Source organism: Paenibacillus rhizoplanae, assembly GCF_042684125.1.
In the GTDB taxonomy this organism is placed as follows: Bacteria; Bacillota; Bacilli; order Paenibacillales; family Paenibacillaceae; genus Paenibacillus_AQ; species Paenibacillus_AQ rhizoplanae.
On record NZ_JBHUKY010000031.1, the window covers coordinates 1 to 57671 of the forward strand.

Annotated in this window: 43 protein-coding genes, 1 rRNA gene and 3 pseudogenes; 8 read left to right on the forward strand and 39 right to left on the reverse strand. The window is 42.8% G+C overall.

Annotated features, from left to right (window positions below):
- Nucleotides 1-107 (reverse strand): 16S ribosomal RNA (locus tag ACFSX3_RS17495); the annotation flags it as partial.
- 494 nt (nucleotides 108-601) lie between these two features.
- On the opposite strand from ACFSX3_RS17495, the gene ACFSX3_RS17500 reads away from it, so the two are divergent.
- Complete coding sequence (locus tag ACFSX3_RS17500) at nucleotides 602-1852, forward strand: MFS transporter (protein ID WP_209988565.1); 1251 nt, start codon at nucleotides 602-604, stop codon at nucleotides 1850-1852.
- A 10-nt stretch (nucleotides 1853-1862) separates the two neighbouring features.
- Here the strand turns inward: ACFSX3_RS17500 and ACFSX3_RS17505 are convergent, their stop codons facing one another.
- The 4 genes from ACFSX3_RS17505 to ACFSX3_RS17520 form a co-directional block, all read right to left on the reverse strand.
- On the reverse strand, nucleotides 1863-3608 hold the full coding sequence (locus tag ACFSX3_RS17505; protein WP_379254825.1) for a transglycosylase domain-containing protein: 1746 nt from the start codon (nucleotides 3606-3608) through the stop codon (nucleotides 1863-1865).
- 98 nt (nucleotides 3609-3706) lie between these two features.
- Complete coding sequence (locus ACFSX3_RS17510) at nucleotides 3707-4336, reverse strand: hypothetical protein (RefSeq protein WP_209988569.1); 630 nt, start codon at nucleotides 4334-4336, stop codon at nucleotides 3707-3709.
- A 103-nt stretch (nucleotides 4337-4439) separates the two neighbouring features.
- Nucleotides 4440-5546: a sensor histidine kinase gene (locus ACFSX3_RS17515; protein WP_209988572.1), complete on the reverse strand. Its 1107-nt coding sequence runs from the start codon at nucleotides 5544-5546 to the stop codon at nucleotides 4440-4442.
- Nucleotides 5547-5564: 18 nt separating this feature from the next.
- A complete protein-coding gene (locus tag ACFSX3_RS17520; RefSeq protein WP_036694776.1) occupies nucleotides 5565-6272 on the reverse strand; it encodes a response regulator transcription factor in 708 nt (235 codons plus the stop codon).
- Between the two features lie 182 nt (nucleotides 6273-6454).
- On the opposite strand from ACFSX3_RS17520, the gene ACFSX3_RS17525 reads away from it, so the two are divergent.
- Nucleotides 6455-7729: a molybdopterin-dependent oxidoreductase gene (locus tag ACFSX3_RS17525; RefSeq protein WP_209988574.1), complete on the forward strand. Its 1275-nt coding sequence runs from the start codon at nucleotides 6455-6457 to the stop codon at nucleotides 7727-7729.
- 84 nt (nucleotides 7730-7813) lie between these two features.
- Here ACFSX3_RS17525 and ACFSX3_RS17530 read toward each other — a convergent pair whose 3' ends face one another.
- From ACFSX3_RS17530 to ACFSX3_RS17610, 17 genes and pseudogenes are all read right to left on the reverse strand, one after another.
- Nucleotides 7814-8719, reverse strand: a complete 906-nt coding sequence (locus tag ACFSX3_RS17530; RefSeq protein ID WP_379254813.1) for a hypothetical protein — start codon at nucleotides 8717-8719, stop codon at nucleotides 7814-7816.
- A gap of 13 nt (nucleotides 8720-8732) precedes the next feature.
- Nucleotides 8733-10007, reverse strand: coding sequence for an ABC transporter permease (locus ACFSX3_RS17535; RefSeq protein ID WP_209988577.1), 1275 nt, complete (start codon nucleotides 10005-10007; stop codon nucleotides 8733-8735).
- Nucleotides 10004-10729 carry an ABC transporter ATP-binding protein gene (locus ACFSX3_RS17540; RefSeq protein ID WP_209988580.1) on the reverse strand — a complete coding sequence of 242 codons (726 nt, stop codon included), beginning with the start codon at nucleotides 10727-10729 and terminating at the stop codon, nucleotides 10004-10006. The genes ACFSX3_RS17535 and ACFSX3_RS17540 overlap by 4 nt, the downstream gene beginning before the upstream one ends.
- A gap of 12 nt (nucleotides 10730-10741) precedes the next feature.
- Nucleotides 10742-12463 (reverse strand): alkaline phosphatase, encoded by a 1722-nt coding sequence (locus tag ACFSX3_RS17545; protein WP_379258566.1) that lies wholly within the window; start codon nucleotides 12461-12463, stop codon nucleotides 10742-10744.
- A gap of 220 nt (nucleotides 12464-12683) precedes the next feature.
- A pseudogene (gene ligA, locus ACFSX3_RS17550) lies at nucleotides 12684-13697 on the reverse strand (NAD-dependent DNA ligase LigA); the annotation flags it as partial.
- Between the two features lie 411 nt (nucleotides 13698-14108).
- Nucleotides 14109-14735: a hypothetical protein gene (locus ACFSX3_RS17555; protein WP_209988587.1), complete on the reverse strand. Its 627-nt coding sequence runs from the start codon at nucleotides 14733-14735 to the stop codon at nucleotides 14109-14111.
- A gap of 256 nt (nucleotides 14736-14991) precedes the next feature.
- The gene (locus ACFSX3_RS17560) at nucleotides 14992-15972 is read right to left on the reverse strand and encodes an SMEK domain-containing protein (protein ID WP_379313084.1); all 981 of its coding nucleotides are present in this window, start codon (nucleotides 15970-15972) and stop codon (nucleotides 14992-14994) included.
- A 398-nt stretch (nucleotides 15973-16370) separates the two neighbouring features.
- A complete protein-coding gene (locus tag ACFSX3_RS17565; RefSeq protein ID WP_209988594.1) occupies nucleotides 16371-17552 on the reverse strand; it encodes an Abi family protein in 1182 nt (393 codons plus the stop codon).
- A gap of 170 nt (nucleotides 17553-17722) precedes the next feature.
- Nucleotides 17723-18781, reverse strand: coding sequence for a zinc-ribbon domain-containing protein (locus ACFSX3_RS17570; protein ID WP_209988596.1), 1059 nt, complete (start codon nucleotides 18779-18781; stop codon nucleotides 17723-17725).
- Nucleotides 18782-18790: 9 nt separating this feature from the next.
- On the reverse strand, nucleotides 18791-19555 hold the full coding sequence (locus tag ACFSX3_RS17575) for a hypothetical protein (RefSeq protein WP_209988601.1): 765 nt from the start codon (nucleotides 19553-19555) through the stop codon (nucleotides 18791-18793).
- On the reverse strand, nucleotides 19545-21131 hold the full coding sequence (locus tag ACFSX3_RS17580; RefSeq protein ID WP_209988605.1) for a hypothetical protein: 1587 nt from the start codon (nucleotides 21129-21131) through the stop codon (nucleotides 19545-19547). The genes ACFSX3_RS17575 and ACFSX3_RS17580 overlap by 11 nt, the downstream gene beginning before the upstream one ends.
- A 61-nt stretch (nucleotides 21132-21192) precedes the next feature.
- Nucleotides 21193-23277 carry a hypothetical protein gene (locus tag ACFSX3_RS17585; RefSeq protein WP_209988608.1) on the reverse strand — a complete coding sequence of 695 codons (2085 nt, stop codon included), beginning with the start codon at nucleotides 23275-23277 and terminating at the stop codon, nucleotides 21193-21195.
- Nucleotides 23267-24589 (reverse strand): site-specific integrase, encoded by a 1323-nt coding sequence (locus ACFSX3_RS17590; RefSeq protein ID WP_209988611.1) that lies wholly within the window; start codon nucleotides 24587-24589, stop codon nucleotides 23267-23269. The genes ACFSX3_RS17585 and ACFSX3_RS17590 overlap by 11 nt, the downstream gene beginning before the upstream one ends.
- A 292-nt stretch (nucleotides 24590-24881) precedes the next feature.
- Nucleotides 24882-26636, reverse strand: coding sequence for a DUF2326 domain-containing protein (locus ACFSX3_RS17595; RefSeq protein ID WP_209988614.1), 1755 nt, complete (start codon nucleotides 26634-26636; stop codon nucleotides 24882-24884).
- Complete coding sequence (locus tag ACFSX3_RS17600; protein ID WP_209988617.1) at nucleotides 26627-26854, reverse strand: ABC-three component system middle component 6; 228 nt, start codon at nucleotides 26852-26854, stop codon at nucleotides 26627-26629. Before ACFSX3_RS17600 ends, ACFSX3_RS17595 begins: the two co-directional genes overlap by 10 nt.
- Entirely contained in the window at nucleotides 26838-27821 is a 984-nt protein-coding gene (locus ACFSX3_RS17605) for an ABC-three component system protein (protein WP_209988620.1), read from the reverse strand. The genes ACFSX3_RS17600 and ACFSX3_RS17605 overlap by 17 nt, the downstream gene beginning before the upstream one ends.
- Before the next feature lie 356 nt (nucleotides 27822-28177).
- Entirely contained in the window at nucleotides 28178-28525 is a 348-nt protein-coding gene (locus ACFSX3_RS17610; protein WP_209988623.1) for a helix-turn-helix domain-containing protein, read from the reverse strand.
- A gap of 137 nt (nucleotides 28526-28662) precedes the next feature.
- Here ACFSX3_RS17610 and ACFSX3_RS17615 point away from each other — a divergent pair, with 137 nt between their 5' ends.
- The 3 genes from ACFSX3_RS17615 (at nucleotide 28663) to ACFSX3_RS17625 (ending at nucleotide 33278) form a co-directional block, all read left to right on the forward strand.
- Entirely contained in the window at nucleotides 28663-29655 is a 993-nt protein-coding gene (locus tag ACFSX3_RS17615; RefSeq protein ID WP_209988626.1) for a DGQHR domain-containing protein, read from the forward strand.
- A 402-nt stretch (nucleotides 29656-30057) separates the two neighbouring features.
- Entirely contained in the window at nucleotides 30058-32568 is a 2511-nt protein-coding gene (locus tag ACFSX3_RS17620; RefSeq protein ID WP_209988629.1) for a DEAD/DEAH box helicase, read from the forward strand.
- A gap of 581 nt (nucleotides 32569-33149) precedes the next feature.
- On the forward strand, nucleotides 33150-33278 hold the full coding sequence (locus tag ACFSX3_RS17625) for a hypothetical protein (protein ID WP_379254768.1): 129 nt from the start codon (nucleotides 33150-33152) through the stop codon (nucleotides 33276-33278).
- Nucleotides 33279-33319: 41 nt separating this feature from the next.
- Here ACFSX3_RS17625 and ACFSX3_RS17630 read toward each other — a convergent pair whose 3' ends face one another.
- Nucleotides 33320-33598, reverse strand: a complete 279-nt coding sequence (locus ACFSX3_RS17630) for a hypothetical protein (RefSeq protein WP_379254766.1) — start codon at nucleotides 33596-33598, stop codon at nucleotides 33320-33322.
- A gap of 339 nt (nucleotides 33599-33937) precedes the next feature.
- Between ACFSX3_RS17630 and ACFSX3_RS17635 the strand changes: the two are divergent.
- The 3 genes and pseudogenes from ACFSX3_RS17635 to ACFSX3_RS17645 form a co-directional block, all read left to right on the forward strand.
- Nucleotides 33938-34096: pseudogene (locus ACFSX3_RS17635) on the forward strand (DDE-type integrase/transposase/recombinase); the annotation flags it as partial.
- A gap of 32 nt (nucleotides 34097-34128) precedes the next feature.
- Nucleotides 34129-34311, forward strand: coding sequence for an IS3 family transposase (locus ACFSX3_RS17640; RefSeq protein ID WP_379258562.1), 183 nt, complete (start codon nucleotides 34129-34131; stop codon nucleotides 34309-34311).
- A 290-nt stretch (nucleotides 34312-34601) separates the two neighbouring features.
- Nucleotides 34602-35486 carry a DUF5677 domain-containing protein gene (locus ACFSX3_RS17645; RefSeq protein ID WP_209988635.1) on the forward strand — a complete coding sequence of 295 codons (885 nt, stop codon included), beginning with the start codon at nucleotides 34602-34604 and terminating at the stop codon, nucleotides 35484-35486.
- A gap of 90 nt (nucleotides 35487-35576) precedes the next feature.
- Here the strand turns inward: ACFSX3_RS17645 and ACFSX3_RS17650 are convergent, their stop codons facing one another.
- The 16 genes and pseudogenes from ACFSX3_RS17650 to ACFSX3_RS17725 form a co-directional block, all read right to left on the reverse strand.
- Complete coding sequence (locus ACFSX3_RS17650; RefSeq protein WP_209988638.1) at nucleotides 35577-35840, reverse strand: hypothetical protein; 264 nt, start codon at nucleotides 35838-35840, stop codon at nucleotides 35577-35579.
- A gap of 938 nt (nucleotides 35841-36778) precedes the next feature.
- The gene (locus tag ACFSX3_RS17655; protein ID WP_209989339.1) at nucleotides 36779-36847 is read right to left on the reverse strand and encodes an LOG family protein; all 69 of its coding nucleotides are present in this window, start codon (nucleotides 36845-36847) and stop codon (nucleotides 36779-36781) included.
- A 123-nt stretch (nucleotides 36848-36970) separates the two neighbouring features.
- Nucleotides 36971-38965: an NAD-dependent DNA ligase LigA gene (gene ligA, locus ACFSX3_RS17660; RefSeq protein ID WP_379313088.1), complete on the reverse strand. Its 1995-nt coding sequence runs from the start codon at nucleotides 38963-38965 to the stop codon at nucleotides 36971-36973.
- A 168-nt stretch (nucleotides 38966-39133) separates the two neighbouring features.
- Nucleotides 39134-40138, reverse strand: a pseudogene (gene ligA, locus ACFSX3_RS17665) (NAD-dependent DNA ligase LigA); the annotation flags it as partial.
- A 77-nt stretch (nucleotides 40139-40215) separates the two neighbouring features.
- On the reverse strand, nucleotides 40216-42585 hold the full coding sequence (pcrA, locus tag ACFSX3_RS17670) for a DNA helicase PcrA (RefSeq protein WP_209988641.1): 2370 nt from the start codon (nucleotides 42583-42585) through the stop codon (nucleotides 40216-40218).
- A gap of 263 nt (nucleotides 42586-42848) precedes the next feature.
- Nucleotides 42849-43556: a heptaprenylglyceryl phosphate synthase gene (locus ACFSX3_RS17675; RefSeq protein WP_209989343.1), complete on the reverse strand. Its 708-nt coding sequence runs from the start codon at nucleotides 43554-43556 to the stop codon at nucleotides 42849-42851.
- Nucleotides 43557-43722: 166 nt separating this feature from the next.
- Nucleotides 43723-44589 carry a phosphatidylinositol-specific phospholipase C/glycerophosphodiester phosphodiesterase family protein gene (locus ACFSX3_RS17680; protein WP_209988644.1) on the reverse strand — a complete coding sequence of 289 codons (867 nt, stop codon included), beginning with the start codon at nucleotides 44587-44589 and terminating at the stop codon, nucleotides 43723-43725.
- A gap of 122 nt (nucleotides 44590-44711) precedes the next feature.
- Nucleotides 44712-46112 (reverse strand): undecaprenyl-phosphate glucose phosphotransferase, encoded by a 1401-nt coding sequence (locus ACFSX3_RS17685; protein ID WP_209988647.1) that lies wholly within the window; start codon nucleotides 46110-46112, stop codon nucleotides 44712-44714.
- Entirely contained in the window at nucleotides 46109-47062 is a 954-nt protein-coding gene (locus tag ACFSX3_RS17690; RefSeq protein ID WP_209988651.1) for a glycosyltransferase family 2 protein, read from the reverse strand. Before ACFSX3_RS17690 ends, ACFSX3_RS17685 begins: the two co-directional genes overlap by 4 nt.
- 106 nt (nucleotides 47063-47168) lie before the next feature.
- Nucleotides 47169-48227: a glycosyltransferase family 2 protein gene (locus ACFSX3_RS17695; protein WP_209988655.1), complete on the reverse strand. Its 1059-nt coding sequence runs from the start codon at nucleotides 48225-48227 to the stop codon at nucleotides 47169-47171.
- 149 nt (nucleotides 48228-48376) lie between these two features.
- The gene (gene rfbD / locus ACFSX3_RS17700; protein WP_209989346.1) at nucleotides 48377-49237 is read right to left on the reverse strand and encodes a dTDP-4-dehydrorhamnose reductase; all 861 of its coding nucleotides are present in this window, start codon (nucleotides 49235-49237) and stop codon (nucleotides 48377-48379) included.
- 8 nt (nucleotides 49238-49245) lie between these two features.
- Nucleotides 49246-50268, reverse strand: a complete 1023-nt coding sequence (rfbB, locus tag ACFSX3_RS17705) for a dTDP-glucose 4,6-dehydratase (RefSeq protein WP_209988658.1) — start codon at nucleotides 50266-50268, stop codon at nucleotides 49246-49248.
- Between the two features lie 1604 nt (nucleotides 50269-51872).
- Nucleotides 51873-53411, reverse strand: a complete 1539-nt coding sequence (locus tag ACFSX3_RS17710) for a hypothetical protein (protein ID WP_209988661.1) — start codon at nucleotides 53409-53411, stop codon at nucleotides 51873-51875.
- A 13-nt stretch (nucleotides 53412-53424) separates the two neighbouring features.
- Nucleotides 53425-54840, reverse strand: coding sequence for an MBOAT family O-acyltransferase (locus ACFSX3_RS17715; RefSeq protein ID WP_209988664.1), 1416 nt, complete (start codon nucleotides 54838-54840; stop codon nucleotides 53425-53427).
- 46 nt (nucleotides 54841-54886) lie between these two features.
- On the reverse strand, nucleotides 54887-56770 hold the full coding sequence (locus ACFSX3_RS17720; RefSeq protein WP_209988667.1) for a rhamnan synthesis F family protein: 1884 nt from the start codon (nucleotides 56768-56770) through the stop codon (nucleotides 54887-54889).
- A gap of 43 nt (nucleotides 56771-56813) precedes the next feature.
- Nucleotides 56814-57662, reverse strand: coding sequence for an NAD-dependent epimerase/dehydratase family protein (locus ACFSX3_RS17725; protein WP_209988671.1), 849 nt, complete (start codon nucleotides 57660-57662; stop codon nucleotides 56814-56816).
- Nucleotides 57663-57671 lie beyond the last annotated feature (9 nt).

The window sequence follows — 57671 nt, forward strand, 5'->3', positions numbered from 1 at the left end:
CGCCGCTAAGTTAATCAGGAGCAAGCTCCATCATAACTCCGCTCGACTTGCATGTATTAGGCATGCCGCCAGCGTTCGTCCTGAGCCAGGATCAAACTCTCCAATTAGGACGCTTACGAAGTAAGCGTCACCTGTATCCTCTTCGGTCCAGCTCAAGCTGAGCGGATGAAGAGGATACAGTATAGAAAGAGCGATTGCTCATTTTGAAACTGACGATTCATTAAATGAATCTTGTAAAAATCAAAGCGTTCCATTTGTTCAGTTTTCAAAGAACTTGCTCCCGGCATTTCAACGTTATGTATCTTGCACAGGAATTAGATCATATCATTTTATTACGTTTGTTGTCAACTTATTTTTCTTCCGCCGCTCAATTCAGCGTCGATGTCTCATAAGCACAAGAGATAATATATCATGCGCTCCAAACGTTTGCAAGTCTTTTTTTAAAAGAAGATTAGGCACCACTTTTTTTGAGGTAATAATGAATAGTTGACCGCTGCCCTGCACAAATTGATTCCCATAGTGCTTCATTTGTCGCTACAATAGAATTTATCTTAATATCCATAAGCACCTTACTTATTAGCTGTTCCTGAAAGGAGTTCCAATGTCCAATAAGACTCTGCCTCAAGCTCCCTCCAGCCCCCTGGAGGAATCACGCAATCTGCAGCAGGCTACCATCTACCGCATTTTGCTCGCCGTCAGCTTTGTTCATTTATTCAACGATTCCATTCAGGCACTGATTCCGGCGATGTTCCCTGTACTGAAAGATAACCTGGTGCTCTCCTACGCCCAGATCGGCTGGATTGCGTTCGCACTGAACCTCACCTCCTCGGTGATACAGCCTATTATCGGCTTCGCCGCTGACCGGAAGCCGCGTCCGATCCTGCTGCCGCTGGGGATGTGCTGCACCTTTGCCGGGGTCTTTCTGCTTGCTTTTGCCGGTAATTATGTATTAGTGATTGTGTCCGTAATGCTTGTGGGCTTCGGATCAGCTGCGTTCCATCCGGAAGGGATGCGCGTGGCTCATATGGCTGCCGGTCAGCGCAAGGGGTTGTCGCAATCCATATTTCAGGTGGGCGGCAACGCCGGTCAAGCCTTGGGTCCTCTATTAATGAAGTGGGTATTCATTCCCTTCGGGCAGATAGGCGCTCTCGGATTCACTGTTATCGCCGCTGCCGGAGTGGCCATTCAGGCCTATGTGGCCCGCTGGTACCGTGAGATGCTGGATGCCGGATATACCTTCCGCAAAAAGTCAGCAACACGCTCCATCGACCCTGCCCGCAGCAAACGTATCCTCATTACAACAGTTATTCTGGTCTTCATCGTATTCGTGCGATCCTGGTACGGCGCCTCCATCGGCGGGTACTATGCCTTCTACTTAATGGACAAATACGGGATGACGCTGGATAAGGCGCAGATCTATATCTTCATCTATCTCGCTGCCGGCGCTGTCGGTACCTTCTTCGGGGGCCCGCTTGCAGACCGTTTCGGCCGCCGCAATCTCATCCTGGTGTCGATGATCGGGACGGTGCCGTTTGCGCTGGCCCTGCCTTTTGTGAACCAGTTCTGGGCGGCCGTGCTGCTGATTATCTCCGGGTTCATTCTACTATCCAGCTTCTCCGTCACTGTGATCTACGCGCAGATGCTGTATCCGGGCAATATCGGGACGGTCTCGGGTCTGATTACCGGCCTTGCCTTCGGGCTTGGCGGAATTGGCTCTGTCGTAATTGGGCATCTGATCGACACGATCGGAATCGCCACGGTGTTCGTAGCCTGCGGCTTCCTGCCGCTGCTTGGCCTGCTGGCTCTGCTGCTGCCCGGTGATAAGAAGCTGGAGGAATGGGCAGCCGAATAAGCAAATCTATTCATAGCATGGAGAGAACCTTGGAGAACATAGCAGCCGCAAACCCGCTGCCGGCAGTCATGTAGTTGTCCGGATCAGAGTGGTCGAAGCCCATCCATACCGCTGCGGTCCATCTAGGGGTATAGCCTACAAACCATAAATCCCGGTTTGCCTTGCCGGGGACTCCTGGCAGATCCAACTGCGTGGTTCCTGTCTTACCGGCGACCGTAACATCCATTCGCGCCCGTCTGCCCGTCCCTTCACTCACTGCCTGACGGAGCATGGCGGTCATATCCGCCGCGGTACGTACAGAAATGGCTTGCTGCGGCGCAGCGACATGTGAATACACCACCTGGTTCTGCGAATTCCTGATACTACGCACCAGATACGCCTTGTTAAGAATGCCTCCATTGGCAAAGACGGTGTAAGCTTGAGCCATCATGAGCGGAGAAACCCCGCTATGCAGACCTCCAAGGGCAATGGCCAGATGGTTGTCTTCTGCAGCGAGTTCCATTCCCAACCTGACGGCAAAGCCACGGGCATAGCTGACCCCCACCTGCTTCAGCAACCATACCGCTGGGGCATTAATGGACTGCTGCAGGGCAACCCTCATGCTCACCTGCCCACGATATACACCGTTCAGATTAGCCGGACTGTAGCTGCCATAGGTTGTTTTAATGTCAGGCAGGAGACTGTCCGGCGTATATTTTCCGCTCTCCAGCGCCGGACCATAATCTATAATGGGTTTGAGCGCGGAGCCTGGCTGCCGGGAAGGAGTTACGGCTCTGTTCAGACCGCCTGTACTCGGGTTTCGCCCGCCCAACAGTGCAGCCACTTCACCGTTCCGCTGGTCCATGATGACCATGGCTGCTTCAGCTCTCTGGTTTTTGCCATCCGGCGGAAATGCCTCCTCCTGTGAGAATGCCCGCTCCATAGCACGCTGCGCCTCAATATTCATGCCCGTCACCAGCGTATATCCGCCTGCGCACAGCTCCTTTCGCGATAACCCTGTCTGCCTCATTGCTTCCTTAATTGCCGCATCCATATACGACGCCCCGACAATCTCTGTCTTATCCTTAACTGGTGGGATATAGGGGCCTTTCATGGCTGCCCTCATCTGCTCGGTTGTTATCAGCTTGTGCTGCTGCATAATCCGCAGGACCAGATCCCGTCTGCCTGCTGACAATTCAAGGTTGTCTACTGGGTTATAGATGGAGGGTCCTTTGGGAATAGCCGCCAGCGTTGCGATCTGCCCGATCTCCAAATGCTTCATATCAGTTATACCAAAATAACGCTCCGCTGCAGATTTCACCCCATATTGCCCTTGTCCCATATAAATTTGGTTGAGATACAACTGCAGAATCTCATCCTTCGATAACTGCTTCTCCAGGGTCAATGCTATCGAGGCTTCGTTCAGCTTACGCAGCAGATTCTGCCCCCGGTTCAGATACAACCCTCTTGCCAGCTGCTGGGTGATGCTGCTTCCACCCTCAGATACCCCCATCCGTACGGTATTGTTGACTAATGCACGGGCTATTCCCTGGTAGTCCAGACCTTTATGGCTGTAAAAACGGCGGTCCTCAACAGCAATGAAAGTATCTATGAGCAGCTGCGGCATTTCTCCTAGTCCTGCTTTGATTCGATAGCCCGTTTCAGGCAGTGGTATTCTCCGCAACACTGTTCCGTCAGAGGCCATAATGACGCTTGATTCCGGTAAAATCATTTTCTCCGGATAACGGTCCAGCATCAGCTTTCCATACTGACTCATATAGATAATTCCTGCTAGCATGAGAATGGCAAGGAGGACTGTCAGATCAAAAACGGTATAGCAAATACGTAGCAGTAATCTCCGTCCTGTTCCCATACTCATACCTGCCGAGTCCAATTCTCCAGAAGCTTTTCCAGCCCCAACGCCTCGTGCTTAGCCATCACCAGATGCTGCAGAACTGCACCGGGGATAATATTGGCCTCTTCCTCTGACTCCGCCACTGTCTGTTCCAGCGTGCGGATCAACGCCCGTGTCCGCAAAATAAGCGCTATGAACTCTTGTGCATCCGGCTCCTGCATTTGTATTTGCGGTGCAGGGGCCGCTGCTGGCCGCAATCCGACCTGATGAATCCGGCGCAGGCTAGCGGCCAGCCGTCTGAATTCCCCACCCGATTGCACCTCAAGGTCCATAAGCTCACAGGAGCCGTGAACCGCCAGTTGTTCTGCGGCGCGCAGTAGCGCGGTGGTATCGTTGGCTGCTTTTTGTGAACGGAGCAGGAACAGCCCTGCACATACAACGGTGAACATCATGACAGCCGCCGGTCTTGCGCCGATATGATTGATGATCCAATGCATGAAACGGACAAACAGCGCAGCCGATTCCGGCGTATACCAGGAGTAGAGCATAGTAAAAATCCCCCGCATAAGAAGCAACAGCCCTGCACTAAGCAGAGCGCTACCGCAGAATATGTAGAGGTAAAGTGTGCGGATCGTGTGTATTTTTGACATCAGCCAATTTCTCCTGCCTCCCCGGGTCTCATCCCATAGCCCAAGGATATCGGCTAAATCTTAAGAAACACCATTGCCACTTCTTAAGAAATACTGAAGATTGTCAGGAGGATACCGGAAATCGGGTAACAAAGTCAGTCCGGGATCTGGTGCTGTGAGCCGTAATCTCCCCATGGTGCCTTTCCACAATTCCCTTGGTAATCGCCAGACCCAATCCCGATCCCCCGGTAATCTGCGATCTGGAGCGCTCCGCCCGGTAGAACCGCTCAAAAATATGTGGAAGATCCCCCTCCGCAATCATCTCGCCGAAATTACTGATCCGCACAACTGCATCGTTACCTTCACAGCTGAGTCCAATCTCAAGCCGTTTCCCGTCCTTCCCGTACCGGATCGCATTGGCAATCAGATTCTCATACGCACGTACCAATTCATAAGGAGCCGCTTCAATCCACAGCGATTCGGTATCATCCTGCAGTTCATAAGTCATGCCTTCACGGGTCAGTGCCGGAACCGATTCCTCCGCAAGCTGGCGCATAAATGCCTTGAGATCGAGCCGTTCCAGCACTAACGGCAGTCTGCTGCTGTTAACCCGCGTGTATTCAAACAAGTCGTCAATCAGCTTGCGCAGCACCAATGACTTCTGATAGGCAATCCCTACATAGTAACGTATCTCCGTCTCTTCCCGGCAGCGGTCCTGTTCAATATATTCTAAAAACCCAAGCACCGAGGTCAACGGAGTGCGGAGATCATGCGATACACCGGTAATCAGCTCGTTTTTGGACTCGACAGCCCTGCGTTCTTCCAGCAGCGAATGCTGTAGCCGCTCAGACATAATATTGATATTCTCTGCAAGTACCCCCAACTCGTCCGACGTTCGAACCTCAATCCGGTGCGATTCATCAAGCTTCGTGATCTGCTGGATACCGCTGGTGATCTCTTCGAGGTACGACACGATTTTACGCGTATAGATGAAGAAGAAAATCAGGAAGCTGGCAATCCCGACAGCAGTCATCAGCGGCGCTGAACCGATATGGTTGATTATCCATTTTAAAGTAAGCGAGTACAGCGCGGAGGGCTCCGCCGGCTTCAGATAAACTAAGGAATTGACCAGCCGATAGCCAGCCAAAAGCAGAGCTGCCCCCGAAAAAATACTTAGCACAAAGGCCCAGATAAACTTCCAGCGGATGGTGCTTATATATTTGGTGTTCACTACAGTTCCCCTCAGCTTTCAGGATGGATGATCCAGTTTGTAGCCAATGCCCCATACGGTCTGCACATAACGGGGTTGCTTTGCGTCCAGCTCGATTTTATCGCGGATATTGCGGACATGCACCATCACGGTATTGCCACCATCCAGAAAAGGCTCATTCCACACTTTCAGATAAATCTGCTCCATACTGAGCACCTGTCCCTGATGCCGCGCAAGAAGTTCCAGGATAGAAAACTCGCGGGGTGTCAGCTTCACCTTGCGATTGTCTACACTTACCTCATGTCGAAGTGTATCTATCAGCAAATCTTCAAAGATCAATTCGTGCTCATTCGTTCTGGCAGAAGTGTCCCGATTCAATTTATGGTAACGGCGCAGCTGCGATTTGGCCCGCGCCACCAGTTCCAGCGGATTAAACGGCTTGCCCACATAATCGTCTGCACCGATGCTGAGTCCAAGGATTTTGTCCATATCGGCATTCTTGGCGGAGAGCATAATGATCGGCATGTTGCGTTCTTCACGAATCTTCATGCAGGCGGCAATCCCATCCATATGTGGCATCATCACATCGAGTATAATGAGATCCACCTCTTCCTTGCCAAGGCATTCAAGCGCCTCCCTTCCGTCAAATGCCTTAAGCAGCCGGTACCCCTCATTGCGAAAATAGATATCCAGCAGTTCCACAATCTCCACTTCATCATCCACCAGCAGTATCGTTTCTTGGTTCACGGGCATTTAATCCTTTCCTTAGCTCTTTCCATTAGTCTATAAGAAAAAGTTCAGAGAAGGCAACCATACGGTCGGGCTTGATCGGGATAATATTATTCAGCGGTGTTTTTTTGCGGTACAATTAGTTAAAACTTAAATTAATATGATGTTGGACACTTATTCATCAACGGGAGGGACTGCAGGTGAAAAAAATATTGACCGGCATCCGCAAAGGATACGGCAAGAAGCTCGTCTCGATTCACTTGTGGAATGCCTGGCTGGTCTTAATCCTTGCCGTTAGTGGTCTGATGCTGGTGGGCGGCTTCTGGAGAGAACTGCTGGGTGAGGGGAGAGTGTGGCTAAAATGGGGCCATATCGGGTTCGGTCTGGCGCTGTTGATCCCTGTGGTCTATTATCTGCTCCTGGCGGCCAAGCACTGGAAGCGGCTGAAGGGTAAAACTGCGCAAAAAGCCAATGTCCTCTTTGTGCTTACGCTTTTGATCGGCTGGCTGATCTCAGGGGTTGTACTCTGGCAGTTCAGGCTCGCCGGGCCTAGAGCAGCGAATACTGCGTTATTCATTCATGATCTGCTAACCTGGGCCGGCCTGCCAATAATCATCTATCACTCCATTACCCGGGTGAAGTGGCTGAAGGAGCCCAAGAAGCGCACGATTATGGCAGAAGCTGTACCTCTAGAAGAGACCTCATCTCCCGCAGGACGGGCGCGGCCTGTGGCTCCATCTGAAGCCCAGCCTATGTATTCACGCCGTGGTTTCATCAAAGTTGCGGTAGGCGCAGGGCTTGCTGTCACGCTCGGTCCCACTTTTGTCCGCTGGATCGGTAAATCCCTGCAGTTCCCGGGTACAGCCGACTATGCGGCAACCAATGCCAATGCATTGATTCCTGACCCTGTTCCGCTGGCGGAATCGGCACCTCCTATCGGCGGGGGAGCCGAGGGCAGCTTTCGCGTATATACAGTCACGGCCATTCCTGCGTTCGACAACTCCAACTGGTCTTTTACCATTGATGGCCTGGTGGATAAGAAGCTGAGCTGGAACTGGGAAGAGTTCGTCAAGCTGCAGCGCGAGGTGCAGGTCAGTGATTTTCACTGCGTGACAGGCTGGTCTGTGTACAAAAATACATGGGAGGGCCTCCCCCTCTCCAAGCTGCTCGATATGGCCGGTGTGCAGCCCGGGGCCGTCATGGTCAAGTTCTACTCGGGAGACGGTGTCTATACGGACTCACTCACCCTGGATCAGGCGAGGATGGACGATATCATGGTGGCCGTGATGCACGATGGCAAACCTATCCCCAATCAGCTCGGCGGGCCGGTTCGTCTCGTTACTCCGCAAATGTATGCCTATAAATCAGTCAAATGGCTGAACCGGATTGAGTTAATCAATGAAGATTATGTCGGGTACTGGGAACAGCGGGGGTACGATAAAGATGCCTGGCTGCCGGGTGCGAAACGGGTATAATGTAGCTTTTGTCCCCTATTTTAGAACAAAAAACCTCCTTTCCCAATTAGGGATTTGGAGGTTTTTTTGTTCTTGCTTAATGGATTACAGGCTTGTGAATGAAGCGTCGTACAGGCGGAACATGGTTTTGTAGCCGGACTCGTCGATCTTGATTCCAACATCCAGGCGCCCCGATATTTCCAGCGGACCTGAGGTGTAGCGCAGCTTACTGCCTTCAGGAACAAACACGATCATAATCTTGTTCCAGTAGGTCTCATCCCCGTTATCGAACGGACACTCTGCACCTGGTTCGGGAATAAGCAGAAACCAGTTTTTCTCAAAAGAAAGGACCTCACCCATAAATCCCTTAATGGTTACCTGCTGTCCGCTGAGATCCCAGAAGTGCTCTGAGGGCCGGGTCTGATCGTCTCCGTCAAAAAAACCGTTCCAGTCTATGGCCGTATTCCCTATGGAGGCAGCAACCGCTGGAGCCGCTGCCTCTGGTGCCACTGACGGGGACGGTGACGGTGACACGCTTAATGCCGGAGCAGATCCAGCCTTGACGGGTTCCGCTACAGCGCCGCTCCCCCCGGTATCCTTAACCGCTACCGCTGGGCGGGGGCTTTGTACAGAAGAAGAGGCGGCCGGACTCGGGGCAGTAGTTACGGTCTTCCTGGAAGCCTTCCGGGTAGAAGTCCCAACTGGTGCAGCAGTTGGCGCGGGAGACGGCTTGAACGTAATCTTCACCTCGGGTCCAGAATCCGTACCATTGGTTGGAACAGCAGACGCAGCAGCCCCGCCTTTGGCAACTTGAGCAGTGGCCTGCGGGGTAGGGGATGCGGACGTCTCTGCTTCCGCCGTGACTTCCTCAGAGCTCTGCGGAGCTTCCGCCACCGCCGCAAAGGACTCCCCGCTGCCTTCGGTAGCAGTATTCTGGCCACATGCCTGAAGCAGCAGCATACCTATCACAGCTCCTGACAGCAGAATCAATCTTCCTTGTAGTCGTATCAATTGAACGTACCTCCTATGATTTGAACAAGGCGAGCGGATGCATCCGGTACATCCGGAAGGCCGGTCCAAGCGAGGACAGCAGACCTATAGCCAGCGCCCCAAGCACAATAAGCCAATGCTCCGGTGTCCAGTGGTAGGGCTCGATTTGAATGCCCGCCTGCGAGAACAGCATGTCCTTGAGCAGATAAGCTCCGAGATGACCGATCACAAGCCCTGCGCTGAGCCCAGTTGTTGTTACCAGCAGGCCTTCTGCCGTTAAGGTCAGCCATACGTAGGCCCGTGATTTTCCGAGAAGACGCAGTATTCCCACATCCTTGGTCCGCTCCGAGGCTGCTGCAACGAGCGATAATAGAATCGCAATACCGGCGAGCAGCACACAAATGGCCGTCAGCATCCCCAGCAGCCGGGAGCCCTGATCCACTGCATTCAACACATCGGACACAGCCTTGCTGGTATACGCCGCCTGAACACCATTACTGCCATCGAACGCCTGCTTCAAATCATGGGCCCCCAGCAGACTGGCCGGCTTAACCAGCACCGCTGTAATCTCACGCTCCTCAGGCGCCAGCCCGTGTACAGCCCAGGCATAGTCTACCGTTGTAAAGACCGCACGGTCATCGGGAGTATGGAGTTCAGGAAGAATGCCTGCTATGGTGTATTGGAAGCTCTCGTGCGCATGCTCCTCGCCATGTTCTTCTTCATGCTCTTCGTCCTCCACATGTCCGGCTGCTTCCTCAGTCCCATGATTCTCCTCATGTTCAGCTTCTGCGGATTCGTGGTCTTCTCCCTGCACAAGTCCATGCGCCCCTGCAAAGGTATCGCCTACCTTCAGTCCCAGGGACCGGGCGACATATGAGCCTACAATCGTATCACCGGTATCGGCATACATCTTGCCTTCCTGCAGCTTGCTGCCGCCGTAGCGGGTGAAGAAATAACCGGAATCTATCCCGACAATGGGATAGCCCTTGTAGTTATCACCTGTGGTCATCGCAAAGGCGGCTTCCACAGACGGGTCCTGCCGTGCCTGATCCAGAACAGCGAGCGGGATATTCCCGGTTGGTGCGCCAATATGATAAAAGGTATTGAGCACCAGTTGTGTCTCACTGCCCGCAGCTCCTATGACAAGATCAAAGGGTCCATAACCCTTCTTGGCCCCCTGCTCAACACTCTGCCGGGACAGGACAAGCAGTACGATAAAAGCCACCGTAATCGCCACCGCACACACGGTGAGCAAGGACAGGAACCGCCGGTGCAGCACATTGCGTAGCGTGAGCCGGAACAGGCTCATAGTGAAATCCCCTCCTTGTCCACCGAACCTGACGAAGACCGTTGCCGGGGGAACGTCTCCCGGCGCACTTCATTGATATCCCGGATGTTCAAGCGGCGCGGAAACCGTTCAGCCATATTGAGGTCATGGGTTACCACGATTAAGGTGTGTCCATGAGCCGCGCTAAGCTCCATGAGCAGAGAGGAAATCTCATCTGCCGTCTCCCAGTCCAAGCTGCCTGTAGGTTCATCCGCCAGCAGAAGCGGCGGGTTATTCACCATGGCCCTCACAATGGCAACGCGCTGCTGCTGCCCGCGTGAGAGCTGGGAGGGCAGATGTCTTCCGCGGCCCCCCAGGCCCACCTGCTCCAGCCAGCCGTCCACTATGCGCCGTCTCTCCTTTTGCGGAAGCTGGACCGTCATAGCAATCTCGACATTCTGCCGCGCGGTCAGCGAAGGAATCAAATGGAAGTCTTGAAGCACATAGCCGATAGCAGATGCACGTAAGGCATCGCGCTTCGCCTCGCTCAACTCATGAAGCGGCTGCCCATCTACGGCAATTCTGCCGCTGTCTGCACTCATGATGCCGCTGATCAGATGCAAAAGCGTGCTTTTACCGGACCCGCTGGGTCCGGTAATGGCTACGCGCTCTCCCTTTTCAACCTTCCAAAGGGGGATATCAAGAATCGGTACAGCCCTGCCATCCACTGTGAATTGTTTGGTCAAATTCTGAATCTGGAGCAATAAGAGCCACTCCTATCTGAGTACAATGCGTTCGGACAACGCATCCCAGGTTAAGGTCGTGCCCTTCAACTGGTTGAACGCACTAAGCGGAAGGTAGAGTACATTGTTATCCACATCCACTGTGTATGCGGCCGCTTTGCTGTTCAGCTTCGCTGTTTTACCGGTCAGATCGACCTCGATCGTATTCTTTCCAATAGCGAGCTTGGCAGCAGAAGCAGTCCCTGTATAGGTTCCTCCAAGCGCCTTCACCAGTGGCTGTGCCGGGTAGAGCACCTCATTGTCGCGGCTGATTTTGAACTTCGGATAGACATACTTCGACTGTAGCTCTGCGGAACGCTTGTTCAAATCCAGCCCCAGTATTCCTGCGCCCGCCGTTGCGATCTGCGTATTGTCGATCTGTCCCTTCACCTTGTCAGCAATCGGGCCATACGCCCACACCCCAACATCCACCGCAGAGTGGCCATGACCCGACCAGCCCACCAGCAGGCGCTTGGAAATCACTGCATTATATGCACCTTCCCGTTTGTAAGAAGAACCGTCACCGTTCATAATCTGGGTAACTTCCTCATCCGTCAGATCTGTAATCCAGGTGTTTGCGGTTACGATTTTGCGGATCTCTTCCGGTGTCTGCGCTGCTTCAAGATCCGCTGCCAGCGTCTCAGAGGAATGCTTCTGCTTGTTCCACAGATCGATGTTGATCTCATAGATATTGTCACGTGAGAGTGAGAGGCCGCCTGTCTCATGGTCAGCCGTAACCACCACGGAGGTGTTGCCGTTTTTCTTCGCAAAATCAACGGCTGCCTTGAAGGCTGCGTCGAAGTCGAGTGCTTCCTGCACGAGGGTCGGCAGATCGTTGGCATGACCGGCATGGTCGATACGCCCGCCTTCAATCATCATGACGAAGCCGTCTTTATCCGTGGACAGAATATTCAGTGCCTTGGAGGTCATCGCTGCCAGGCTCGGAATTTCCGGAGTGCGGTCTGGAGTATAAGCCACATGGGAGTTGCCGAACAAGCCTAACACCTTGGTATTCTTGGAAGTGAGTGCATTTAAGGCTGTGGTATTCTCAACGACCGTGTAGCCTTTGGCTTTGAAGTCAGGCAGCAGGTTCTTATCCGTACGCTTGCCCTTCTCATCCTTGGTCAGGAAGAACTGCTTCCCGCCGCCCATCAGCACATCCACTCCGCTCTCCAGATACTGTGAGGCAATCGCCGATTCATTGTCACGGTTACGGACATGGGATGCGTATACGGCTGGTGTGGCATGGGTGATACGGGCAGTGGTCACAAGGCCGGTGGCCTTGCCCGCACTCTCCGCAGCTTCGATAATAGAAGCAAAGGGCCTCGAGACATCCTCATTCGAGACGCTGATGCCCGCGTTATAGGTTTTATGGCCTGTAGCAAATGCAGTACCGGCTGAGGCGGAGTCTGTGACGATCCCGGATACGATTTTACCGCTGTCCTCTCCCCGGTCTGCATATGTAGTAGCTTGTCCCACGTAGTATGGATCGAGGTTCAGGTGCTTGACACCCTTGGTATATTGCTGAAAATATCTTGCCGCAGACACTTGGGCCGGGCCCATGCCGTCGCCGATCAGAACGATAAGATTCCTAGACTGGGCCTTGGCAGCACCCCCGGAATTAGCCGGGCTCTTGGCCGCACCTGCAAGTGTTGCTCCTGATACTACGGCTGCCGCCAATCCTCCAACAATCATGCCCCTCATTAACTTGTTCATCATATACCCCTTCCTCATTATGACGGTTCTAAGCCTAAGCTTACCTTGGAAAGGTTAACTAACTGTCAAAATAAGTATGGTGTTGTATTAAATTATCAAATGTTCATGTGAGACATATAAAGGCTATTCATATAAAAAGCCCTGTATCCCTCCGCCGTCAGGCAAAGGAAGTACAGGACTCCTGTTCTGTTACATTCAATATCCGTTAATAATCCTTATTCTACATCTCCAGCAAGCGGATCAGCTCGTCTTCATCCTCAATGACTTGAATGCCGAGCTGCTGGGCTTTGGTCAGCTTGCTGCCTGCCTTCTCCCCGGCGATGACCAGATCAGTCTTCTTGGAGACGCTGCCGGATACCTTGGCTCCCAGAGCTTCCAGGCGTTCGGCGGCTTCCTCGCGGGTCATTTTTTGCAGGGAACCGGTCAGGACAACTGTTTTGCCGCTGAAATAGGTATTGGTATTGACTACACGCGGAGCTTCAGCCCCCTTGGCCTCTACCCCCAGCGCACGCATACGGTCGATGCTAACCACTACGAACGGGTCGGCAAAATAATTCACGATGCTCTCCGCCACAATTCCCCCGATATCCGGCAGCCCGGCCAGCTCCTCCGCTGTAGCAGACATGACGGCTTCCAGGCTGCGGTAATGGTCGGCCAGCATTCTTGTTGTGGCTTTGCCGGTATTAGGAATGCCGAGTGCATAGAGGAAGGATGCCAAATCTCTGCCTTTGCTGTCTTCGAGTGCCTTCAGCAGATTCGCCGCCTTCTTCTCTCCGAACCGCTCCAGCTTCACCAGTTGGTCGAAGGTTAGCTCATACAGATCCGCAGGCTCCCGTACACTAAGCTCCTCATGCAGCTGAGCCGCCGTCTTCTCACTGAACGTCTCGATATCCATGGCATCTCTGGACGCAAAATGGGTAATCCGGCTGACAATCTGCGGCTTGCAGTCAAGCTTGTTGTTGCAGAACAGATGAGCGCCGCGCATCTCCAGCGGGAACCCGCAGGCCGGACACTCCTCAGGAAATAGTATCTCCCCGCCGTCACTCTCTTCTGTCACCTTGCCCAGAATCTCGGGGATGACATCATTGGAGCGGCGGATGAACACCCGTGTGCCCAGGGCAAACTTCAGATTCTTGCGCTCAATATCGCCCACGTTGTTAAGGGTGCAGTTCTGCACCGTAACCCCGGCTAGTTCTACAGCCTCCACCCGCGCGAGCGGCGTGACCTTGCCGGATAAGCATATTTTTCATTTTATACTTTTGTTTAAATGGAAATTCACCTCATTTTCATTGCATGGTCAACGATAGTCCCAGTCCTTGAGCCACTCCTTCAATACATTACTACAATTAGAGCATAGCTTTGACATAGAAGCCATTAAATTAGCAGGCGAGGACTCATCGGTATTATTCTCGGCTTTCCCATTTATAAAATCCTTACGGACAGCTTTAATAGCTTAGCAGTCCTCCACACAGTAAGGTTATTCATATCTGCTGACCATAGAATCGCGAATCACAGGTTTAACCATCATTTAATCAAGTTCGATCCTGTTGTTTGAATTAGAGATTTATAATAGCATCATACAATCTCCCATGGTTTAGCTTTTTGAGGATTGATGGTTATATGAATAAACGTAGAATTAATTTCGTTATCTTGTAATAGGTAAATATCGGATCTCCATTACAGACGCTCTGTAGATGTAGAATAAAACATTGTCTCCATTTGTCAATGTGTACGAACTAACATAGCAATTTTCACCTTCATAAATACCTTTTACCTGCTCGAATCTTTTTTGATTTCTATGTAGCGCTGATTTCACATCTTGCAATAGTGTTGCACCACTACTGATCTTCTTCAATTCAGTCCCACCATCCAAGTAAGATATCATTTCTTGTGTAACTACAAACGGCCATTTATTATCCATACATTGTTTAATTTCTGGCCATGGGAAACCTTCGGTTCCTTGTCGATAAAAATTAATCGTATCGGGTGAGGATATTGAAATATTTAACACCCTATAATTCTCAATAAGTTTCTCATGAAATCCTTCTTTTTGTTCTAACGTTTCTCCCTCGGCCTCCGTTATCACCTTTTTAATTTGTTCCAAAACACTGAGGGAAACAGAGCATACAAACTCACCACGTATGTCCCGACCGCCTTCCCACCTTTGTCTGAAGAGTCTATCTCCGTTTACAGTAAAAGCATATGTATTAGAAGTATATAAGTCTGGAACATCCAACAATTCAGTCACTTTTTTAATAATTTGCTTATCCATTTTTAAACACCTCGTTTATAGTCTGTCATAATCAAATCCATTAACTACCTAGACTATGACTATTGTCTTGGATATTCACAAGCAGGAATATATTGTTGAGAGATCAAGTCAAGTGGGCTTAATGCATCTTTCTAATCAATAAAACTACAGTTTTATTTTGCTTTTGGTCGTTAGAGGAACAGTATATTTATCTCCTTAACAACTAAGTATAAAGGAAAGGCGACTTCAAATCAGATGCTATTCATCTTCACGTTGCTCAGTTCAATAAATTGAAGCTTATTTTCCCAATGAGATCTTCAAAAGAGATGTTCTTTGCAATGCAATATTTATGAAGATATTTAAGCATCTCTTCTCCGTTCACATAATATTGAAGGACAAATCGATTTTCTCCTTCTCGGGCATCCTTATCGATAAGATCCGCATGCTCAAGACGCGAAATCTCGGTAAAAAATTCTTCTGAAGATAATTCTAATCTCCCCGACACAGTAGCAGCATTGAATTCCACCCCGTTATACGAGGTTTTCTTTTCGACAGCCTGTGTCGCATGCCATAAAAATAAACGTGTTTGTTTTGGCAAATTCGCTAGTGTGTCAGCAAGTTGTTTAAGTGCTCTTAATTCATTAATTTTGTCATTAATCTCCTCAAACTTACAATATGCTAAGTAAGATTCTGCATTGAACGGAGATACCAGACCCGGGACAAAATTGTATAGCGGTTTTTTAATTAAATCAATGTACACATTAATGGCTCCATTGATATAATTTCGAGCTGCAGAAAGTTCATCATCATCAAGTGCATCAATAGCCAAAATTAAATCATTAATATCCTGTACGATGATTTGGTAATTTTTTTCCTCCACATCCGCAAAATAACCGTCGTGCTCCCCTCTTTTAAACGGGTAAGGATTTTTAGCTGGTGGATTAAAGCGCTTTTCTCCGATAATAAAGTGCAGCAAGGTGTCGTAATCATCGTGCATCTTGTTATCTTCAAATGCACGTACAGTGCGATCTAATTTTGCTTTAGAACCATTTGATGTAATCTGAACAGCGTATCGATTTTTCTTATCCTTAAGGTCAATAGCTGGATAATTCTTTTTTTCTATGGTCTTTAGTTTAAACCCATACATACGATTAAAAAGTTCCGCAAAAAAAGGCTCACATAATTTATTAATCGAATGCAATCCAAGTTTATTCGAACTGAACCTGACATAATACTGAAGTAAGGACAATCCCTTCATGATATCCTCTAGGTCTTTCATCCGCTGAAATGCCAAAGTGAATTCCTACTTTCTTCTCCAACTTTGCCTACCCTCCCAGTATAATATATTGAAATGAGGCCATGCCAGTTCAATGAAGTAATTGCCTTATACCTTTGCACCTGAAGAATCAGCAGATTGCTTCTCTTGGCGTAATTCGGCATGTTATACGAATGTTTTTCTAAACCGAATTTTGTTCAGTCTTTATAGCCGGAATTTCTGGGAACTGTGAACAAGAATGGTTCAAAGACTGAAATATTAGACCGACACTTTTAAAAAACAGCGGCGATAAAGAACTTAAAAGCTAATTCTTTAGTCGCCGCTGTGTATTCCACTATAGGTTTCTCCCGCATTTCAGTTTTACTCTGATCTTAAATGCACTATTTAATGAGATAATTATGCCAATCAAAATCTAAACCCATTAACCGTTCGACCTTTTGGTACGAAGTAGCATGTAGTGTAGCCTGTAATGATTTCAACTCCCTTTTAATATCATTTTTAAATTTGGTTAATTCGGTTTGATTTAAGAATAACGATATACAAAACATTAAGGAATAGATACTATGTCTATACCGTTCAATTTTCGTAAATTTTCTAGTGTCTAAATGTCGCGTTCCGCCTTTTAACCTATTAATTTCTGCAGCTTGAGGGAATTTATTTAAAAATCCCATGAACTCATCATCAATAGGAATGTGAACATTATTACAATAAAACCGTTCATTATGAGCACACGAATTACGAAACAAACCCAGTATATGTATTACCCTTGAAGCATTTAACACCTTTAAGTCGTTCGATAAGACACCACCATTTAATTTCAACTTATCTAAAACCAATAATTGAACATCTGAAGTTAAGATTTCAAATAGTTTACTTACATTTCCGAAAGTCATGATATTAGTAAGTATCCACATCGGTAGATACGTATGTTTGTCTAAGTACGAACTAATCGATTTATTTTTTTTTCGTTGTTGACCAATTTGTTTATACAGTATAGCAATAAAGGAATGATATATTTCATCTTTATTTATTAAGTATTGTCTCGGGTAACCTCGCTTTGTATTATCACTTCCTGGATCAGTCCCGATTACTGTATATTTATGTCCACTTTTTTCAGTTACCACATATGTCTTTACATTCGTTAAATCATAGTAGTTGCGTCTTAGGTATTCACTTTCTCTATGTAAGATATTTACTGCTTTTTGTTTCTTCCCCATATCAGTATGATGCTCATAAAAGGATTGTACAATTACATCTTTCAAATGCTCTTCTATTACTAATATCCTCTCCAAAAATATCCTTCTTAATTTTTCATCGAATATATATAAAGCTTCTAAATGAGACGGAGTTGTTCCGAGTAAATAATAATCTTCGTTAGGATCTGCATGCGCTGGATAGTTATTTCTATCCGTCAGAAACGGGTCTTTGTAAGCATTCACTAAATTATAATAATTATAACGCTTAATGACTCCTCGTTCTTTTTCTTTATCTTTGGGTATACTCATCCCACGTTCTCTTAATTTATCTAATCTGCCACGAAGTGTAGTATAGTGCTTCTCCATTTATATCCTCCTTACAACGAGAAAACCCCATACATACTCAAAGGTATATACAGGGTTTTCTAACTGATCTGTATTATTATTATACAAAACAAAATAAAATATGTCATCTATTTTTTTACTTTTTTTAAAAATTCTCAATTAGTAATCTGGAATATTTTCCACCTAAATTGTCATATAGAATAAATCGATTTTTTACCAGTGCAATATGGACATGCCGAGCCCTTTACCCTTCGCTCTGTTGGAGCAATCCAATGATGTCCCTTTTTGCATTTCCACCAGAGCATTTTGTTGGAGCCTTCAGAAATAGAGTTTATATTTATCCCGACGTTTTTTTCATGATCATATTCAGATAGAAGTTCCGGATACTTATTAAATGCAGAATCTTCTTCTGATAGTCTTGTCTTAGAACAATAAGGACATGCTTTTCGTTTCGTCATTGCACCTAACGTTTCTTCCCACTCATGCTTTCCACATGTCCAATTGACCACTTTGTTGCTGTGTGGGAAAAGGCTATCCGGCCTTAAATCACCATTTCTCTCATAATCCCAATAACTTGCTGCTTTCGGTTCTAATGCTTTGAAACTATTCTGATTAGGAATTACAGCAACGTTACTACAAAATGGACATTTTTTTTTATAAATTACTCTCTCACATATTGGGTCAGTCCATTCGTGTCCTTCTTTACATTGCCACCAGACCCTTTTGTTACTTTTTTCTTTAAAATCACAAGGTTTTAATTGCCCATTCTTTATGGGATGCCATTCAGAAGCTAGTTCCTTTTGTAAAGTTTCAAAATCATTTTCGCCTCTAATCGCTGAGCGTCCAGAACAATATGGGCAACCACACCCGTACGTTCTCGTGTAAATAATAGCCTCCCACTCATGGCCCTTTTTACACATCCACCATACTTTTTTACCAGACCCAGCCATCAACTGCTGTGGTGTCAATTCCCCATTTTTTGTAGGGTGCCATTCTTTTGCCACCAGAGGGTATTTAGTTCTAAGATCGTTTCCGCCAACTATAGGCACCTGACCGTTACAGTAGATGCAACCATGATTACGAACAGTTCTATTTCTAACCAAAGACTGCCATTCATGGCCTTTTTCGCATTTCCACCAAATTGGCTCTAGATAACCGGAGTATATCTCTTCAACAGGGATGGAATTTTTTTCTTTATCATATTCTTTAACTAATTTCGGGTATTCATGTACTATATACTTTTTTTTCATATTTAACTCCTATAAATTTTTAATCCTGTTTATCAATTTATAACTTATTTTTTCATCCTCAACATTAGGAAGAGTACCCTTAACTACCTCCATAATGTCAGTATCCGCATCTGAAATCACCCTAGCCTTACTCAATTCAACGCCATCATCTTCAAAAACGCCACTTTCCTTCAATATCTTTTCTGCTTCCTTATCCCATAACAGATGTGTCAGATCGTTTTGCTGCTTTACTTTTATACTTAATTCCTGGATCACTTGTCTTTGCTCATCTATTGTTTCTTTAAAAGAATATATAAGTTTTTGATATTCAGTATGTTTCTCTGTATTGATTGCGTTGATTCTTCTTAGTTCTGTATCTTTTTCCTGGACCCGAGTCTTAAATTTTATATTCTCTTTAATAAGCTCTGTATTTGCGTCTGACATATCTTCCAGCAAAATATTAAGGTTATTTAATGCAACCTTCAAATCATTCTTCTTCATTGAAAGATACCCTTGTATATCAATTTGCGTGAATACAGATTTTCTTATTGGAATTTTTTTAGTTGAAAGTCCTGTTATTCTCGCATTGAGTTCCTCTAAATAACTTTTCGCTTCCGGGTCCCTGTTAATTACATAGTACTTGAAACTAGCTATATTCAACTCATCATTCGCATATTTAGCTATTTTAGAAGCATTTAATAAAATGGTCCCACCCGTATAAGCTAAGTAAGTATCAATGATGTTCTTTATTTCATCTGTTGCATATGCTTTAGGTCTTCCCATTTTATTGGCCATGCACTTTCCCTTGCCCCATTTCTTCAACGTATGCATTCAGTAAATTTTCAACCGTTGCTTGTAATTGGCTTCTTAACACTATATATTCATCCGTTTTCCTATATTGCTTTTCAGAAGCTATCCACCTGTTAAGCCTCATTAACTTTTCTTCCACTTTTTGTTCCTGTTTATTAATAAATTCTTTTGAATTCTTTCTGCCCTGATAATGCTTACATAACTCACAATCGCCAGCAACAGCATAGCAGTCGTTCATATTTCCTAGAGCAAATAATGGTGAATAGCAATTCCCTTGATCCACCTCAACAAAGTTTACCAATTCCCCCCCGCGTATTATTGATTCCTTGTCGCTATCACTCCGGGATTCCGCAATAATTTTATTTCTTTTTGACAACTCAAATAAACTGTATGCTTTACATTTTATGAGGTTTTTCATGTTACCAGAATAATGAAAGATCATATCTACGTTTTCATGACCTGTAATTTCTTTAGCCATAAGGATACTAGCTCCGTTAAGAAGCATGTTTTGCATGGCTATATGTCTCGAATCACCTAATGATACCTTTACTATTTCATTCCTTTTTAATTTATATGCCTCGCCAGCAAAGCTTGTTTCATTTAGTTTTTCTTTTGAAATTACTTTGTATTTATGTTCTTTCTCGATAACATCACAATAGAAAATTTCTAATAGTCTAGTTAATTGATTTACATGAAGAAAGCCATGGTTCTTAAATAAGTAGTTTACTTTTAAATATATTTTACTAACGAACAATGAATCTATGTTTGATTCTTCATAATCCCTCACCAGGTTTTTGTAGTCGAAAATCATCTCTGCTATTTCATTGGACACAGCATACTCATAAATCTTATAATCTTCATCTATTTTGTAGGCAACATTTTTATTTCCACTTCTGTTGCCTTTTAGTCTTGATCTTCTAATTTTAAGATAATTCACTCCATCTTTGACAACTAAGCACTCTTTTGGTATTAGGGTGAACTCCGTAACCCGCACTGGAAGAATCATGCTGATATTCCACCATAGATAAATCGGATAGAAATATATTTTTTCAAAAATCGTCGCATTACCCTTCCAGAACTCTTCCAATATTTTTCCAAACAAAAAATAACTTTGATATTCGGCTAAATCTCTTCTCTTTATATAATCATATTTATACCTTTCCTCCTCAAGGATAATATCCTCTGTAGTAAAAGGCATTAATTCAATAAAGTCTTGAATTCCTGTTTTAAATAGTATATTACGTTTTGTAGGAATTTTTGATAAGCATTCCGAATTGCATATCAGTTCTTTAATGTTATACAACATTTCCTGCAAAGTACTTATAACGTATTGCCCCATACAAAGACTAATGTAGCATTTTAATATTTCTTTGAATTCCTCAGAAGAATAATGATTTAGGTACTTTTTTACGTATACATGATCAAAAGTAAAATCTAAGGTAATCGAACTTTTTTCATCTGATAAAAACCATGCGTCATCCTTAAATTCACTTTGAATAACTCCATCGTTTTGATAGTGTTTGAATTTTTCCAAAGCGATTTTTCTTTCTTCAACACCCATTGTTGTAATCACTTTATGTCGGTTAATATTTTTATTTCGAGCGACTAACGCTAACACGCTTCTAACCCTCTCCCACAAAAAGTTTCTGGTATTCTGTTATATCTTGTTTATAGATATACTTCATTGACTTTAAAACTTCATAGGCTGCAGGATATAATTTATTCTCCAAAATCGATTTCCATTTTAACTTTTCACCTTTCGTCTTCGCATCCTGAAATTTCATTCTATTACTCACAATCTCATTATGAAGATCGTCCAAAAACGTTTTTAAATACATTTCCGACCCACAACCTATGCAATGTTCTCGATTAGGCATATTACATACTTCTCCAAAAGCTTTTCTAATGCAATAGACGTCTTCATTTTTCCCCACGCATTTACCGTCCGCAATTTCCTTTAGTGCATTTTCAATAAACTCAGTTGTTTTTTCATCATTTAAGTACATAATAATATCCGATATGGTCTGCTTTGCCTTCAACTCGACTTTTTCGTCTATTTGTAGAAGCAACTCAATATCATGAGGAATCATCCCAAGCTCTTGTATAATTTCCGTTTGTTCATCTATTTGTTTTTTTTCAAATTCATTATTATACAATGCCCTGCAAAGTAAATAAGGGACAAAGCTACACACGCCCCGCTCAAAAAGGATTTTTGTAATGTCGTCTACAGAATCCCCATCCATCTTCGCCTTAAGGTATTTCGAGGTTACCTCAGGCAGTGTGCCTAAACCTCCTTTATGACTTCTGGCATAAGCCGCCAATAAATACCCATTGTTATTATTTTTATCACCGCTTTCCATGATTCTTTCCATATATGCCTTATTCGCTCTTCGATTAGATATTAATCTCCCAGCAAATAAACTATCATATTCGTTCCCAAACAATTCAATAGCGTATTTTATATTATTAGGGTGGCGGCAAATTGCGCTTCCCTTATTCTCCAATACGGAATGCGCTTCACATAATGCTAGAAGCATTCCAATTGTTGGTTTTAACCCCTCAGGAACGTACATCTTTAAATGCAGTGTATTATTGTGCCTTTTTGTTTTATTAGGCTTCTTATTTTCAAACCCAACTCTTACCACTAATTCATCAACATAAGGAATCCACGTTGTATCATTATAGTCATGCTCTTTGACCTTTCTAATGATTTCTTCCGGCTCGATGTTTAATGTAATATGTGGAATGTTTTGGACAATATCCGATTTACGCCAAGCGCAACCATAATGCATTGCATGATATAACCACGTTGTTGCTATAGGTTTACTATTTGAAGCTTTTAACAACATGTCGTTTTCAATCCAATGTTCCTCGTTAAAAACCATATATGCTAATTTTAAATAAACAGAATCCTCGTAAGCATGATTCTCTCTCTTAGTTACACCTACATGCTTATCGAACTGGTTATGAATAGAGAATGAGCATTCCTCATTTTCCTTAATAATCGATATAAGTTTCGTAAATTGAATATTCCCGTTTTTGGTAATATTATCTGTTGCCAACTCCATGTAGGTGGTAATCTCATCATCGTTAAACTGGCTTATTTCTTTATTGCAGGTTAATCTCAAAAAATTTGCTAATTCGTTAATGCTGCTTTGCATATTTGCCGGACTATCCTTAGCGAGTTTAATCAATGCAGTCTTTGTTTTACGGTTGATACTAAAAAAATCATCCTCTAACAGAATCCTTAGTTTCTCTTCTTTAGTCTTATTGTATAATTTTAATTTTAAGACGATGTTACTTTTGAATTGTTCTTTGTCATCTCTATTAATAAAGAATACGATTGGGTTATACGATTTCGAAATCAATCTGTACTTTACTTTAATCCCGAAATAATTCAAACCTGCAAAAAATGAATGGAGTTCCTGGTACTTTGACTGTCCCACTCTACTAAGATAGTCAAATGTTATGTCATCATTTTCGCTCATACACTCTGTAATAATATCTTTCAGGCCGACCATTGATTTTCCCAATCTGTAAGCTTCTTCAAAATCGTCTTTACACATGTAGTCCACTTTCTTATGTTTGATTACACTGATTCCCATCATCATCATGTTCTGTTTTAAGGTCGGTGTGGCAACATCAAAATAATCCGCCGCTCTATTTATTGATATATATTCAGTTCCATCAATTATTTTAAATTCCATAGAGGTCTTCCTTATTAATCGCATTTATAATATCATTTCCAACTTCTTCACTTGCTTTTTCATAAAGACGCATTATCTCACCTTTATTTTGCAGATAAATAAAGGCGGACTCAAGAGATGCATCGCCGCGCCAGAACGCAATACTATTAATATCTTCTCCATTTAATACGAGTTGTACTGTAAACCAATGTCTAAATGCATGTAATCCCCAATTGCTCTCATTGAGCATCATCCCAAACACTCTTAGTTCAGTATCATCTGATCTAAGCAGCTCAGGAAGTACAATTTCTCGCATAATACTTACAATTTTTTTGCAGTATGACTGCTTAGAAATGGCCATTCTTTTTCCGGTAGTTGTATTTATGCTACCATTCACAAACAACGGAGCTTCTGGCTCTAAGTATTTTTCATTTATCATTTTTAAATGTTTTTCATATGCCTCTTGTATTACATCAAGGAAAATCGGATAAACAGATTGTTTACGTTTAATTTTTATTTTCCCCGTTTCCTTCCCGTCGCTTCGTAAAACATATTCCTTGGATATATCCACTTCAAAACTTGTAAATTCCCCATTTTCTTTAACATAACGGACTCCGTTAGGGTAAATGCTGCTCGCCCTACGCACATTCACCACTTCACCTTCTCTAATTCCTGCACAAAGTTGAAGCAAAACCGCTAAAACTAACTCAGGTTCTTTTTGTTTTACCGCTCTTATAAGGATGGGTATTACTTTTTGAGGAATGTCCCTTAGTAGACCTTTACTCGAGTTCCCTAAATATCTTGCTGGTATTTCATATTCCCAAACTGCTCTACTTCTCTTTCTGCCTCCCCATTTATTCGAACTAACGGATTCCATTAATATCTTTTTAACATAAAAATGCTCATTATGATCTTTTCTTATTTCTTTTAAATTCTTCATGAAATGACAAATAGCATACCTCTCTTTCTCCACCGATTGTCTGCCTGGGTAATCCCCCATAGAATTAGGCGTTCTCGAATATTCATTCAAATAGTCCACGACGGACTGAAAAGGTATCTCTGTAATACTCCTTGCATGATATCTGCCATAATGCTTGAAAAGGGCATAGGTAAGAAAATTGCATACTCTTCTTATAGAATCATTATCCACATCATAAGCGTGGTTTGATCCGTTAGCAGCACCAACGTACTTCTGATAATTGGTTAATCTAATCATTTTTTGATTACATTGTATTGAAATTAAGCAACATTCATGTCTCGTCCCATTTTCTTCGATCCAAGTATATTTATATGGAGCAAACATTACATAATTTGATATTTGAATTTGTTTCATTTAATAATCACTCTTTCATCGTATAGAGAGATTCAATCGTATTCTCTTCCTAATATCCTATTCTTTCAACTCAATTTTTGCAGTAGCAAATATCTCTGACCCGATCATACGCTCTTAAAAAATAATAATAAAAAGCCATAAACCGGATTATTATTTAATCGGTTTATGGCTGATACTCTTTACTCTTCGACTCGATCCGTGAAATACAAGGATTTCTTTATTACAGTATAAGGCCGAAGGTCATCCCAATGTGTTGGCCGCTCAGGAACAAAAGCTCATTTTCGTTGCCAGGTTAATTCGTTGTCTCAATTCTGAAAAGCTTATCTGATTGAGAAAGTCGTAACACAATATACTCCATATTATTTAATTCTAAAGGAAGCTTATCCTCCAAAATGGAGAATATCAATTGAATATTTTTATTTTTAGCAAAGCCAGCAACTTTTATTAATTGGTTGCTATGCATCAGTTCTTTTTTGTCATTTAAAATAAAATGAAGCACTGGGATGTTCTCTTCGTCGGCAAACAAGATATATGCCAAATCAAAGCACAAAATTTCACCTTGTTTTTTACCAGAACTGCTATTAGCGTTAAACGAGTCAAACGTATAAATATTTTTTCCCGTTTTCTGTTCTTCTTTAACGCCAAACGTTACCCCATAACTTTCCCCATATAGTTCTGTTGAAACCTCTGAAAAAAACTTATTGAATTTCTTCAACTGACTTTTTATTTTCTCCTGGAATTCATTAGAGAACACATCTACATCTATATTAACGAGATCGGCTTCTAATGAATTGATTTTCTGATTTACTTCATCAATCTGTTTTAATGAGTTTTCGATTTCCCCTTTGCGATGATAACTTTCGTTAAGTTCAGCTATAATGACCTCTAAATCACTAAAGGTATCACTATTAGCAATTTTAATGGCTAGCTGCTCTTCCCTTGCAAGAAGTCTTCGTAATTCCTCACTTAAAGCTAATATTTGCTGGTCAATTTCCGGAATATCTTGAGTAAGGAATCTAATTTTTTCAATAACCATATTATTATGATACGCAACTAGATCTTCAAAGGTCTTTTGTAAGTTAGCGATATACTCACTGGCTTGACTATAGATTCTTCTCAGCTGCTGTAAGTCGATATCCGATTTTGTTGTACGAAGTTCCGCTTCTGCTTCGAGGATGATCTTTTTTCTTAAGCTTAATTCAGTAATTCTTGAACTAACACTCCCGATCTCATATTTAATCGTATTAATTTCATTAAGATCTCGATCATAATTGAAATTAAGATTTAGCGTTTTTTTGCGCATCTCTAATTCTAACAGCTTATCATTTATGATTTCATTTGATAATTCCAGTTCATTCTTACTTTGTTTCTTCTCAATTCTTTTCTTAAATTCTTTCTCCGCTTTAATACTTTTTAATATTTTTGACCGATCTGTAATCGTTATCCCAAATAAAAATAAAAACAACAATTCATATTCAGCAAGTGATGTATACAATGTTAAAACTTTAAGAGTATTATTTATTCGCTCGTCCGTGTATCTAATGCTATGAGCAATAATCTGTCTTAAAGATGGCTTTTTATGTTCTCTATCTCCAATAATTAAAGTATCTAACGCATCATCAAAATCTTTTCCCTTGTTCTTTACGTAATTCTCTCCATTGATGCGCATCACTTTCAATTTTCTATTTAAGAAATTACGTTCAATTAAAATTTCTTTGGAATCCGCATCATCCAAATCTTCTTTTAATACTAAGGATATTAAAACCTTAGTATTCACAAGGAAATCTTTTACTAGTGCAATTTCTTTGTTATTTTCTTTATCCGTATATATAATTTTAGGTTCAGCACCTAGACAAAAGTCAATGAGCTTTAAAACCGTTGTTTTCCCAACACTGTTTCCCGTTTCCCTATCTATATTAGGCGTATTCTTTTTTTCAATATCTACGATATGTATAGTTTCATCAACGATAAGATTGAGACCTCTATGGAATTCAATATCGCGAATAATTCCTTTCTGATTGCTAATCATCAACTTTTTTATGAACATAATTTCACTTCACCATCCTCATTAACAACCGCAATGTCTGATAAATAGAGCCAATCTAACGAAAGAATAAAAAGAGATAAGGACATATTATTAATGCTTTTAACCATTTTGTATAATTCAATAATACCTATACCATTTGTTTTATTCAGTTGTTCTAAGATGATCGAGCCATTATAATAAACACTTTCATTCGGATTTATATCATTGGGCAATAACATGCTCATAACCCTCCGGGTTTTCAAAAATATTACACCTCAAAAATGAGTCCACTACAATAATTGAGACACATTGTTCTAGCTCCTCAGCCGGCAGCACTCTATAATTCTCGCTTTCACGTATATATTCAACCGTTTTACTTATTATCTTTAAAAAAATTTGATTTTCATTTATTCCGTCATTTAATGATTCTTCTGCATAAAATAGAGAAAGTTTATTAAACACCGATAAGCTTTTATTTTTTCCCTGCTTGTCAAATTCACTATATATTCTGGTTATTTTCAAACAATATATACTATACAACTTAATGATGCCTTGTACTTTTTGTAAATGGTTAAACACAATTTTGCGATCAATATTGAATTCGTGTAATTTAAGTTTTTCTTCTGAGAGGTTGTTTAAATCCTCGTCAGCGAGCAAATTTATTAAATCCGCTAAGTTTGAGGAGATTTTGTTTTCGTCAGGTTTATCCCCCAGTTCAGCTTTAATAAATTGATATACCGCATGCTGCTTATCGATCTGTGACATTAGTATTTTCGAGAAAATATCTTCTTTCCCAATGATATCTCTTGAAGCGTCAAAATTTATATCATACTTGTTATTAAACTTTTGGGTTTTTAGTCTTTTAGCATCTGAAAAAAATAGAAACTTTAAATTGTAGCCTTGTTTTTTGTAATCAAGAATCTTATTTTTTGCAAGTGTATCATTGATTTTCTGCTTTGAATCAGTTGAGGAAACTTGAATAATAATTTTATTAACATCGTCAATAAGATCAATTGCCTCACTATTTTGATCTAATGTGTTTTGGTTTTCCAGATTCAGTTCAAATAATAAACAACATAAATCTCTATAAAAAAATTCAGCATGAATATTAAGATTTAAAATATTCAGTTTTCCGCTGCTCTTTATTCGCAGAGATAATAGTTCAATTTTCTCATTAATATAGGTAAAATAGAAATCTCTATTCATGCATTCTCTCTCCTATAGTTATCCTTTTATTTATTAGATTAGGAATAAACCCAATCTAAGTATACGTTGATTTACAAAAACAGGATATACCAAAAGTATCAGATAAATTATACATCTGACTGGAAGGCGCTTGTCTTCAAGCCTGGTATAGATAAAAAGCGTACTGAGGCTTTTCCACAGTACGCTTTTTAAATCTGAAAATAGCTGAAGAGATATTCAATCTACAAACGAAAGAACTTAAATAAATCAAAAACGTTTTTGTGTGAATCTCTATGCAGGCCCCTCTATTCCACATTATAATCACATGTCCACTCTCTTTACACTTCCGAGTAAAACTTAAAGAAAAAACATTGAAGTTACGGTATGTTCTTATACGATCTGACTATTCTAATCATTTCATATATTGATTTTAATTCTTCAGAATTTTGACTATCCATTAACAAATTTATCTTTTCAATGATATCCTTTTTGTCTGTATTATCGGGTTTATTATTATGACCGGCAAAAAACTCAAAAGAATCTACTTTTAATGCTACTGCAATTCTTTCCAGAGTATCAAGCGAAACATTCACTTCTCCACGTTCTATCTTACCTATGTACGACCTATCTATATCCAGAAGCTCGCTTAATTGCTCTTGAGTTAAATTTGCTGACTTTCGCAAATAGCGTATCCTTTGGGAGACATGCTTAACTAAATTCTGCATATGACTACCTCCTCTATTAAAGAGTAGGTGAGCTACATATCGAGTTAAAGTAATTAATACTACCATTTACCATTTGATAATGGGCATTATAATACCCTAAAATGAATATACAACATCACATTAGGAGGAAAAGATTAATGCAACATCTCCCGCATCAATTAGTAATAGAAAACATCGTACAATATAAACAACGCGGAAAGGTCACATACTCTGGTAGCATATTAGCAACTACCGCATTGAATCTCAATTACGTTAAACCATACGATCATCCTTCCGGAAAAGGATATCAACGCCCTGTTGATATGAAAAGATGTGCTGATTTCGCAACTTACTTATCTAAAGGCGAATTATCTCTTTACCCACCAATTTTATTAAACGCTGAATCCCATTGGGAATTTGTACCCTATGATAAAAATCGGCCTACCTTTGGTCGACTTCTTTGTAATAAGAAGGCATCACTGATAGATGGACAACATAGACTCGGAGGAATCAAACTATATATTCAAGAAACCAATTCTGAAATCAACATTCCATTCATTGCTTTTCATTATCTTGACGCAGAAGAAGAAATCCAACTTTTTAATACGATCAATACAAAAGGAAAGCCGATTGGTAGTTCATTAAGTAAGTACCTTCAACGAGAGGCAGATGAGATAAGTTGGATTTCCACCGAATTAATCTTACGTAACGATAGCCCATTTAACTCCTACTCATCCATTACCGGTAAAAGAACATCTGATCGCCATATAACCTTACAGAACCTCTACAGGATCGTTGAGTTATTGACTAAACTCCCCAATCTTAAGTCTCTTGCAAAAGAAGACAAGCTTATGCTCTCGTTAATTTACTTTAATGCGGTTAAGGATCATTTCAATGCTGAATGGATGGACTATAAGGAGTATAGAATTACGCACATTGTATGTCTTAATGCTTTAAGCATCGCCGGTGCAGAAGTCTTATCGAGTTGTGTTACTGAAGGGAAAAAGCATATCGACTATAAGCGTATCACTAAGGCTGTTAAAAAACTCAAAAATATTGATTGGTCAAGTTCAGGCGCTTTGAAATATATTCGCGGTGCTACAGGCTCAAAAGCCCTTGCCTCTGAGTTATCGATTCAAATGATGCCTTAGAACTTCAGAACTGTAAAGAGAGGTTCTACAAGGCTTTATGGCTTCGTAATTCGGAGTTTCAATGGACGCCCTTTAAGACTTACTCCTTTAGGTGATTAACGCTAATTATGGCAATGATCAATAATTTCGTTTTTGTATTTTTTTCCGAAAAACGTTAAAAACACCTATTTATATAACTCAGGTGTTTTTTCACAATTATATTCTAATCCCCAAACAAGCTAACTTGAGATGTTTCTTTAATTTGCAACATCTCCAGTTAGCTTCTTTGTGCTCCAACATTGTTTGAAATCTGTTCATCTATGCCTATGCAGCAAGCGAGGATTCACTGCTAATTCATGGTATTATTAGGTAAACGATCTCATGTCTCATTTAAATTGTAACTACATGAAACGAGGGGATTTTATGGTAGATTTTAAAAAGCTTAAATCGCAAAAAGCTAAACCAAAGTCAATCAATCCAACCGAGATTTTCCGCAGATTGCCTAAACCTCTAGGAATCAACGATCTGTATACCAGTCAAACGGAAATTCTCCAAGCGTGGTTTGATCGTCGAGCAGAACGTGACATCGTCCTTAAGTTGCATACCGGAGGTGGAAAAACTTTAGTTGGTCTTCTATTGGCTCAATCAACCATAAATGAAACTGGTGAGCCAGTGCTTTACCTAGCACCAACTAATCAACTTGTCCAGCAAACTCTTGATAAAGCCGAAGCATATGGCATTTCCGCCGTCCCATATACAAGAGGACAGCCATTGGACGACGAATTTATTAATGGGAATGCAATCATGGTAGGTACATATAAAGCATTATTTAATGGAAGAAGTAAGTTTGGTATCCGTGGTGAAGTGAACCCTCAAAAGGTATCCGCCATTATTCTCGACGATGCGCATGCTGCATTTTCGGTTGTTCGTGATTCTTTCACGCTTGAAGTATCAGCTAAAAACAATTTTGACCGCTATGAGGCACTGGTTGATATTTTCCGAAAATCTTTTAAAGAGATTGATAAGCTCGGCACTCTTGAAGACATTATCGAAGGATCTGATTATTCAGTTCTTGAAGTTCCCTACTGGGCTTGGAATGAACAGCTAGATTCGGTGAGAGCTCAATTAAGATCGGACTCCGATAAATACGCAATGGTATGGCCCTTATTGAGAGACCAGCTCCACCTATGTCATGCCCTTATTAGCAGAGATGCCTTTACAATAACACCAATACTACCGTTGGTTAATGCATTCCCCACATTCTACGAAGCTCCTCGCAGAATTTATATGTCTGCCACTATTGCTGATGATAGTGAAATTATTCGTACATTCGATGCTAATCCCGACTCACTCAATCATCCCTTACAGTCCCGATCATTAGCCGGAATTAGCGAGCGGATGGCTCTAATTCCTGAGTTGATGAAGTTTGAGTTTAAGAGAGATCATGTAGAAAAGCTGATCCAATGGACAGCAAATAACAAAAAATTAGGAACAGTAGTACTTGTTTCATCTGATGAAGCGGCTAAGAAATGGTCAGATATTGCTACTGTAGCAAAAGGTTCAGAAGAAGTCGAACGATTAGTTGCTCGACTTCAAAATGGGGAAATTACAGGACCCATTGTTTTTGCCAATAGGTACGATGGTATCGATTTACCCGGAGATTCCTGTCGGGTTCTTGTTATGAATGGCTTACCTTCTGGTGCTTCAAATTATGAACTCTTTAGGGCAAGTACACTGTATGGGGGCACAACAATAACGCGCATGATCGCACAGCGAATTGAGCAAGGGATTGGGAGAGGATCACGAGGTGCAGGTGATCACTGCGTAGTTTTGTTGATAGGAAATGACATTTCAGCCTGGGTAGCTAAAGAAGCTAATTTCCGGTTTCTTACAAGCGCAACAAAAGCTCAACTTGATATGGGAATAGAGATGAGCAAAGAAGTTGAAAATCTGCAAGATTTGTCAAAAACCATTGAAAAAAGTTTTGATAGAGCCAAGGATTGGACTGAATACCACGCTGAAACTCTCGCCGAATTCGTAGATGATGAGGAAACAAATAATTTTTATATCACGCAAGCCGCAGTTGAACGAAAATCAATCAATCTATGGCATGACGGCTATCACGAACTAGCAATAGCCAAACTTGAGCAATTTATCATTACCGGAAATCATTCGCTAGATATTCAAATGCGTGGATGGCTTGAGCAGCTAGCCGCACGGATTGCAGATAAATGGGGGAACAAAGAAAGATCACAAGACTTACAACGTCAAGCATTTGCTAATAATCGAAATTTAATTAGACCCAAAGTGCTTCCTCCCTATCGCCCCCTGACTGTCTCTGTCCCACAAGCAAAAGCGATAGCAGAACAAATAGGAACCTATCGGCTCCGGCAAGGATATTTACAATCATTCGAGGAGTTGGTGTCAAACTTACACCAAGATGCATCAGCAAATCGCTTTGAAAAGGCCCTTGCCGAATTCGCAATTATGATTGGTCTTAGCTCGGAGCGGTATGATATTCAGGGTGAAGGCCCAGATGTCCTGTGGTTGTTACCGGATAAAGTCGGGCTCGTTATAGAAGCTAAGAGTCGTAAAAAAGGAAAAAATGCATTGACTAAAGAACAACATGGTCAATTGCTTGTAGCTGCAGAGTGGTTCGAAGCAAAATATCCAGGTTATGATTATGTTCGAGTGAGTGTGCATCCTAAGAACATAGCGACACGCTCAGCAGTCGCTGGCGCATCTCATGCACTTACTTTCGAAAAGCTAGCTGCCATGATTTCAGATGCTCGTTCGCTTTTAACTTCGCTATGTGAATCACAGCTTGATATGAGCACCTTAGAGGCCGAGTGCAATCGAATATTAAATGGCTCAAATCTTCGCTCTGATCGAATAACTGCACACTATTTAGTACCATTTAGTGTTCAGGAGTGATTACGCACAGGTAAAAGACTATATAGGGCTGCCCCTGTTAGTGAGACAGGGATCAAAACGCCTTGCATGTTTTTGCAATCAGTGCCGGTATTCAATCGGTGTATGGGTAATGTGTCTTGAACGGTCAGTACAACGATTGCATTTTTTGTACAGGTTACCCCTTCGAGATAGAACATTTCAGACATTAGCGTAGAATGAAACGATTTTATGGGGCATTATCAGCGGGCTTTCCCTTGTGGGACATGCTCATGGTAATGCTTTTTCGTTTAACAGCCTCTTGGTAGGCAAAGGAGGTATATACACTGCCTTGGTTGCTATGTAATAGCATCTTCTCCTACTGAAAGTTGGTTTAACGCATCCAAAATCAAAGTAATATTTTTCTTATCTGCTATAATTATCGCAACTTCGCCGTTGTACAGGTCCAGAATGCTTAAGAAACAAGACCTCACTTCCAATTAACAAATAGGTAATGTCCGTGCCGAGCTTCTGCAGAGGTGATTCAGCGTAAAATTGCTATTAGTGTTAACCGTGGATCCCCGTTAAGAGAATAGAAATAATGAGTTTAACAAGGAGGTGCCCCCATGAGTGAAACACGGAGAAGATACAATGAAGAATACAAAGGACAGACCGTAAAGTACATCCAGGAGCAGACGAAAACGGTGGCGGAACTAGCCCTGGAGGCTGGATGTCCCCGCCAAAACGTTACATAAATGGCTAGGACAGTACCGACAGTTTGAGAATGAGCCCATCATTACTCCAGACAAATACAGAGAGCTGGAAAGTCAACTGAAGGAGCAAGAGCTCGCAAACCTGACAGAGGAGACGGCAATCCTAAAAAAGCCGTACACATCTTCAGCATTCCAAAGAACTGAGATTTCGGTTTATTGAAGATCATCGCTCCGAGTTCCGCGTGGAGAAGATGTGCAATTTCTTTCAGGTGTCCCGGAGCGGTTACTACAAATGGAAAACAGCAACGCCCAGCCTTCAAGCCACTCGCAAAGCCTTGTTGCTGAAGCGGATTACCTATCATTTTCAGGACTCCCAAGGCCGCTATGTCAGCCCCAAAATACAAGGTTCTCCTAGAGCGTGAAGGGCACCAGGTCAGTGAACGCACGGTAGGCAAGTACATGAAAGAACTGGGTCTGCGCTCTTGTGTCGCAAAGAAATTTCGCGTATGCACCACAGACTCTAACCATCCGTTACCCATTGCCCCCAACCTGTTAAACCAGCAATTTCACACGAAAAAGCCGAACCAGACGTAGGTGGCGGATATCACCTACATTCCCTGCCGGGAAGAACGGATGTACTTGGCGAGCGTGCTGGACCTGTGTACCCGGGAGATTGTCGATTAGCGGCTTATTAGAACCGGATGACCACCGACCTCGTCCAAGGCGCCCTGGACGCTGCCTACCAGGCCAAACTCCCCGGGAAGGGCCTTATTCACCATTCGGATCGAGGCTCCGAGTACGCCTCTGCAGACTACCGTAAACGCCTAAAGACGTACCAGATGACCGCAAGCATAAGCCGCAAAGGGAACTGTTATGATAACGCCTGTATTAAATCTTTTCACAGCCTCTTAAAAAAGAGTTGGTGTACTGGAATCGATTTAAAACGAAGCAACAGGCCTATGATGCCATCTACCAGTACATTGAATTTTTCTACAACCGCAAACGAATCCACGGGGTGCTGGGTTACGTTTCTCCGGTTCAGTTTGCAGCCACATTTAAGCGAAAAACGATGTAGTTGCTGTCTACTTTCTTGACAGGAGTCCACTTTTAAAAACGTATACCGTTAGATCTAAAGACAAGCTACGTATGGGATATTATAACAGATGATGCTTTGACAAATGTTAATTTTCTACATAAAATCAATTAAGACTTCCAATCATTCTAATTATATCCTTCTACCGTGCCAATGCCGGAAAGACTTTTAAAAATTGATTTATTCTATTTTAAGAAAAAGATATGTTTCTTCTTTGGCATGATTTAATGGTTTGTGGATATTCAATACAATTGTAAGAGGAGGATAATGATTTGATTAAATATCCTATAGGTCTCTCGGATTCATGGACTGAGGAGTTAAATAAACTCAACGCTCTAAATAGCAAAAATTTAGTTCCAATAAAGAGATTAATTTATATTCTTTTTATTTATGACCTAATGATTGCGGAAATAAATGATTCTCACAGAAAATATAAATCAGACAAGTTAATTTATATAAGCCGTTATTTTCTAGCCAACGAGTACCACTTAGGAGAAAGCATCTATCATTTAGTAAAACGAGGATTTGGAGTATCAAGTTCTATTTTAGTGAGGTCAATATTAGAAAACCTGATAGATTTTTCTTATTTGTGGCTTTGCAAAGATATCAATAACTCCCAAGACGAAAGAGATGGTTGGTTGGAGTATAAATCAATTACTGATGAATCCATATATAATAAGTGGAGCGATTTTAAAAAACATCTATCCAAGAATGGGAAATTATTCAATGACTACTTGATTGTTGATGCCGTTGAGTCGCTACAAAATAAAGCCAAAGATTTCAAAAGTAAATTTTATAAACATGGGAATAAGTATCATTGGGCTAAATATCCTTCGTTGGACCAAAGGGCTAGGCAGGTTGATATGACCGGAAGACTACAAAAAGATGTTGATCATTTTTATTTAGAACAAGAGTATATCGTAAACTATAAACTAAATAGCCAATTGGTACATGGTGAAAGCTCCATGTTTTCAAGCTATAAAGATGAAAGCACTAATTTATTGAGTATTCAATCAGATCAAGACGAATTAACAAAAACTATTAATTTGACATCAAATTATTTACTTGTTTTTGCATATGAATTAGTTCAAGTAAATCGGCTTAAATTAGGTATTGTGGAGCAATTAAATTATTTGGGTTTTCATAAAAAAAATTAAAACACGAAGCCAGTTGGTATCGCGTTAGTGTTTAGTTTTTATGTTGAATCAGTATGCTAGGTGTATAAATGATTACATTAGGCGGATATTTTATTTATCCGTCTTTATTAATCTTTTCAGGCGAGAATTCTCTATTGTTAGCAAGAGCAATTTATTGAGTAACTCTTTGTGATGTTCGCTTAAAGAAGCATTCAAACCATCTTGATAGGCTGCATCATAACCACTATTTAGCAATTCACATGTTGCCTTAGCAGTATCATCTTGATCAAACGTGTGGATTGAGACTGCTTCAACCTTGTCCGTAAAATATATGGTTTTGTCAACTGTATAGTATGGCTTAGTGGGACTGTTCACATTCTCACCTCTTACTATTTCCGAATTAAATTTCAGTAAACAACATTTATTTTAAATTTTAATAAAATCAAAAATGGTTATCTAACTAATGTCTGACAACCCTTCTTTGATTCATGTCGAATTACAGACACAACGTTCAAACGAAAGATCGGAAAGCTCAATTTCAATTTAATTACGCTTATCATGAAAAATTCGAAACATCTTTTGTCCTATTTTTTAAGCGGATTGATGATATTGGTAAGCTGCATTGCATCCGCTGATTGGCTTTCATCGGCTTCAAAACCTACAACCGCAAGATCGCCTGGGATATTTAATTGGTTCGAATGGACAGCTGAAATATTCTCACTTGCGACAAAATCATTGTTGCGATGATCGCATCAATTCTCACAGAAAGCCTTTGCATACCATCCTCTACTGTATTAACTCCATAAAGAACCCAGTTTCCATTTACCGTCAGATCATACTTGTTCAACACCATCATAGTAAGCTTGAATTCTCCGCTTGCTGATAACACTGTGTCGTGTGTCTATTGTACAAGCAATACGTTTCTATCCCCTTTCCACAAGATGCTCAACCCCGATGCGAAATCCTTCGTAATGGTCTATATAAACAGACGTGATCTTTGAGCTCTCTAGCGGCTCACACGTGAGGATCGGTCCTTTGGTATACCCCTCTATGTTCCCCCAAGCTATGAGGCGTATAAGAATAATAATTCCATTAGCGTTCTCTGTTAAAGTTCAATGAAAAGGCAGTCATAGGTTGGCTGCCTTTAATTAAATGGACTATTACTTTTTATGACCATAGCACGATACTTGGATTGTATAAGATGATAACGTTCCATAGTATCAAACATGGCTACAAGTGGCTCAAAATATTGATTGCTATTCAGCAATTCACATGCCTTTTAATGTAACCTTAGCTGGTCCCTCGCACAGATTTTAAAATATTTCTTCTAGTGTCCCAGATCCACCAGGAAGAGCAATTAATCCTTCAGCAAAATCATTCATCTTTCCTTTGTCGATTTTATCGGGTTGTTCCTCGAACTAATCTGTCCGTTAGTTTAATGGAGTGAACGCTAGTGTAAAACTAATTGAGTTGACCGCTTTTTTCTTTAGACAGTATCCGGCCAACTATAATAACATATTATTGAATTCCTGTTCATCAATTATTTTAACACTCAATTCTTCCGCTTTTGTTAATTTCCCCCCCGCTTCTTCTCCAGCAAGAACATAAGATGTTTTCTTAGAAACACTTCCTGATACTTTACCACCGTGCATTTGTATTAATCGAGCAGCCTCATCCCTTTTCAAATTTGGAAGTGTCCCAGTTATAACAAATGTTTTTCCAGCAAACCTGTTGTCTATGTTATCTTCTTGTAGTTTTGATTTTGTATTAACGCCCGCTTCTTTCAGCTTATTAATTAAAACTTTTGTACTGTCAAGACTAAAGAAGTTTAAAACACTAGAAGCTACTGTCATACCAAAATCAGGTAAATCAATCAATTGATCTAAGGTAGCATTACTAATTTCGTCTATATCTGCAAAACTAGACGTCAACGCTCTTGCTGTTTGTTTTCCTACATTCTTTATTCCAAATCCTGTTATTAGCTGACTCAAATCATTCTCTTTAGATTTATCAATCGCATTTAAAAGATTATCCACCGACTTTTCTCGTCCAACTATCCCTTTCTCAATTAACTCATTTCGATATTCTCTTAGATGATAAATGTCTGCAATACTTTTTATATATTCCTCAGACATAAGAGACTCCACTGAACTAGGCCCAAATCCTTCGATATCCATCGCATCTTTAGAAACAAAGTAGGTGATACCCCTTATCAACTGAGCCAAGCATAGTTCTCCACCACAACGAACATCTGCGCCGTTCTCGTCCCTCACAGTAGGGGAATTACATATTGGACATGTACTTGGGATGATATACTTAATTGCGTCAACTGGTCTCTTCTCAGGAATGCTTCTGATAACCTCGGGAATGATATCTCCCGCCTTTTGAATAACAACCGTATCACCTATTCTGATATCCTTTGAATCTATATAGTCTTGGTTATGCAGAGATGCTCTTGAAACTGTAGTTCCCGCCAGTTTGACAGGTGTCAATAGCGCTAAGGGAGCCAGCCTTCCCGTACGTCCTATTTGTATTTTTATGTCTTCTACAACAGTCTCCTTTTGCTCTGGAGGATATTTAAAAGCAATTGCCCATCGTGGTACTTTACTGGTACTGCCTAGTTCTCGTCTATCTTCTAAATTATCAACCTTTACGACTGCCCCATCTATACCGAAAGGCAACTTCCAGCGTTCTTCTCCAATTATTGAAATACATTCCCATATCTCATCTGCGGTTGAGCAAATTTTATAGTCAGGTATTACCGATAAACCCAAGGAACTCAGCCACCTCAATGATTCGGCGTGAGAACTAAAGTCTTTATTCTCTGAAACCTCAAGGTTAAACACAAAAATATCAAGTTTACGTTCCCTAACAATTTTGGGATCTAGTTGTCTTAAAGATCCAGCGGCTAAATTTCTCGGGGTTTTATAAGTTTTCCCACCTCGTTCTTCTTGCCTTTGCCTTACCATTTCAAAAGTATCATTGGACATGTAAACTTCTCCACGAACTTCAACATAAGGTGAATCCGTGGGAATTATTTTAGGTATTGATTCTATTTCTAATAAGTTTTCATAAACAGATTCCCCTACTTCACCATTGCCCCTGGTTATACCTTCCGCCAGCTTCCCTTCCCTATACCTTAACATTACCGACAGACCATCTATTTTCATCTCAACTACAAATTTAGGATTAGGAATTTGATACTTCACTTTATCAACAAAAGCATAAACATCCTCTTTAGAAAATACATCTTGAAGACTGATTACAGGCACATCATGCCTTACTTTTCTTAGTTCACGTTTCACTGTACCTCCTACTTGTTGAGTAGGGGAATCTAATTCTTTAAATTCAGGATGCAGTGCTTCAAGAGTCTTTAATTCATTGACTAATACATCATACTCAAAATCCTCTATCTCCGGTTGATCCATGTCATAATATTTCTCATTATGGTATTTTATCTGTAATCTTAAATTCTCGATCCGTTCCTTCACACCTATCATTAGCGCACCTCCACCTTCTTAAACAAAAGTCATCTTAGAAAGGCTATATATTCCGTTTATTTCGTTCAGTCTTATTATCACCAAACAAAAGTATTAAATCCCTGTAATACTACGTTATGCTGATTGTAATATCGGTTTGTAACTTTTGTTCATTAAAATATACTTACTGCCGGTGCGTCCGACATTCCAGCTGACAGATTCCAGAATGGTTGTGGTCTCTTCCGCCTCGAATTTATAGGCAACGGCCCAGCGCGGGAACTTGTCGGTATAGCCCAGCGCCTCACGGATGCGGAAGTCCGTGACCTTAATAACGGCCCCGTCAATCAAATAATCAAGACCGGAACGGCTCTCTTCAATCTCTGCCAGCTGCTCGGTCACATCATCGAAATTGCTGAAGTAGTTGAGGTAAGGGTTCACCTTGAACCGGTTGCTGCGCAGGAAATCCATCATTTCCTGATGATCGCCGAACTGTACGCCTTCTGCATACCCCACATTATAAAAGAACGCATTCAGCCTGCGGTCGGCAGTCATCTTGGGATTGAGGTTGCGCAGTGCGCCCGCCGCACCATTGCGTGCATTCTTCAGCGGCTCTGCTGCGCGGGTATTATAATCCGCCAGTACAGACAGGTTCATAATCCCCTCGCCCTGCACTTCAATAACGCCTTCCTTGAACGGGATATTCAGCGGAACGGACTTAATCGTCTTCACCTGGGCCAGAATTCCCTCACCTGTCACCCCGTTGCCACGGGTAGCTGCTTGTACAAGCGCCCCGTCACGATAGGTCAGGTTCAGGGTCAAACCGTCGAACTTCAGCTCCACGGCATAACACGGCTCCGGCAACGGATTGTCCGGGTTCTTGGTATTATAATCATTCACCAGCTTCAGCACACGGGTGTTCCAGGTACGAAGCTGTTCAATGTTCTGCGCCTTATCCAGACTCCACAGCGGTGCCAGATGGCGGTGCGGTGTGAAGCCCTTCAGCAGCTCCCCGCCTACCCGCTGGGTCGGGGAATGCGGCAATACCATTCCGCTCTCCGCTTCCAGTGCTACCAGCTTATCGTAGAGCACATCGTATTCCTTGTCGCTGATCTGCGGCGCATCCATTGTATAGTAATGATAATTGTATTGATTCAGCTCGGCTACAAGCTCTTCCATCGTGAACATCATATCCATCCGGCATATCCCTCCGTCAAATAGGTTTCCTACGGTTAGCGTGATCCAAAAGCACTGCCGTTAATCGCAAGCTTGATTTATTCAACTTTGGTGATCGGCGCAAAGCCGGCCAACAGCCGCTTAACGCCCACCGGCGCCGGGAAGGCAATCTGCAGCTCCGTATCATTGCCGCTGCCCTTCACGGCCACAATGGTGCCGGTGCCCCATTTGCCGTGGGCGACCTTGTCGCCTGCCTTGAAGCCTCCGGCCTCCGCAGCCGCCCCGGCCCCGCCCGTCGTGCGCTGCGCGCCTCCGGTCGTAACCACCACACGGCCCGCGCCAGGCACCGCGCTTGCCGAGCTGCCGCTGCCGAAGCTCGCGGACCCGCCGCCTCCCGGCGCGTTCCCGGCAGCAGCGGTGCGGCTGCCGAAGTTCCCCCGGCTGCCTCCGCTTCCGCTGAAGCCCCGCCCGCCATAGGCACCGCCTGCCTCCGCGCCTCCGCGCCGGAAGCGGTCCGATTCACGGACGGTATCTTCCTTCAGCTCCTCCGGAATCTCCTCCAGGAAGCGGGACGGCGCATTCGCGTTCGTCCGCCCGAACAACGTGCGCATCCGTGCGCAGCTGAGGAACAGCTGCTTCTCCGCACGGGTAATGCCCACATACGCCAGCCGGCGTTCTTCTTCCAGTTCATCATTGTCCTGGAAGGCACGGCTGTGCGGGAACACCCCTTCCTCCATCCCGATGATGAAGACGGTCGGGAACTCCAGTCCCTTCGCGCTGTGCATCGTCATCAGCACCACCGCATCACTGCGTTCTTCTTCATCGTTCACACTGTCGATATCCGCGATCAGCGCCAGATCGGTCAGGAAGGAGACCAGCGACTTGTCTTCATTGTTCTTTTCGAATTCCATCGTAACGGACAGGAACTCATCAATGTTCTCAAGGCGTGAACGGGACTCCAGCGTATTCTCATTCTGTAATTCGAGACGGTACTGGGACAGCTCGAGAATCTTCTCCGTCAGCTCTGTCACCGAGAGGAATTCCACCATCCGGTGCAGGGCTTCGATCATATCGTAGAATTCCACCAGCGTATTGCGGGTCCGTCCGGCGAACCCGAGATCATCCACCGTCTGCAGCGCCCGGAAAATCGAGACACCCTGGGCAGCAGCCGCTGCCGCCAGCTTACCAACGGTTGTATCCCCAAGTCCGCGCTTAGGAACATTAATAATCCGCGTCAGGCTGATATCATCATCAGGATTGGACAGCAGGCGCAGATACGCCAGCAGATCCTTGATTTCTTTACGGTCGTAGAACTTGATCCCTCCGACAATCTGGTAGGGAATATCCGATTTAATCAGAATTTCTTCTATTACACGGGACTGGGCATTCGTACGGTACAGAATCGCATGGTTCTGGTAAGCCTGGCCCTGCTTCACATTCTTGCTGATCTCCCCGCTGACGAAATATCCTTCGTCATGCTCAGTGTCGCCGCGGAACACCTTGATCTTCGCGCCTTCATCGGAATCGGTCCACAGCTTCTTCGGCTTGCGGCCCGTATTGAGAGCAATCACGCCGTTGGCAGCATTCAGAATGTTCGAGGTAGAGCGGTAATTCTGCTCCAGCAGAATCGTCTGGGCTTCGGGGTAATCCTCTTCGAAGTTCAGAATGTTCGAGATATCCGCCCCGCGCCAGCGGTAGATCGACTGGTCACTGTCCCCGACCACGCAGATCCGGTGGTGACCTTCAGCCAGCATCCGGCAGAGCATATACTGCGCCCGGTTCGTATCCTGATACTCATCGACATGAATATACTTGAACTTCTTCTGATAGAAATCCAGTACGTCCGGCTTCTCCTTGAACAGCTCGATCGTCTTCATAATCAGGTCATCGAAATCCAGAGAGTTATTGCTTCTCAGCCGGTGCTGGTATTTGGAATACACCTTAGCCACCAGGCCTTCAAAATAATCGCCGACCTTCTGCTCATACTGCGCCGGTGTGATCAGCTCATTCTTGTTCGAGCTGATCACAGCCTGAATGGCCTTCGGCTCGAACTTCTTAGTATCGATATCCAGATCCTTCATGCAATTGCGGATGACGGACAGCTGGTCTGTCGAATCCAGAATGGAGAAGTTCGAGGTGAAGCCAATCTGATCAATATCCTTCCGCAAAATCCGCACACACATCGAGTGAAAAGTGGATACCCAAATATCCCGGCCCTCGGGCCCTACGAGCTTGGAGACACGATCCTGCATCTCCCGGGCGGCCTTATTGGTAAACGTAATCGCCAGAATCGCCCACGGCGGTGCCTTACGGTTCGCGATCAGCCACGCAATCCGGTGGGTCAGCACGCGGGTCTTGCCGCTGCCTGCGCCAGCCATGATGAGTAAGGGTCCTTCAGTTGCTTCTACAGCCTGACGCTGCGGGGGATTCAGACGGCTTACGGCGTCCTGTATGTTAACAAGTTGCATGTGTTACATGCTCCTTTCTGAATATAAGTTATATAAGACGCACTTAAGGTTTGAACTCTAAGCTTGGTCGTCGCTGCGGTGAACATTTGGACTTCCGGCCGCTGTTGTCCCCAGATTTCTTGATTTAAACCGCTGTTCGCGGATGAAATCCGGTGACAAAGGCGGACGCTATCGCTCCTACAGTTCCAAATTTCCCCTCCGCTTCTTTTTGCTTTTCGTTATTTTCTAAGTGCTTACTTATATACACTCAGTATCTATAAACTCTACCAGTCTATCTGCGGTGTATCCCGCACAGCCTGGACCGTCAACAGCGCTTCTTCCACATTGCTATAAATAATATTGCCGACCACTACTGTATCACATAGTGCGGCTACATGCATGGCTTCCTCTGCACCTGTAATTCCGCCCCCATAGAAAAGCTGACTGTGCTCAACCACTTCCCTGACCTCGCGCACAATCTCCAGATCTCCGTAACGTCCGCTATATTCAAGGTAGACCACCGGGAGGTTCATCAGCTTGTCTGCAATCTGCGCATAGGCTCCCGCACCAGCCGCATCGAGCGAGCAGTCCGCACCGGTCAGGCGCGCTACCGAGGAATCGCTGTTCAGCACAATATAGCCCTCTGTCAGCAGCAATTCCCATGGGATCAGACTGCCGAAGCGTTCAATGGCCCGGCGGTGATGGCCGAGAATCCATGAAGTATCGTCAGTGTTGAGCACCATGGGAATCATATACAAGTCAAAACCGGGCACAGCGGCCTCCAGATCCGAGATCTCCAGCACGCAAGGCAGGTCATACTTCCGGATTCTCGCAAGCAGACTCACCGTGTTCTCATAAGTCACGCCGGTAGAGCCGCCTACGATAATCGCATCGGTTCCCGACTGGCAGACAGCCGCCAGCTCCTTGTCACCAAGTACACGGTCCGGGTCCAGCTTGAATACATGCCGCCATGGCCTGATCATTTGCCGCATCTCGTTCATCTTTGTCCATCCTCATTGTTCATCTAAGTGAATATACACACTCCTGCGCACGCACAATCCGTATCTATAGTCTAAGTCAGCACGAAGGGGGGTGTCAATTTAAAAGAGAACAAAATGCGAACATTTTTTCGCATATTTGCCTTGGACTTCTCCTCGATCAGCGGAGACCCTCGATCCGGTTCAAATCATTTTCCGGGACAAAATCAGTGTAGAATCCGTTGACGCCCAGCCGGGACAGCTCCACAATCTCCTGCTCGTCGTTCACGGTATGCACGTAGACTCTGGCGCCCGCTTTTTTCAAGTTACGCACGAAGCTCTTGGTAGCCCTGGTTGTCGGCATCGTGATGTCCACGCCAGTCTGCTTGACGAATTCAATGACCACCTCGTCGCTGTCCTCTGTCTGGTATAGGGTATAGATGATTTCTGGAAAAGCGTACACCTGCTTCACAACCTCCAGCATCTCCCGGCTGTAAATCTGCGGAACGATCCGCTCCAGCAGCGCTGGGTCCTTCTTCCGGGCGGCTTCTACAATGAGCTGAAATTGCTTCGTTACCTGCTGCGCCTCCAGCTCCTTCGTGTCCGTTACAATATACGTATCCGGGTAGATCTCCATCAGGTTGACGATTTTCTCAATATCCAGCGGAGAGTAGAGCTCCAGCACCGGGCTGTTCATCACTTCATCGTGAGTCAGTACCTCCCCCTGCTTGTCAGGAGGAAGAACTTCCTGTTGACCCAGCTTTTTACTCATACCTGTAGTCCATTCATGACGGGCCACGAGCTGTTCATCACTGGTCAGCAACAGGTCCGCCTCAAAGATCCGTGTCCCCTGCTCATAGTTTGCAATAAAAGCATCCTTGGTATTGGTATACGCCTTGTCATTGATTCCGCCCATGGCATGGGCAATGACCCTGTGGGCCGCGAAGCCGGTGGCAGGCTGTTGTTTTTTTTCCCCAAATGTCAGTACAAGCAGAAGGGCAACAGCCCCAATAATAACTATAGAAGCAATAAGCTGTGTTCTCTTCATGATGGCAGTCTCCTTTGCAAGTAGTAGAGAATGTCGGCTAAAAAAAGCAAAAACGGCTGTGACATCCTCAAGGGGCAGCAACCGTTTTTTAGCGGAATATATAATATAGATAAGACCGTGTATTAATAAGCGTTCTTGAAGCCGTTACGAATGGTCTTGGCAATAATCCGGATGTCGAACAGTAATGACCAATTCTCGATATAGAAAATATCATGCTTGATCCGGTCCTCAATTGAGGTATCCCCGCGCAGACCGTTACTCTGAGCCCAGCCGGTAATCCCCGGCCGCACATGATGCTTAACCATATACTTCGGAATCTCGCCACGAAACTGTTCTACAAAGAATGGACGCTCTGGTCGCGGACCGACTACGCTCATCTGCCCAAACAGCACGTTGAAGAATTGCGGCAGCTCATCCAGACTCGTTCGGCGGATAAATGTGCCAAAGCGGGTCCGGCGCAGATCTTCCTTCGTGCTCCAGCCTGTGTCTACTTCACCATCCGTCTGCATTTTCATGGAACGGAACTTGTACATCATGAAATTACGGCGGTTCAGGCCTACACGCTCCTGCTTGAAAATAACCGGCCCCGGTGAAGTCAGGCGCACTCCCAGCGCTACAATCAGCATCACGGGAGACAGCATGAGAATGGCGAACAAGGCGAACACAATATCAAACGCACGCTTTGCCATTTTGTTCCCGGCCATATCCAGCGGAATATCGCGCACATTAATCATCGGCATCCCGGCAAAGTTATCAAAATACGGACGGGCCGGCAGATAATCGAAGAAGTCTGGAATAATCAGCGTCCGCATCCCGGCTTTCTCACAAGTAGCAATAATAGCCGGGTATTTCGAGTGGGCATCCAGCGGCAGCGCCAGAATGACCTCATCGACAGGAAGCATCTCCAGCATTGCCTCCAGCTGATCCACGGTACCCAGAATCGGCTTATACCGCTGCTCCTCAATGCCATCCCACTGATGGAAGTCATCCAGGAACCCGATCGCCTCATAACCCAGCTCCGGGTACTGCTCCAGGTTGTTATAGAATCTTTTACCCAATGTGCCTGCTCCGAGAATCAGGACGAACTGGCGGTTGAAGCCTTTTTCACGCAGCGACTTCAGCATCTTCTTCAGCACATAACGGTATAACATAATGGACAGAATATTGAAGCCCATGTAGATCGCCAGATATTGCCGGGAGACATCAATCTCTCTCAGGAAGAACATCAGGCCCAGCAGAATAAAGATCCCCATCGCATGAACCTGAAAAATCTTCAGGAATTCATCAATGAACCGCTTCTTCCGCTTGGGCAAATATAGAGACACTACAATACCAATCAGTACGGCTATGGCCCCGTAGATAATGCTCCAGTACCCATAGGATTCTATAGGCAGCGTCCGGTAGGATTCCAGCAGGCCGCTCTTGAACTTCAGCCACCAAGCCGCAAGGAAGGACAACTGGATCACGATAAAGTCGGCTACCATATATAGTTGGGTCAAAAACTTTTGATTCCGGCGAATCATAATCTCACCTCAGCCTTCGATTCATTGCGGATACCAGCTTCCCCGGGAGCATTCAGACTCTGTGCGGGTGTAGGTACCTTACGTGGAGCAATCAATGCGTTGCGCAGCAGCGATAGCGTGAACTTGACGCCCACTCCCGCATATACCGCTCCATTTATCATACTGTTGTAGCGGCTGCTATAATGCTTCTTATGAAATAAAATCATGGCCCGGTGAAACTCATACACAATCTTGAATGGTCTGCGGCGCGCGCTGCCACCCTTCAGATGTACAATGGACGTCTGCGGATAATAATAAATCCCCCAGCCCGCTTCCTTGATCCGGTAACACCAATCCAGATCCTCTCCATACATGAAAAAGGTCTCATCCAGCCCACCCACCTGCTCAACCGTCTCCCGGCGCAGCAGCATGAACGCTCCAACCAGACAATCTACCGGATATTCGTCATCCGGGTCCAGATAGCCGAGCTGGTAGCCGTTGAACTTCGGGCGGTCCGGGAACAGCTTACTGAAGCCAAAGGCATAATAAAAGGACGCAGACGGTGTCGGAAACCCTCTCCGGCAGGCCTTATCCAGGGACCCATCCGGCAGAATTACCTTACACCCCGACGCGCCAAGATCAAGGCGGCTGTCCATGAATGCCAGCATCGTCTCCAGCGTATCCTTGCGGATCACGGTATCTGAATTGAGCAGCAGCACATAGCGCCCGGAGGCTACCTCCATCCCCTGGTTATTCCCTTTGGCAAAGCCCACATTCTCCGAATTGGCGATCAGCATCACCTCAGGGAACTCCTTGCTTATCGTCTCCACCGAGTGATCCTGGGAGTTATTATCTACTAGAATGATTTCATAGGAATACCTTGTCTCCGAATCATATACCGACCTCAGACAATCCATCGTCAGGCGGCATGTGTTGTAATTTAGAATCAATATACTAACATCTACATTCACTGCTATACTCTCCTGACAAAAATAGTAATCTATCGACAATTATTATAACACAAAAACCCCGCTGATAGGCAGCGCCTGTTCAGGGAGGTTTTTACAAGGTTATCATTCATTCCCCGGCAAGCTTGACCCTCTCCTGAATATACCGGCGCTTGCGCTTAAGGGCAGCTCTCTGGGCGAAGAAGGAGGGCCAGGCTCCTAGCAGCTTAGGCTCCTTCAACAACGAGTAGCCGTGTGCGGCAATCTCATAAGGAAGAGAATTTAGCAGAGTGAGCAACAGCGTACGGGAGGGCTCGTTCTTGTATATCATTTTATATCGGTTAATATAGGAGATCCGCTTGATGAACATCGCCTTGCCGCTCCGGCCGGACGTCTTCCACCCCCGCTCATGGTAGCCTACCGCTTCCGCATCATAGTAGGCCTTCCAGCCGAACAATTCCGCACGCCAAGCCACATCCACATCTTCCTTATAGGCAAAAAAGTCCGCGTCGAAAAACTCCCCCTCCACGCTGATATCCTCAATCATCCGCCGCGAGTACATCGCCGCTGCACCGGAGACACCGAATACTTCGCCAGACTCATTCCACTGGTCAGCAGGCTCTCCCGCTCCACGGTCAAACGCCCGCCGCGCCTTATTCATACGCAGTCCGGTACTATCCACCAACGAATGATCCGCCTTCAGCAGCAGTTTGCCTGTGGCACTCCCGATCCGCGAATCGGCTTCCATCCGGGCAACCAGCCTGGAGATATAGTCCGGGGCCAGCGTAAGGTCCGGATTCAACACCAGCACATAATCTGTCGAAGTACCAGCAATAGCCTGATTGTGCGCGGGGGCAAAGCCGGTGTTATGTTCATTTTCCAGGAGGACGAGGTTTGGGATATAAGGGCTCTCCAAACTTCCTACATAGTTGGCTGATGCTGCGGTATTTGATGAGATTGCTGCTGCGTCTACGGAGTGTAACGGATCGATACGCATACGCGCTGATCCCTGAGTAAGCTCATGATAGAACGCCCTAACCTTCTCCGCCGATCCATCCGTGGATGCATTATCCACCACCACAATCTTTTTGACTGGATAATCTTGAGCTAACACAGCCGACAAACATTCCGCAATATCATCTGCGCTGTTATACGTAACAATATGCACACTGACCGTTTTAAGTTTCATGGGGTACCTCGAGTTCCATATATTCATTGTTCGAACCTGTTACTCCCCATTATAACGAAAAGAGAGGTGCCGGGCTATGGAAGGTTGCTAAGTGCAAGAAACCCCTAACCATTAAGATGGATTAGGGGTTCTTTTAACATATCCTGTAATTACTTCAGCTCCAGCAAAAAGTCTCTCAGTCCTTCACGCCATGGACGGATATCCTGGAACCCGTTGGTACGGATCGCCAGATGCTCCATTACAGAGTTGCGCGGGCGCGGCGCCGGACGAGGAAATTGCTCTGTAGCACAAGGCTCAAGCTTCGCCGTGAACTTAAGACCCAGTAATTCTTCAGCTTCAGCGAAGATCGCCTGAGTGAATTCATACCATGTGCAAGCCTCGCTGTTCGAAGCATGGTACACACCGTATTTCTCGGTCTGAATGAGCTCAAGCAAAAAGCGTGCTAAATCTACTGTATACGTAGGTGAACCCTTCTGGTCATCCACTACCTGTAGCAATGGTTTTTCCTGTCCCAGCTTCAGCATCGTTTTCACAAAATTATTACCATACTTGCCATACACCCAAGAAGTACGGACGATAAAGAATTTCGATGATAAGGTTTGAACCAAATTCTCACCAGCACGTTTGGATTTTCCATAAATACTCTTAGGATCGGTATTGTCATATTCATGGTAAGGCTGGACACCCATGCCATCGAACACATAATCAGTGCTGATATAGACCAGCTTGGCACCTACCTTCTCTGCAGCAAGCGCCACATTCCGGCTTCCGGTAGCATTAATCAGGTACGCTGCGTCAACATCGGACTCTGCATCATCAACCGCGGTATGGGCCGCACAGTGAATAACAGCATTAGGAGCGAAAGCGCCGATGACCTTCTGGCAATAGTCCAGATCAGTAATATCCATCTCCTGACGGTCACAGCCCAGAACCTCATACCCCTGCCCTTGAAGCAAAAGCATAAGATCCTGCCCCAGTTGCCCGCCAGAGCCTGTGACAAAAACCTTCATCTTCGCCATTACAGAGAGTCCCCCAGACGGGTTCCATATTGGAGCGCGGCATACTTCTGGTATTCACCAGACTGAATGCGGGTCCACCATTCCTTGTTATTCAGATACCACTGAATCGTTTCCTTAATGCCGGTTTCGAACGTGTGCTTAGGCTTCCAGCCCAGCTCATTCGTAATCTTCGTTGGATCAATGCCATAACGGCGGTCATGTCCGGGACGATCCTGAACGTACGAGATCAGCGAATCCGGCTTACCGAGCTCTTGAAGCACAGTATTCACGATATGCACATTCGTCCGCTCATTGTTGCCGCCGATGTTGTACACTTCACCATTCACGCCTTCATGAATAACCAGGTCAATTGCGCTGCAGTGATCTTCAACATACAGCCAATCACGGATATTCATTCCGTCTCCATACACAGGCAGCGCCTGATCAGCCAGCGCGCGAGAGATCATTAATGGAATCAGCTTCTCCGGGAACTGATAAGGACCGTAGTTATTCGAGCACCGGGTAATATTAACCGGCAACCCAAAGGTTTCGTGATAGGCACGCACCAGCAAGTCTCCGCCTGCTTTACTTGCAGAATACGGGCTGTTCGGTGTCAGCGGAGTCTCTTCCGTGAACAGACCTGTAGCGCCAAGTGATCCATAGACCTCATCTGTAGAGACCTGAACGAATTTAGTTACTCTGTATTTTTTCGCTGCATCAAGCAATACCTGTGTGCCCAGCACATTTGTCTTAACAAAAACATCCGGCTCCAGAATGCTCCGGTCTACGTGTGATTCAGCTGCAAAGTTGACCACAACATCAACTCCTTGACTAAATAGCTTATCTATCTCCTGTACATCCGTAATGTCCACTTTAGCCAACTTATAATTAGAATGACTCTCAATGGATTTTAGATTTTCCAGATTGCCTGCGTACGTCAAAACGTCTACATTAATAATCTTATATTCTGGGTGTTGCTTCAGCATATAAGTTATAAAGTTACTGCCAATAAAGCCGGCTCCGCCGGTGACAATTATAATCATTTTTCACCCTATCCATTCAATGAATATAAATTGACCCTAAAGGTACTAATGTATAATATTCTTAAACAGGTATATGGTGATTAAAAATCCTTAAAGCATTTTTAGCTAATACACAAAAACATTAATATTACAGAAAATATGAATGATAGTAAGTAGCATCAAACAGTCTTAAAAAGTACCCACTAGAGGTATATAGTGGGTGGAGCTGTCTTTCTCCGATTCTTCTCACCTGGTATAGGCCGAGAAGGGTATCTTCTTCAAATAGCTCATTCAGCAATCTTTTAACAGTGCCCACACTTAATCCAGAAAATACCTAATGCTATAACTTTCATTGCAGTCTAATGCTTGACGATATACGATTTTATCTACTACATCTATATTTATCCACTTGTCTTTGGCCGTATTAAACACAGTCTTGAACCTTATACTTGATTCAGATTCCGATAATATGGCCCATACTTGATACGACACAATACTTTACAATCACCTGCGTGTATCCTCTTTAACGGTAGCATCCAATGGCAACTCGCTAAACAAAACTTTTCTGCACCTCATTGATTTCAAAGTTATATAGATCTTTTAAAACCTACGACAGCCGTTTGAACCTTTGACCACCAACAAATAACACGGAAATTTGATATTGTCTATTTTCGTCAATGCCCATTGCAAAATGGTACCTCGCCACACTGTTCCTCGCACGTGAAGGAAATGCCCAATCCAGGTTATCTCAAGTACGTTAGCAGTAAAATTGCTCACCGTCACTGAGTAAGATTGCTTTCTTCGTGGACTTGGTGGACTTCGCGATCCCGAAACTATTTAGCATTTTCTCGCATGATCACGCTTCTAATTTGGGTATATAATTCACTCTACGCCATCACCTCAGAAATGATTCATATTTATTAATAAATAAATTTTCTAATGGACGACATAAAACTGCAGCACGCACTGGTTTAAAGTCGGACAACTTTTACAATACTCTGGATCTGACGCTTACTACTGGTAGCTTTTGCGGTCTGTCGTACGGCACTTAAGTTCTTGACCGGCCAGACAGACGTACACCTCTCGCTCCGCGTAAAAATTAAACTTCCATTTTGGGAACAGCTCTTGATTGGAATGGAATCTCCGGTGGGTAATAGCGGGGGAAAAATTTCGGCTTTGCAGACCGCAACAAGTCGGTGTTGTTAAATACCTTGAATCTAGCGCAATGATCCCCATTCAAAATCCAAAAATCCCCTACTGACAAACCATACTCAACAAATATGTCAAGAAATAATAGACATTTCAGGGCGTAACATATTCATCCGTTATTAAGATTGTATTTCATCCTGGTCCGGTGGTCCAAAAAATGCCTTCGGGTTTACCGTCAAAAATAGTTTCCTGTACAATAAAGAATTAACGCGGTGCCGTGTGAAATCAAAATCACATAAAGAAGACTGTCGGGACTTCGTCGACAGCCTTGCGCTAAATCTACGATTTAGTATTTAAAGTAATGCTCCCCATACAGTGACAGAACTCCATCATTTCACCTGTATGTTTTATGTTTAATGATGTGCCTTTAGTATCAATAATCTTTAAAAAAATGAATAACCTATAAACATTGCAAACTAATTTTCAATTGACACATTCATAGGAGAATATTGATAAGTTTTATCATTTGAAATTACTATTAAACTAAATTCCCCTGCCTTTTTCAGTTCTTCAGTCGGAACATTAAAGGAGTACCCACTATTTGTCAAGTTAATATTATTATATGCTGATGATACACTCTCACGTGCAATACCATAATTACCAGAGTAGTATTTCTCTCCAACTTTCAAATAGATGCCACCCGCAACAGTTTCATTAGTTTTATCTAGTGCCCAACCAACAATATTTGTTATTTTGCTATCTTCACTCAGATTTGCTTTTCCTTGCTCTTTGATAGGCTGATTATTAATATAATCTATCCATCCCGTAGGATTCTCAACTTTAGGCAAATTCTTATATTCACTATAATCAACCAGGCTTTCTTTACTATTTTGCAATATATACATACTGTGGTCCCACATTCTCTCAACATTCTCAAAAATAACAACATCAGGATTCACTAATTCCACCAAATTTTGAATTTTATCTAAATTATCCGCATGAATAAAAGTAAGTTCTGAAAAACTTTCTGCCAGTTCCGGAATTAAGAAACCATAAAAATAGCTATCTCCAAGAATAAGTGCTTTAGGTAAATTCTTATTCAAGTTTTTATAGGAATACGTTACTATCGAATTTCCTAAATTCAACTCATCAAAAATATCATTATTAGTCTGGATTGCAGTAGGAACTTTATTATATTTCAGATCATAATCTTCTTCAGAAAATGGTACTGAATTATAAACCTTGGTTTCACGATAATATTTTTCAATAGTAAAGTCATTCCATGATAAAACATTAACCGTAGGTAAGTATTTTTTTACCCTATCCATAAGTTCTAAATAGCCAATAAAAGCACCGTATTTATTCCAGTGTGCATTATCATAACGTGGTGAATATACAGTTGCCTTTGATTTTGCAGCAATCAATGCTTTCTCGGGAGTGAAAAAATCCAACGAAGTATTACCTTCGATGTATTGTTTCAACATATTTGTTCTGCTAACGTTGCCCACTTTCTTAATTGTTTTGGGATAATTTTCAGGGTATATTGTTTTTTTATCCAAGTTAAACATAGTTAAAAATGGTATTTTTTTATTGATTAGATATCCATTTATTTTTTCTAGCGAATCTCCCCAAGCTTTAAGATCGGCATTACTAGGCAAATTCAAGTGCTGAAAGTCTTTAATTATGTCCGGAGTCACATAATACAACCAGTTGTTTTCCCCAATAATTGTGTCTTTTTTTGTTAATTCTCCAAAAACAACATATTGCAGCTTGGTATTAGTCATTACTAACCTATCCCTTAGCCCCATATTATCATTAAACCAAGTTTCAAAGTCTTTTATAAAGTGAAGATTTATATCTCCGGTAGGTGATTTAAATGCAGGAAAACTGGCTAATACTCTGTTTTCAGCGGTTGACACTTTCCCACTCGTTTTATTCACAAAAATTAAAGGCACAGATATTACTGCAATAAACATCAAAACCATCAAAATATTTAAATTTCTAGAAGATTTCATATCAATTTCCCCTTCAAAAACGGAAATATATAAAAGGATTATAGGTAGAAGTTGCTAAAAACATCATGCTTATTATCAAAATTATAATAGCATACATATTTTGAATAATCATACTAAATATACTATGATCTCCAAAATCTCCAATAGTTTTTTTGAAATACTTCGATATTGGAATAGAGGCGATTACGGCTAATACAAGTGTAGTAATAACCGTTGGGCTCAAATAATATCCAACGCTAAAAGCAGCATTAGTAGAATTACTAAATCCAAACATCACCTTTAAATAATTGATTGCCTGCGTTAAATTACTGGCTCTAAACAATACCCATCCTATGATTACAATTAGAGTTGTATAAAACCAAGAAGCTATCTTAAGCGAACGGATGTCAAAACCCTTATTTTTCAAAATACGTTCTACAATAAGAAATAGTCCGTGCCATAATCCCCATATAACAAAATTCCAAGCAGCTCCATGCCAAAGTCCGGTTACAAAAAAAACAATCAATAAGTTAAAGTAAACATTACCTCTTCTATTACCTCCCAGAGGAATATAGAGATAATCTCTAAACCAGGAAGATAGTGAAATATGCCATCTTCTCCAAAACTCAGTCACTGACTTCGATACATATGGATAGTCAAAATTTTCCTTAAATTTAAACCCGAACATTCTAGCTAATCCGATGGCCATATCGGAGTAACCAGAAAAATCAAAGTAAATTTGGAATGTATAACATATTGCTCCTACCCATGCAATAGCTGAAGTGTTTTGATCTGCGGATAAGGAAAATATATTATCAGCTACTTGTCCTAACGTATTAGCTATAATCACTTTTTTGCCAAGCCCCATAATAAATCGCCTAACACCATAAGCAAAATCATCTACAGTTGTTAATCGTGAGTCTATTTGGTCATGAACATCTACATATCTAACAATTGGACCAGCAATTAGTTGGGGGAAAAATGCTTTAAACAATGCAAATTTCAATAAATTCTTTTGAACCTCTACTTTATTTAAATATAAATCAATTACATAGGATAGTCCTTGGAACGTAAAAAATGAAATACCGATTGGTAAAATAATGTTCTTCAATGGTATTTCAAAACCAGAAATACTATTAAAACTAGAAAGGAAGAAATCGAAATATTTAAAATAAAATAGCAATCCGCAGTTTGCTGCTACACCCATAAGCATTATAAATCTACTAGCTCGATTACCCTTTTTCTTAGATAAATGAAGAAGTAATCCGAATCCGTAGTTAATCAAGATGGACAAGATTATTACGAATACAAATTTCGGTTCTCCCCAAGCATAAAAAGCTAAGCTTGCTATTAATAAAAGTCCATTTCTATAGCTTTCCTTTATTAGATAGTAAACAAGTAGCAAAACAGGAAGAAAGCAAAACAAAAAAATAGAGGAACTGAAAACCATCAGGTATTACCTCTTTCCACAAGTTTTGTTGCTAACCTTTTTAAGCTTAAGATACTAAGCTTTTTATTCTTTTAAGTCTGTTAATCACAGAAGATGGTAAATACTTTTTCATTGCCATCTTTAGTTTATTTTTAATAGACTTTTTAACAATCGGTCGCTTCCGCAAATCAGATAAGACGCCGTAATGGGCATTCCCACCACGCATTCTGAAGTATTCAATATTAATTGTTCTAAGCATATAATAAAGATTAGTTACCTCAATTCTCGCGTATGAGTCCGCCATCAACCAAGCTGGATAATAACCCTCGTGTTGCGCAACAAAAGGATAAATTCTCTCAATGGCATGTAGAATTGTACCATCATTATTATTAGGTTCTTTAGGAAAATCTTCGTATTTCCATTCATAATTTATTAATGTGGCGAGCGCCTTTGGTCTAAACCAGAACATTGTTCCCAGAGGAGCAATTGGTTCCTTATTAGGATCCATGTTTACTTTCAGCTTTAATTTATCCGCTAACTGCACTGTGGTATTAAAGTTATTACTCCACTCGCACCCAATAGTAGGATAAAAATCAGCATGATTAGGAGGAGGCGGAGACATAATGCCCAATCTCGGATTTTCTTCGAATGTGTTAATGATGTTATTAACAAAGTGACTGTTTTTCAATACATTTTCAAAACACTTATAGGCAAAAGATTCACCTTTAATATATGGCTCTAATTGTTTTGTTTTCTTATCGTGTGCAAAACAAACATAATCATAGTCAAGCAAAAAATCTTTACAACCAACTAATAATGCACTTATATCTCTACCTCTATTTCCAATCAAAATAACTTCTACTTTTGCAACATTCATTTGCTCAAACGCAGTTTCGATCAATCTTTTTTTAGCTTCTGTATTAGTAGTTATATAAACGTCCGTTTCTGGAGGCATTGCTTGAGCATAGTGAAGACAATAATCTATTAAATCCTCAAAATATATATGCATTACTAATGCAATTTTTTTCTTACTTGAACCTTGATTTTCGTTTTTAGATGAAGAAGTTGACAAGATGTAGTTTAAATTCATAGCATTCTTGATATCAGTTTGATTATTCGTTCGTAATATATTATCCCAAATTAGATTAACATCATAATCAGTTTTGTTTTTTATAAATTCATAAAGCTCTAAGGTTTGTTCACCGGTTGTATTGTTAATAAAATCAGCAATTTGATGAAAAAAGCTTCTGCGTTTAAATATTGGGCACTTTCTATTTTTAACCAATTCTAAAGGGCTCATAAGCATAGGATGAAATACATGTTTTTCCAAATCGTTTGTATTTACATAAACATCCCATTTGAATCCTTTATCACTAAAAGTTTTTGTGAAAATCGCTTCATGGAAACCGATTGCTTCTTCATAAGAGTTAATCATTTTCATTTCGTTCCAATATCGCTTAAACTCATAACTTTTCAGCATAGTATTACGAACAACAATAAAATGAGATTGTATATGTTCTGGCGTATATCCATATTTAATAGTTCCAAATGGGTCATGGCTCATTTTGTGGTATTTTGTTATTCCCCAAAAATCCAAGTCTCTCTTATCCATCTCATCAAACATTTCCTTAAAAGGATATATTGGACCAAAGATAGTAGAGTTAAATAGAACAAGTTCACTATAATTTTGAAGAACTTCATCTCCTATATATTCCATTCCTTCTTTATATGCCCACACATCAAATCCTTTGTTATCCCTAACTAAAACTTTATCTGTTAAAAGTAGTAATTTGGCTCTTCCTTCAACAGTTAGTTTCCCGTTACAAACTACTAGTAAGTCCTTTAAACTTTTTTTAATATCTGAAAGTAATTTTATTACGTATTCATCTACAATCCCATCTTCATCATAAAAGAAAAATACACCTAAACGATTATTGTCATGAACCAGCAAAACTAAATCCCCCTCATTCCTAATCGATTGATTCCTAACTATATTACTGTTTATAGTCATTTAGGATATCTTCTATTTTTTTACTATCTCCCCATATCCCAGGTGAATCATACGCTCTCTCGGGAAAGGCACCGTATTCAAGGCGTATTGAAAAATTATTAATCTTTAAAAACTCTTCTACTTTGTCCTTTAAGCTAATGGGAATACCAGAACAACAGTTGATGATCCCTTTGACTTTTGTTTGCATTGCAGCCAAAGAAATTTGTTCGGCCAGTTCCTCTATGGTAATGAAATCGTATTTATTTTCACCAGTAGTGAACGGAAATACTTCTTTCCCTTCCTCTTCTGCTTGAATAATTTTAGAGAACACAGATTTGCTTTTAGCATCATCGCCATAAATATAGAACGCCCTCAACCATTGGAATACAACAGCCTTATCCTGTAATAGTAGACTTAAGGATTGACGCAGACTATTTTTAGCAATTCCATACAATGAATGAGGATTAGTTGGGGTATCCTCATTTATCTCACCTTCAAAATATCCAATCTCATGCATTGTGCCCATAACAGCAACATGTTGCAACCCACCATCAACCATGCTGCGTATGAATTTATAGTGGGAGTATAGGTTTTGCAAATGCGACTCTGAATTATGAACGAACCCATCCCTCCAGGCTAAGTGTAGGCAGACATCGGGTTTGCCTAATTCTTCATAAATATTGTCATAGTCTGCAAAAATATTAAATTCAAATTTCTTTGCTCTTTCATCAATAAACTCTGTATTATAATCAACCGCAGATACTTGAACACCAAGATTCAGTAAGTACTTTACAACAAACCTACCTATATATCCTCCCGCACCAGTAACTAATATTGTTTTATTTTTATACATTTCCGCACT

Excerpts from the sequence above, each read along its gene's own strand:
- ACFSX3_RS17500 (WP_209988565.1), top strand. The coding sequence starts at position 602 with ATGTCCAATAAGACTCTGCCTCAAGCTCCCTCCAGCCCCCTGGAGGAA.
- ACFSX3_RS17505 (WP_379254825.1), bottom strand. The coding sequence starts at position 3,608 with ATGAGTCAGTATGGAAAGCTGATGCTGGACCGTTATCCGGAGAAAATG.
- ACFSX3_RS17510 (WP_209988569.1), bottom strand. The coding sequence starts at position 4,336 with ATGTCAAAAATACACACGATCCGCACACTTTACCTCTACATATTCTGC.
- ACFSX3_RS17535 (WP_209988577.1), bottom strand. The coding sequence starts at position 10,007 with ATGAGCCTGTTCCGGCTCACGCTACGCAATGTGCTGCACCGGCGGTTC.
- ACFSX3_RS17545 (WP_379258566.1), bottom strand. The coding sequence starts at position 12,463 with ATGAACAAGTTAATGAGGGGCATGATTGTTGGAGGATTGGCGGCAGCC.
- ACFSX3_RS17555 (WP_209988587.1), bottom strand. The coding sequence starts at position 14,735 with ATGGATAAGCAAATTATTAAAAAAGTGACTGAATTGTTGGATGTTCCA.
- ACFSX3_RS17560 (WP_379313084.1), bottom strand. The coding sequence starts at position 15,972 with ATGAAGGGATTGTCCTTACTTCAGTATTATGTCAGGTTCAGTTCGAAT.
- ACFSX3_RS17565 (WP_209988594.1), bottom strand. The coding sequence starts at position 17,552 with ATGGAGAAGCACTATACTACACTTCGTGGCAGATTAGATAAATTAAGA.
- ACFSX3_RS17570 (WP_209988596.1), bottom strand. The coding sequence starts at position 18,781 with ATGAAAAAAAAGTATATAGTACATGAATACCCGAAATTAGTTAAAGAA.
- ACFSX3_RS17575 (WP_209988601.1), bottom strand. The coding sequence starts at position 19,555 with ATGGCCAATAAAATGGGAAGACCTAAAGCATATGCAACAGATGAAATA.
- ACFSX3_RS17580 (WP_209988605.1), bottom strand. The coding sequence starts at position 21,131 with ATGGGTGTTGAAGAAAGAAAAATCGCTTTGGAAAAATTCAAACACTAT.
- ACFSX3_RS17585 (WP_209988608.1), bottom strand. The coding sequence starts at position 23,277 with ATGGAATTTAAAATAATTGATGGAACTGAATATATATCAATAAATAGA.
- ACFSX3_RS17590 (WP_209988611.1), bottom strand. The coding sequence starts at position 24,589 with ATGAAACAAATTCAAATATCAAATTATGTAATGTTTGCTCCATATAAA.
- ACFSX3_RS17595 (WP_209988614.1), bottom strand. The coding sequence starts at position 26,636 with ATGTTCATAAAAAAGTTGATGATTAGCAATCAGAAAGGAATTATTCGC.
- ACFSX3_RS17600 (WP_209988617.1), bottom strand. The coding sequence starts at position 26,854 with ATGTTATTGCCCAATGATATAAATCCGAATGAAAGTGTTTATTATAAT.
- ACFSX3_RS17605 (WP_209988620.1), bottom strand. The coding sequence starts at position 27,821 with ATGAATAGAGATTTCTATTTTACCTATATTAATGAGAAAATTGAACTA.
- ACFSX3_RS17610 (WP_209988623.1), bottom strand. The coding sequence starts at position 28,525 with ATGCAGAATTTAGTTAAGCATGTCTCCCAAAGGATACGCTATTTGCGA.
- ACFSX3_RS17615 (WP_209988626.1), top strand. The coding sequence starts at position 28,663 with ATGCAACATCTCCCGCATCAATTAGTAATAGAAAACATCGTACAATAT.
- ACFSX3_RS17620 (WP_209988629.1), top strand. The coding sequence starts at position 30,058 with ATGGTAGATTTTAAAAAGCTTAAATCGCAAAAAGCTAAACCAAAGTCA.
- ACFSX3_RS17625 (WP_379254768.1), top strand. The coding sequence starts at position 33,150 with ATGAGTGAAACACGGAGAAGATACAATGAAGAATACAAAGGACAGACC.
- ACFSX3_RS17630 (WP_379254766.1), bottom strand. The coding sequence starts at position 33,598 with ATGATAGGTAATCCGCTTCAGCAACAAGGCTTTGCGAGTGGCTTGAAG.
- ligA (WP_379313088.1), bottom strand. The coding sequence starts at position 38,965 with ATGATAGGTGTGAAGGAACGGATCGAGAATTTAAGATTACAGATAAAA.
- pcrA (WP_209988641.1), bottom strand. The coding sequence starts at position 42,585 with ATGCAACTTGTTAACATACAGGACGCCGTAAGCCGTCTGAATCCCCCG.
- ACFSX3_RS17675 (WP_209989343.1), bottom strand. The coding sequence starts at position 43,556 with ATGCGGCAAATGATCAGGCCATGGCGGCATGTATTCAAGCTGGACCCG.
- ACFSX3_RS17680 (WP_209988644.1), bottom strand. The coding sequence starts at position 44,589 with ATGAAGAGAACACAGCTTATTGCTTCTATAGTTATTATTGGGGCTGTT.
- ACFSX3_RS17685 (WP_209988647.1), bottom strand. The coding sequence starts at position 46,112 with ATGATTCGCCGGAATCAAAAGTTTTTGACCCAACTATATATGGTAGCC.
- ACFSX3_RS17695 (WP_209988655.1), bottom strand. The coding sequence starts at position 48,227 with ATGAAACTTAAAACGGTCAGTGTGCATATTGTTACGTATAACAGCGCA.
- rfbD (WP_209989346.1), bottom strand. The coding sequence starts at position 49,237 with ATGAAGGTTTTTGTCACAGGCTCTGGCGGGCAACTGGGGCAGGATCTT.
- rfbB (WP_209988658.1), bottom strand. The coding sequence starts at position 50,268 with ATGATTATAATTGTCACCGGCGGAGCCGGCTTTATTGGCAGTAACTTT.
- ACFSX3_RS17710 (WP_209988661.1), bottom strand. The coding sequence starts at position 53,411 with ATGAAATCTTCTAGAAATTTAAATATTTTGATGGTTTTGATGTTTATT.
- ACFSX3_RS17715 (WP_209988664.1), bottom strand. The coding sequence starts at position 54,840 with ATGGTTTTCAGTTCCTCTATTTTTTTGTTTTGCTTTCTTCCTGTTTTG.
- ACFSX3_RS17725 (WP_209988671.1), bottom strand. The coding sequence starts at position 57,662 with ATGTATAAAAATAAAACAATATTAGTTACTGGTGCGGGAGGATATATA.